The 57,671-nt window shown below is 59.9% G+C and carries 46 protein-coding genes and 1 tRNA gene (1 of these 47 running past the window's edge); 26 read left to right on the top strand and 21 right to left on the bottom strand.

The annotated features are described in order from the left end of the window. Nucleotides 1-138: 138 nt before the first annotated feature. Both MWR57_RS13770 and MWR57_RS13765 read right to left on the bottom strand, forming a co-directional pair. Entirely contained in the window at nucleotides 139-741 is a 603-nt protein-coding gene (locus MWR57_RS13770; RefSeq protein ID WP_423125400.1) for a CAP domain-containing protein, read from the bottom strand. Nucleotides 742-948: 207 nt separating this feature from the next. Beyond that, nucleotides 949-2,331 (bottom strand): MFS transporter, encoded by a 1,383-nt coding sequence (locus MWR57_RS13765; protein WP_423125399.1) that lies wholly within the window; start codon nucleotides 2,329-2,331, stop codon nucleotides 949-951. Between the two features lie 444 nt (nucleotides 2,332-2,775). Between MWR57_RS13765 and hisD the strand changes: the two genes are divergently transcribed. The 5 genes from hisD to aat all read left to right on the top strand — a co-directional run bounded on the left by hisD (nucleotide 2,776) and on the right by aat (nucleotide 7,465). Then, on the top strand, nucleotides 2,776-4,086 hold the full coding sequence (gene hisD / locus MWR57_RS13760; RefSeq protein WP_423125398.1) for a histidinol dehydrogenase: 1,311 nt from the start codon (nucleotides 2,776-2,778) through the stop codon (nucleotides 4,084-4,086). A gap of 154 nt (nucleotides 4,087-4,240) precedes the next feature. Then, nucleotides 4,241-4,612: a response regulator gene (locus MWR57_RS13755; protein ID WP_423125397.1), complete on the top strand. Its 372-nt coding sequence runs from the start codon at nucleotides 4,241-4,243 to the stop codon at nucleotides 4,610-4,612. Nucleotides 4,613-4,618: 6 nt separating this feature from the next. After that, nucleotides 4,619-6,058, top strand: coding sequence for an HD-GYP domain-containing protein (locus tag MWR57_RS13750; protein WP_423125396.1), 1,440 nt, complete (start codon nucleotides 4,619-4,621; stop codon nucleotides 6,056-6,058). Between the two features lie 32 nt (nucleotides 6,059-6,090). Next, a complete protein-coding gene (gene can / locus MWR57_RS13745) occupies nucleotides 6,091-6,720 on the top strand; it encodes a carbonate dehydratase (protein ID WP_423125395.1) in 630 nt (209 codons plus the stop codon). A 61-nt stretch (nucleotides 6,721-6,781) separates the two neighbouring features. Then, a complete protein-coding gene (gene aat, locus MWR57_RS13740; protein ID WP_423125394.1) occupies nucleotides 6,782-7,465 on the top strand; it encodes a leucyl/phenylalanyl-tRNA--protein transferase in 684 nt (227 codons plus the stop codon). A gap of 92 nt (nucleotides 7,466-7,557) precedes the next feature. On the opposite strand, the gene MWR57_RS13735 is transcribed toward aat, so the two are convergent. From MWR57_RS13735 to MWR57_RS13690, 10 genes are all read right to left on the bottom strand, one after another. Then, entirely contained in the window at nucleotides 7,558-8,424 is an 867-nt protein-coding gene (locus MWR57_RS13735; protein ID WP_423125393.1) for a glutamate--tRNA ligase family protein, read from the bottom strand. A 165-nt stretch (nucleotides 8,425-8,589) separates the two neighbouring features. Then, a complete protein-coding gene (locus tag MWR57_RS13730) occupies nucleotides 8,590-9,408 on the bottom strand; it encodes a DUF3786 domain-containing protein (RefSeq protein WP_423125392.1) in 819 nt (272 codons plus the stop codon). Between the two features lie 72 nt (nucleotides 9,409-9,480). Continuing rightward, nucleotides 9,481-10,533 carry an FAD:protein FMN transferase gene (locus MWR57_RS13725; RefSeq protein ID WP_423125391.1) on the bottom strand — a complete coding sequence of 351 codons (1,053 nt, stop codon included), beginning with the start codon at nucleotides 10,531-10,533 and terminating at the stop codon, nucleotides 9,481-9,483. Nucleotides 10,534-10,553: 20 nt separating this feature from the next. Next, on the bottom strand, nucleotides 10,554-11,426 hold the full coding sequence (gene rnfB / locus MWR57_RS13720; RefSeq protein ID WP_423125390.1) for an RnfABCDGE type electron transport complex subunit B: 873 nt from the start codon (nucleotides 11,424-11,426) through the stop codon (nucleotides 10,554-10,556). A 247-nt stretch (nucleotides 11,427-11,673) separates the two neighbouring features. Beyond that, entirely contained in the window at nucleotides 11,674-12,606 is a 933-nt protein-coding gene (locus MWR57_RS13715) for an electron transport complex protein RnfA (protein WP_423125389.1), read from the bottom strand. Between the two features lie 19 nt (nucleotides 12,607-12,625). Beyond that, the gene (gene rsxE, locus MWR57_RS13710) at nucleotides 12,626-13,240 is read right to left on the bottom strand and encodes an electron transport complex subunit RsxE (protein WP_423125388.1); all 615 of its coding nucleotides are present in this window, start codon (nucleotides 13,238-13,240) and stop codon (nucleotides 12,626-12,628) included. Between the two features lie 12 nt (nucleotides 13,241-13,252). Next, nucleotides 13,253-14,149 (bottom strand): FMN-binding protein, encoded by an 897-nt coding sequence (locus MWR57_RS13705; protein WP_423125387.1) that lies wholly within the window; start codon nucleotides 14,147-14,149, stop codon nucleotides 13,253-13,255. Further along, a complete protein-coding gene (locus MWR57_RS13700) occupies nucleotides 14,146-15,153 on the bottom strand; it encodes an RnfABCDGE type electron transport complex subunit D (RefSeq protein WP_423125386.1) in 1,008 nt (335 codons plus the stop codon). The genes MWR57_RS13705 and MWR57_RS13700 overlap by 4 nt, the downstream gene beginning before the upstream one ends. Nucleotides 15,154-15,232: 79 nt before the next feature. After that, entirely contained in the window at nucleotides 15,233-16,552 is a 1,320-nt protein-coding gene (gene rsxC, locus MWR57_RS13695) for an electron transport complex subunit RsxC (protein ID WP_423125385.1), read from the bottom strand. Nucleotides 16,553-16,863: 311 nt separating this feature from the next. Continuing rightward, complete coding sequence (locus MWR57_RS13690) at nucleotides 16,864-18,429, bottom strand: FMN-binding glutamate synthase family protein (RefSeq protein ID WP_423125384.1); 1,566 nt, start codon at nucleotides 18,427-18,429, stop codon at nucleotides 16,864-16,866. 503 nt (nucleotides 18,430-18,932) lie between these two features. Between MWR57_RS13690 and MWR57_RS13685 the strand changes: the two genes are divergently transcribed. The 4 genes from MWR57_RS13685 (at nucleotide 18,933) to MWR57_RS13670 (ending at nucleotide 25,225) form a co-directional block, all read left to right on the top strand. Then, entirely contained in the window at nucleotides 18,933-19,943 is a 1,011-nt protein-coding gene (locus MWR57_RS13685; RefSeq protein WP_423125383.1) for a DUF128 domain-containing protein, read from the top strand. Nucleotides 19,944-20,134: 191 nt separating this feature from the next. After that, entirely contained in the window at nucleotides 20,135-21,277 is a 1,143-nt protein-coding gene (locus MWR57_RS13680; protein ID WP_423125382.1) for a class II glutamine amidotransferase domain-containing protein, read from the top strand. Beyond that, nucleotides 21,235-22,875 carry a glutamate synthase-related protein gene (locus MWR57_RS13675; protein WP_423125381.1) on the top strand — a complete coding sequence of 547 codons (1,641 nt, stop codon included), beginning with the start codon at nucleotides 21,235-21,237 and terminating at the stop codon, nucleotides 22,873-22,875. Before MWR57_RS13680 ends, MWR57_RS13675 begins: the two co-directional genes overlap by 43 nt. Nucleotides 22,876-22,888: 13 nt before the next feature. Further along, nucleotides 22,889-25,225: an FAD-dependent oxidoreductase gene (locus MWR57_RS13670; RefSeq protein WP_423125380.1), complete on the top strand. Its 2,337-nt coding sequence runs from the start codon at nucleotides 22,889-22,891 to the stop codon at nucleotides 25,223-25,225. Between the two features lie 267 nt (nucleotides 25,226-25,492). Here MWR57_RS13670 and MWR57_RS13665 read toward each other — a convergent pair whose 3' ends face one another. Further along, complete coding sequence (locus tag MWR57_RS13665; protein ID WP_423125379.1) at nucleotides 25,493-25,669, bottom strand: hypothetical protein; 177 nt, start codon at nucleotides 25,667-25,669, stop codon at nucleotides 25,493-25,495. A 398-nt stretch (nucleotides 25,670-26,067) separates the two neighbouring features. On the opposite strand from MWR57_RS13665, the gene MWR57_RS13660 reads away from it, so the two are divergent. Further along, the gene (locus MWR57_RS13660) at nucleotides 26,068-27,393 is read left to right on the top strand and encodes an ammonium transporter (protein WP_423125378.1); all 1,326 of its coding nucleotides are present in this window, start codon (nucleotides 26,068-26,070) and stop codon (nucleotides 27,391-27,393) included. A gap of 621 nt (nucleotides 27,394-28,014) precedes the next feature. Next, nucleotides 28,015-30,465 (top strand): beta-galactosidase, encoded by a 2,451-nt coding sequence (locus tag MWR57_RS13655; protein ID WP_423125377.1) that lies wholly within the window; start codon nucleotides 28,015-28,017, stop codon nucleotides 30,463-30,465. Nucleotides 30,466-30,653: 188 nt separating this feature from the next. Here MWR57_RS13655 and nspC read toward each other — a convergent pair whose 3' ends face one another. Genes nspC through MWR57_RS13640 form a run of 3 tightly spaced genes read right to left on the bottom strand, consistent with a single transcriptional unit; the run spans nucleotide 30,654 to nucleotide 33,527 of the window. Continuing rightward, nucleotides 30,654-31,814: a carboxynorspermidine decarboxylase gene (nspC, locus tag MWR57_RS13650; protein WP_423125376.1), complete on the bottom strand. Its 1,161-nt coding sequence runs from the start codon at nucleotides 31,812-31,814 to the stop codon at nucleotides 30,654-30,656. Between the two features lie 15 nt (nucleotides 31,815-31,829). After that, nucleotides 31,830-32,330 carry a WbuC family cupin fold metalloprotein gene (locus MWR57_RS13645; protein WP_423125375.1) on the bottom strand — a complete coding sequence of 167 codons (501 nt, stop codon included), beginning with the start codon at nucleotides 32,328-32,330 and terminating at the stop codon, nucleotides 31,830-31,832. Between the two features lie 6 nt (nucleotides 32,331-32,336). Then, a complete protein-coding gene (locus MWR57_RS13640; RefSeq protein WP_423125374.1) occupies nucleotides 32,337-33,527 on the bottom strand; it encodes a saccharopine dehydrogenase family protein in 1,191 nt (396 codons plus the stop codon). 422 nt (nucleotides 33,528-33,949) lie between these two features. Between MWR57_RS13640 and MWR57_RS13635 the strand changes: the two genes are divergently transcribed. From MWR57_RS13635 to MWR57_RS13620, 4 genes are all read left to right on the top strand, one after another. After that, a tRNA-Lys gene (locus MWR57_RS13635) sits at nucleotides 33,950-34,025 on the top strand. Nucleotides 34,026-34,266: 241 nt separating this feature from the next. Continuing rightward, nucleotides 34,267-35,835 carry an ATP-dependent RNA helicase RhlB gene (gene rhlB, locus MWR57_RS13630; RefSeq protein ID WP_423125373.1) on the top strand — a complete coding sequence of 523 codons (1,569 nt, stop codon included), beginning with the start codon at nucleotides 34,267-34,269 and terminating at the stop codon, nucleotides 35,833-35,835. 1 nt (nucleotide 35,836) lies between these two features. Next, nucleotides 35,837-37,738, top strand: a complete 1,902-nt coding sequence (locus MWR57_RS13625) for an ATP-binding cassette domain-containing protein (RefSeq protein ID WP_423125372.1) — start codon at nucleotides 35,837-35,839, stop codon at nucleotides 37,736-37,738. Between the two features lie 18 nt (nucleotides 37,739-37,756). Next, nucleotides 37,757-38,230 (top strand): dihydrofolate reductase, encoded by a 474-nt coding sequence (locus MWR57_RS13620; RefSeq protein ID WP_423125371.1) that lies wholly within the window; start codon nucleotides 37,757-37,759, stop codon nucleotides 38,228-38,230. A gap of 98 nt (nucleotides 38,231-38,328) precedes the next feature. Here MWR57_RS13620 and ettA read toward each other — a convergent pair whose 3' ends face one another. The 5 genes from ettA to MWR57_RS13595 form a co-directional block, all read right to left on the bottom strand. After that, nucleotides 38,329-40,014, bottom strand: a complete 1,686-nt coding sequence (gene ettA / locus MWR57_RS13615; protein WP_423125370.1) for an energy-dependent translational throttle protein EttA — start codon at nucleotides 40,012-40,014, stop codon at nucleotides 38,329-38,331. A 342-nt stretch (nucleotides 40,015-40,356) separates the two neighbouring features. Continuing rightward, nucleotides 40,357-42,384, bottom strand: a complete 2,028-nt coding sequence (locus MWR57_RS13610) for a response regulator (RefSeq protein ID WP_423125369.1) — start codon at nucleotides 42,382-42,384, stop codon at nucleotides 40,357-40,359. 3 nt (nucleotides 42,385-42,387) lie between these two features. Continuing rightward, nucleotides 42,388-42,822, bottom strand: coding sequence for a response regulator (locus MWR57_RS13605; RefSeq protein ID WP_423125368.1), 435 nt, complete (start codon nucleotides 42,820-42,822; stop codon nucleotides 42,388-42,390). Nucleotides 42,823-42,846: 24 nt separating this feature from the next. After that, nucleotides 42,847-44,394: a sensor histidine kinase gene (locus MWR57_RS13600; RefSeq protein WP_423125367.1), complete on the bottom strand. Its 1,548-nt coding sequence runs from the start codon at nucleotides 44,392-44,394 to the stop codon at nucleotides 42,847-42,849. 100 nt (nucleotides 44,395-44,494) lie between these two features. Further along, nucleotides 44,495-45,709: a GGDEF domain-containing protein gene (locus tag MWR57_RS13595; RefSeq protein ID WP_423125366.1), complete on the bottom strand. Its 1,215-nt coding sequence runs from the start codon at nucleotides 45,707-45,709 to the stop codon at nucleotides 44,495-44,497. Between the two features lie 292 nt (nucleotides 45,710-46,001). Between MWR57_RS13595 and MWR57_RS13590 the strand changes: the two genes are divergently transcribed. The 11 genes from MWR57_RS13590 to MWR57_RS13540 form a co-directional block, all read left to right on the top strand. After that, nucleotides 46,002-46,919 carry a nitroreductase family protein gene (locus MWR57_RS13590; protein ID WP_423125365.1) on the top strand — a complete coding sequence of 306 codons (918 nt, stop codon included), beginning with the start codon at nucleotides 46,002-46,004 and terminating at the stop codon, nucleotides 46,917-46,919. A gap of 17 nt (nucleotides 46,920-46,936) precedes the next feature. Next, nucleotides 46,937-47,116, top strand: a complete 180-nt coding sequence (locus tag MWR57_RS13585) for a SlyX family protein (protein WP_423125364.1) — start codon at nucleotides 46,937-46,939, stop codon at nucleotides 47,114-47,116. Then, a complete protein-coding gene (locus tag MWR57_RS13580) occupies nucleotides 47,113-48,459 on the top strand; it encodes a DEAD/DEAH box helicase (protein ID WP_423125363.1) in 1,347 nt (448 codons plus the stop codon). Before MWR57_RS13585 ends, MWR57_RS13580 begins: the two co-directional genes overlap by 4 nt. Nucleotides 48,460-48,582: 123 nt before the next feature. After that, nucleotides 48,583-50,106 carry an alginate export family protein gene (locus MWR57_RS13575; protein WP_423125362.1) on the top strand — a complete coding sequence of 508 codons (1,524 nt, stop codon included), beginning with the start codon at nucleotides 48,583-48,585 and terminating at the stop codon, nucleotides 50,104-50,106. Nucleotides 50,107-50,324: 218 nt separating this feature from the next. Next, nucleotides 50,325-52,142: an indolepyruvate ferredoxin oxidoreductase subunit alpha gene (gene iorA, locus MWR57_RS13570; protein ID WP_423125361.1), complete on the top strand. Its 1,818-nt coding sequence runs from the start codon at nucleotides 50,325-50,327 to the stop codon at nucleotides 52,140-52,142. Continuing rightward, complete coding sequence (locus tag MWR57_RS13565) at nucleotides 52,142-52,726, top strand: indolepyruvate oxidoreductase subunit beta (protein ID WP_423125360.1); 585 nt, start codon at nucleotides 52,142-52,144, stop codon at nucleotides 52,724-52,726. The genes iorA and MWR57_RS13565 overlap by 1 nt, the downstream gene beginning before the upstream one ends. Before the next feature lie 107 nt (nucleotides 52,727-52,833). Then, on the top strand, nucleotides 52,834-54,135 hold the full coding sequence (locus MWR57_RS13560; RefSeq protein WP_423125359.1) for a phenylacetate--CoA ligase family protein: 1,302 nt from the start codon (nucleotides 52,834-52,836) through the stop codon (nucleotides 54,133-54,135). Nucleotides 54,136-54,149: 14 nt separating this feature from the next. Next, nucleotides 54,150-54,581 carry an ACT domain-containing protein gene (locus MWR57_RS13555; protein ID WP_423125358.1) on the top strand — a complete coding sequence of 144 codons (432 nt, stop codon included), beginning with the start codon at nucleotides 54,150-54,152 and terminating at the stop codon, nucleotides 54,579-54,581. A gap of 64 nt (nucleotides 54,582-54,645) precedes the next feature. Continuing rightward, complete coding sequence (locus MWR57_RS13550; protein ID WP_423125357.1) at nucleotides 54,646-55,791, top strand: ABC transporter substrate-binding protein; 1,146 nt, start codon at nucleotides 54,646-54,648, stop codon at nucleotides 55,789-55,791. 107 nt (nucleotides 55,792-55,898) lie between these two features. Beyond that, on the top strand, nucleotides 55,899-56,789 hold the full coding sequence (locus tag MWR57_RS13545; protein WP_423125356.1) for a branched-chain amino acid ABC transporter permease: 891 nt from the start codon (nucleotides 55,899-55,901) through the stop codon (nucleotides 56,787-56,789). A 2-nt stretch (nucleotides 56,790-56,791) separates the two neighbouring features. After that, nucleotides 56,792-57,671: the 5' portion of a branched-chain amino acid ABC transporter permease gene (locus MWR57_RS13540; protein WP_423125355.1), read on the top strand. Its footprint extends 176 nt past the window's final position; the window shows 880 of its 1,056 coding nt (coding positions 1-880); its start codon is at nucleotides 56,792-56,794; its stop codon lies beyond the right edge, outside the window.

The raw sequence follows: 57,671 nt of genomic DNA, 5'->3' as shown, positions 1-57,671 counted from the left end.
TTTCGTCGGGCATCCATCCCTCTGGATTCCCGCCTTCGCGGGAATGACGGCTTAGATATTTAACCACCGAAGCAATAGCATGAATGTCCCAACTTTTTTCCGCCTCTTTTCCCTTCGCTCACCAGCCGCGGCACGCACTCAACAAAAATTCTGGGTGATCAGCACCTTGCCGTCCTTCCTGATGGCGACGCCTATCCCCTCCCGCCGGTAGTGACGGGTCAGGATATTCTGCCGGTGGCTGGAGCTCGTCATCCATTGCCTGACTACGGCGGCGGCAAACTGCTCCTCCGCCTCCCCGGAGGTCATTGCCTGCCCCTTTCGATGCACGATGGCGCTGGAGAGATGATTATAGGCAATGTTTTCTCCTCCCAGATTGGTCCTAATGCCAAAGAAGAAACCCGTTCTGACGGCGCACTTGAATCCGGCCCGCCGGTAACGCTGGACGAAATTGCGGCCTTCCGGATCGATGTGGGAGAAAAAGTTCCGCGTCGCCATATCCTGGCTGTAATCGCGGGCGATCCGTTGCAGGGGTTGGCTCCATGCCAGAGTCGGCAGCCCTGCATTCTTTCGCTCCTGGTTGATCAGGTCATGGATTCTCATTTCCAGCCTGGCAACATCGATGGCGGGTTGTCCAGCGGAGCGCGATTCATTACGGGTCGCCGCGCTCGCGACTGGTCCGGCCAGCCAGCAAAAGCTGACCAGCACAAGAAGCATGGGGATACGGATTGTTTTTTTTCGCATGGCGGCCTGGGGGGTGCTGTTTTCTAAAACGGGATTACAACGTCTATCTATATTTTAACAGTAGCAAAAACGTTCCTCTTGGGCGAGTTGCGTTACACTTTTTCTTCACAAGGCCAGGTGAAGCCGTGTTCCGGGTCAATCGCCGTGAGCAGCCGCGTCGTGCCCTTTAAACCGGGGAGACTGGGGGCGTGTTTGGCCTCTCTCGATTCACCGACCATCCCCGCCTGTTTCCCCTCCCTTCTTTTCCCCAAACCCCAAGGTAATCCAAAAAACCCTGGCCAGAGAACGCAAGGGCTGGCTCGGCTGGATCAGATGCCGCAGCTCGTGCAGGGGCGGCTTGCCTTCTTCCGTCGACAGTCCGAACATGAAACCGGCAGCGGCCAAACCGATACAGCCGGCGATGAGAAAACAGAGGCGGAAGCCTGCCATCCCCCAATAATCAATGAGCAGCCCGGCCAAGATCGGTGGCAACCCGTTGGCGGTGGAGACCCCGAGGATCCAGAGACTGGTATAGGCCACCCTCCCCTCGTCGCGCACCCGGCGGAGCATGCCGCTGGCGCTGACCATGGTAAAGGCGGCATTGAAGATCGTGGTGAAAACGATGACCGGTACTGCCAGCAGCCCAGTTATCCGGCCACCCGGCAGCAGCCCCCACCAGCAAAAAGCCAGCAGCGCATGCGCACCCAGGAGCTGAATCATGGCCGGCACGCTGCCGAAACGGTCGGCGGCCCTGCCCCAGAAACGGACGGTACAGGCCACCCCGATCCCGCCTGCGGCAAAGAGCAGCATGATCTTGGTCTCGGAATAGAAGAGCATGTCGCGCAGATACATCACCGAAGCGGCATTGAGCCACATGACCGAACCGGTGCCAAGCATGGCGAGGACGAAAAAGCGGCGGTACTCTTGATCCGCCAGCGCCTGTCGCAAGGAGGGGCTCCGGCCGGAGAGTCTGAAATCCGTTACTGCGACACGCTCGCCGCCCGGGATCTTTCCGATAAGCTGCACGCTCCAAAAGCCTGCGCCGATGCCCGCCGCAGACAGGAGAAAAAAGCGGCTCAACCCCTGTCCCAATCCGAGGATCAGGGCCATGGCCAGGGCCAGGGCGATGATGATCAACTGGCTCATGGCGGCTTCGATGGAGAGGTAAGAACCGAGGAGCGGCCGGGGGACGATCTCGTGCAGCCACGGGTACCAGGCGCCCACGCCCACGGCCCGGATGAGGGAAAAAGCCAGAGTGGCGAAGAGCAGTACCTGCCAGCCTCCTGCCTCGCCCCAGCGGCTTATTGCCCAGGGGATAAAAAAAACCGACAGGGCCAGGACATTTCTGGCAAGCCAGGTCCACAGCAGCAGCCTTCGGGGGCCAAGCCACTCCACCAAAGGCACGGTGAACACCACCAGCAGCATGGAAATGGGGAGAAAGGAAAGCAGCAGCCCCACCCAGGCCGGGGGCATATTGAGGGCCCGGGCAAAGAGGACCATGGCCGGCCCGGCGATGCATTGCCAGGAAAAGACATTGACCGCCGTGAAGATCAGAAAAAGACGGGGCGGGCGGGGAAGCTCCCGCACCGCCGTAAGATATGCGCCAAACATGGATATGTCCTGTCAGTCGGTCATTCCCGCCGCATCGCACGAGGCGGCTTGGCTTCTTATAAAAGCGTTATTGTGCTTCGACAGGCTCAGCACGAGCGGAACAATCAATGATTTCAAGAAAAACACCGTTCGCCCTGAGCCTGTCGAAGGGCTATTAGCCCTTTGAGGAAAAAGCCTGCAAAGGCCCACATCTTCCAGCTTATCCGTTCCCCTGCCTCTTGGCAATGCCAAGCACGGCCGCGCAATCTTGGCTCCTTGTGCGAAGAGGACTTTTCTTCCCCTGTAATCGCTGGTATAGAGAGAATAGTATCCATGTGATGCCGTTCGGTCTGAGCTTGTCGAAGGGCTCATCGCGAACGGTATAATACTCTGACGGATTAACAAACCACGACGGACTGGCGCGAACCGCAATCTCCGCCTGCCGCTCAACAATAGAGGCAAACCATGATCATCACCCCCGTTTCCACCACCTCTGCCAAGGGCAAAGAGATCCTGGCCGGATTGCGCGACCGGTTCCAACTGGCCGACCCTGCCTGCCAACAGACCGTGACCGGAATCATCGCCGACATCCGCCAGCGCGGCGACGAGGCGCTGATCGAATACATCCGCAAGTTTGACGCGCCCGAGATGAGCGTCAAACACCTCCGGGTCAGCGAGGAAGAACTGCACGAGGCCATGGCCTCGGTGGATGAGGACTTCCTGGACACCCTGGAGCTTGCCATCGAGCGCATCTATACCTTTCACGAGCGGGAGAGGGAACAATCCTGGATGGTGACCCGGGAAGACGGCGCCATCACCGGCCGGCTCGTGCATCCGGTGGACTCAGCCGGGCTCTATGTACCGGGCGGTCAGGGCGGCAAAACCCCCCTGGTCTCCTCGGTGCTGATGAACGGCATCCCCGCGGCCATCGCCGGGGTGGAACGGCGGGTGATGATGACCCCGCCCGATGCAAACGGCACGATCAACCCGGCCCTGCTGGTGGCGGCCCAGGAGATCGGGATCACCGAGATCTACAAGGCGGGCAGCGCCTGGGCCATCGCAGCCCTGGCCTACGGCACCAAGACCATAGCCCCGGTGGACGTGATCGTCGGCCCGGGCAACCAGTATGTGACCGAGGCCAAGCGCCAGGTTGCAGGGAGGGTGCGCATCGACATGATCGCCGGGCCCAGCGAGGTACTGATCATTGCCGACGAAACCGGGGTGTCCTCCTACATCGCCGCCGACATGCTGGCCCAGGCGGAACACGACCCGCAGGCCCAAGCCATGTGCATCACCACCAGCGAGGAGCTGGCCGGACAGATCGTGGTGGAGCTCAAAAAACAACTGGCCAAGCTCTCCCGCTCCGAGATCGCCCGAAAATCCCTGAGCGAACGGGGGGTGATTTTGCTGGCCAAGGATCTGGAGGAAGCGATCCTGCTGGCCAACCAGATTGCCGCCGAGCATCTGGAGCTGATGGTGAGCGAGCCCTTTCTCTGGCTGACCCGTGTCCGCCATGCCGGGGCGATCTTTCTCGGCCGTCACACCCCGGAATCCGCCGGAGATTATCTGGCCGGCCCCAACCATGTGCTGCCGACCATGGGCACGGCCCGCTTCTCCTCGGCGTTGGGCGTGGAAACCTTCATCAAAAAATCCAGCCTGATCGCCTATTCCGAAGAAGCCCTCCAGGCGGACAGCGGCCATATCCAACTGCTCGCCAAACTGGAAGGCCTCACCGCCCACGCCAATTCCGTGGCCATTCGGACCGGAAAAAAATAGGCCGGCGTCCTCACAACAGCCTGAACTTCCCCGCCCAGCGCGGGCCAGACAGGGGCGGCCCATATTTTTTTTGCCTTCCCTCCGGGTTTAGGAGTATAGTACGCGCATTGTCCACCGGGGCCACATCCCCCTTACACGTTGCGAGTTATGCTTCATGTTTAAAACCATCCTCATAGTCGATGATTCCGCCATGATCCGGCGCATCGTCAGCCAGCTTGTCCAGCAACTGGGACACCGCTCCATCACCGCGGAAAACGGCCTCCTGGGTTACGAGCTGGCCGTCGAAGTCCAGCCGGACATGATTATCATGGACATCGAAATGCCGGTCATGGGTGGCTTTGAGGCAACTTGGCAGATCAAGGCGGACAAGCGCACCACCCATATCCCCGTGGCCTTCTTCACCGCTCTGGGGAGCGAAGAAAGTATTGAGCAGGCCAAGGAGGCAGGCGGCATCGGCTTTTTAAACAAGCCGATCTGCCGGGAAGAACTTTCCCAGGCCATCCGCGACATCCTCGGAACGAACTGACCTGCCATGGCCTCTATTCGGGACTATCTGTTCGACACCGCTTTTCTGGACCAATCAATCGACTATCTCGCCGAAGCGCACAACCTTGCCGTCACCGTGGTCGACAGCGAGGGGATGGCCGTGGCAAGCCGGCAACCCGAGGGGCACGACACCCCGGCCAGCCGCGCCTACCCCTTCCGCTTTCCCTCCAACATCGGCGGGATTGTCTGCGCCGCGCCAGACCCGGCTCGTCTTGACCAGGCCGAACCGCACATCCTCTATTGCCTTGCGGCCCTGAACAGCCAGCTCCTCCGGGAAACCGAGCTCCAGGAAACCACCGAGGAGATGCTGCAACTCGCCAGCCAGATGAACTTCCTGGTCAAGGTTGCCAAGAAGATCATCGGCATCGACGACCTGAAAAAATGCTACCAGATCATCCTGGAGGAAATCGCCACGGCAACCAAGGCGGACCAGGGATTTATCCAGACCAAGGGGAGGTGGGGAGAGGAAATCCGCGTCACCCACCGGATGACGGAAGAGGAAGTGGCCGCAAACCGGCAGAGCGCCAACCTGCAGCGCTCGGCCTCCGGCTCCACCATCATCTGCACCCGCGAGGACGGCGCCTCGCTGCTCTACTCGCCGATCAAGGAAAAAAAAGGGTTAAGCGGCCAGATGCTCTTTATCCGCACCGGCGACCACCGGGCTTTTTCCGCTTCCGAAAAACAGTTGGTCGGCATCATCGAAAACATCATCTCGCCTACCTTTGAAACCCTGCGCCTGTACGACAGCCTCCAGGATCTCTACCTGAACACGGTCAAGGCCCTGGCCGCGGCCATCGATGCCAAGGACGAGTATACCCACGGCCATTCCTTCCGGGTGGCCAAGTACGCCCTGGCCATCGGCGGGGAACTCGGCATCGACAGCCAGCAGCTCAACGACCTGGAAATCGCCGGGTACATGCATGATCTGGGCAAGATCGGCATCTCGGAACTTATCTTGAGCAAACCCGGCAAGCTCACCAGCGAAGAGTACTGCCTGATCCAGAAGCACCCGGTCTTCACCGACAAAATCCTCCAACCCATCAAGCTGCCAGCCCATATCCTCGATGGCGCGACCCAGCACCACGAACGCATGGACGGTACCGGCTACCCCCTCGGCCTGGCAGGCGCCGACATCTCCCTGTTCGGCCGGATCATCGCGGTGGCGGATGTCTTCGACGCCCTGACCTCCAAACGCCCCTACCGGGACGCCCTGCCCGTCGAAGAGGCCCTCCGGACGCTGTGCGAGGGAATCGACACGCTGTTTGACCGCGAGATGATCCTCGCCTTCATCTCGGCCCTGCGTTCGGATCGAAGCAAGGAGGTGCTGGGCGCGATCAACATCGTCCTCAGGCACGACGATCTCCAGAACTTAAACCAGTTTCTCATCGAGTTGACCGCCTTCGCCATGAACGCCAATCGAAACTGATCACCTCCACTGACCGCACCTCAAGGAAATCCATGCAGGTTTTGAAGCATCTTTTCGATAACAACAAGAGCTGGGCAGCCGCCATCAAAAAGGCTGACCCGGATTTTTTCAGCAAACTCTCAAGCCAGCAACGGCCCGAGTACCTCTGGATCGGCTGCGCCGACAGCCGGGTGCCTGCCAACGAAATCGTCAACATGCTGCCGGGCGAGATCTTCGTGCACCGCAACATCGCCAACGTGGTGGTCCACACCGACCTCAACTGCCTCTCGGTGATCCAGTACGCGGTGGATGTGCTCAAGGTCAAGCACATCATCGTCTGCGGCCACTACGATTGCGGCGGCATCACCGCCGCCCTGGAAAACAGCGAGCACGGCCTCATCGACAACTGGCTGAGACACATCAAGGACGTGTACCGGTTTCACCAGAAAGAAATCGATGCCCAGCCCAGCGAAAAGGAAAAGCTCGACCTGCTCTGCGAATTGAACGTGGTTGAACAGGTGGCCAACGTCTGCCATACGACCATGGTGCAGAACGCCTGGAAGTCCGGGCAGGAGCTGGCGGTGCACGGCTGGATCTACCGGGTGAGCGACGGCATCCTTCGGGATCTCAATGTTTGCACCACCGGCATCCACGAGATCCCCCGCATCCAGCGGATCGCCTGAACATGCCTGCCGAGGGCCCCTCCCTCTTGGCCTTTTTCCTTATCCATCCGCAGCCAATCCCATGCCTGTCTTCCAACTGAGCGACAGCCTGCTTTTTCCGCCTCCGGCCCTGGCCGAGGAAGACGGCCTGCTGGCGGTGGGCGGCGACCTTTCCGTGGCGCGGTTGCTGCTGGCCTACCGGCAGGGCATCTTCCCCTGGTACTCCCCCGGCGAACCGATCCTTTGGTGGTCGCCCAATCCGCGCCTGGTCCTGTTTCCCGAAGAATTTCATCTGTCCAAACGGCTGGGACGCACCATCCGGCAGCAGGTGTTTCGCCTCACCTTTGACACGGATTTTTCCGGGGTTATTCACCAGTGCGCCCATCTCCGGCTTGAAGAGGGAGAGGGAACCTGGCTCAGTGCGGAGATGATCGAGGCGTATCAGAATTTGCATGCCCTGGGTCATGCCCATTCGGTGGAATGCTGGCAGGGGGGAAAACTGGTCGGCGGGTTGTACGGCGTTTCCTTGGGCGCGGCCTTTTTCGGGGAATCCATGTTCAGCCTGGTGCGCGACAGCTCCAAGGTAGCCTTGGCCGGACTGGTTGAGCGGCTGAAGGGTTGGAAATTCGAGCTGATCGATTGCCAGGTCGGCACCGGGCATCTGCAGAGGCTGGGAGCCAGGGAGATTCCCGGGGAGGAGTTTTCCAGTCGGCTGGCCCGGGCAGTGGCCAAGCCGAGTCGGCTGGGCCCATGGAGTACTCTCTGAAAAAGATGGGGAGAATCTTAGCGTAGTTTCCTTTTTCTTCTTTTGCGTGCCCAAAAGAAGAAAGAGAGCCCTGGCCTACCGGATGAATCCAATCAAGAAATTTCCCTAAACCTGAGAAGCAAATCCTCAAGGGTAACGATCCCATCCGGCTCAATCCCCACCTGCCGTGCCACCTCCTGATACACTGGAACCGGGGAAAGCTTTTTCTCCCGCAGGGCTGCCAGGGACAAAGCGTTGTCCGACTTGGAGAGCTTCCTGCCGTCTTCACCCAGCACCAGGGGATGATGGAGAAAGGTTGTTTCCGCGAAAAAATTATTCCCATGCAACCCGGCAAGAAAAAGCTGGGCCGCAGTGGAAGGCAATAAGTCCTGGCCGCGGACAATGAGATTGATCCGGTCATCCAGATCATCGACCAGGCTGACCAATTGGTAAGCAGGCAGGTCCTCTTTCCGCCAGAGAACAAAATCCCCCATCGTGTTGCAGAGCGCGACCTCCTGCCCTTCCACCCGAAACACGCTCCCCTCCGGCACCCGCACCCGTTGCGCCTCCCCTGCCGTAAACGCTCCGGCGCGGTCCCGGCAGAAACCAGGATACACCCCATCCGGCGCGAGTTGCCTGATCGTGCTGCGCGAGCAGTTGCAGGGATAGAGATGCCCCAACCGCCCCAGCTCGGCCAGAAAGCTCCGATACCGCTCCTGCCTAAGCTGCTGGGAAAACCGGGAGCGAAAGTCGTCCGGGCCCGTCGGCCCCTCATCCCAGGTGATTTTGAGCCAATCGAGCTGACGGAAGATATCCTCAAGATATTCCGGCTTGGCGCGAAGGCAATCGGCATCATCGATGCGCAAGCGTAGCGTTCCGCCTGCCTTGCGCACCATCAGCCAGGTGAGAATAAAATTTACCGCGTTGCCAAGATGGAGCAGGCCGCTGGGGGTCGGTGCAATGCGGGAACGGATCGTCATGTTCATTCTCCGGACCGAAAGAGGAGCTAAAACGAACTGATTACTGCCCCCCCCCGTAAACGGCCATCGGGTGGTGCAGATGCGCGGAAGAGGTCTGCGAAGTGTGCTATCGCACACGAGCAGGCCGATGACAAAGCAGATGCGGTGCCCGAGATGGCCGTTTACTCAGAAAAGCTTGCCGTCCCGGCTGTGCCTTAGAATAAGCTGGCGAAACATCTCGATGATGCCCCGGGCAAGCAGATTGATGGATTGGGCGTTGATGTTCTCCGCGGCCGAGCGGTCGAGCAGAATGTTCAATTTCGAGGCAAACCCCTCTTCCGGCTCCCAGTAATTAATCAGGAAAGGCACCTTGGGCAGAGGCAGGATTTGGAGCGAATGGTCCGCGCCGCCAGACAGGACAACAGGCTGTGCTCCGAACAGATGGAACATTTCAAAAATCAGGGAGCAATGGGCATCGGCCAAATGGCGCAGAGGCTCTTCGCAGCGGTGGCTGAAATACTGGCTCCATTCGGCCGCCCCGGGCAAGGTGGCGTAGGGAACCCACTCGCCCTGCGGCTCTGTGCCCTTGCAGAGGATCACATAGTAGAGCAGAGGCACATAGATCCAGTGGTTGAGATGGCAGTCGGAGATCATCTCCCCGGAAGGGGTGATGCAAAAATCCTTGCCCAGGCAGTTGATGGCCAGATTGCCCTCCACCAGCCGCGCCCCGAGCCGTGGCGCCAAAGAAGAAAAATCAAGAAGAGCCACCTGCCGCCGCAGCTCCTGGATGGCCTGCTGGTGGTCATCTTCCAGGGAGCGGCGCCGGACGATCCTCTGGCCCAACTGGGTGACGACCGCCGGGTCCAGATACGGACACGCAGCCAATTGCTTTTGCCCTTGGAGCACCGAGGCGGCAAAGGCCATACATGAAGGAACCCCGCACTGGCCGCAGTTTGACTTGGCCAGGGCCGCATAGATCTCCAGGGGATTTTTCAGTTCGGACATGGTTCACATTCTCCCATAAAAAAAGAGGCCCGCAGGCCTCTTTTTTCACCTGCACTCTGTCGCCTCAACCAATCAGACGAGCGTGTTCCAGCCTGCGGATTTTTTAAAACTCCCATCCTGAGCCACAACAAAACATGCGCATCCCGGCTGGCTGTCGGCGAAACGAATGCCTTCCGCCGGCGGCATGACCATGATCCCGGTGGCCAGTCCATCGGCGTCCATGACCGAATGCGCCTTGACCGTGACACTGGTTGCCAGCCTGGGGGAACGACCGGTCTGGGGGGTGACGATGTGGTGGAACATCTTCTCGCGGTCGTAAAACACCTCGTAGCTGCCGGAGGTGGAGATGGCGCCGGTGGTCATGGTCAGCACCTCGGGATAGGCTTTCTGCTTGGCCGGATCCTGAATGGCCACGGTCCAGGGCTTGCCCTTGGCCGCGGTGCCGCTGGTGCGGATGTCGCCGCTGCAATTGATGAGATGGTTGTTGATCCCCTTTGCCGCAAGCAGCGCGGAAGCACGGTCCACAATATAGCCGGGGGCGATGCCGTCCAGGGTGAGGCCCATGCCCTGCCGCGCAAAGGAGATATCGCCGGCAGAAAAGCGGATCTGCTCGGAACCCACCCGGGGGAGAAGCGCGCTGATCTCAGTTTCGGAGGGAGTCGCACCGGCGGCAAAACGATCCTTAAAGAGATCAACCAGGGGCTTGACCGTGATGTCAAAGGCGCCGCCGGTCTGCTTGTTAAGATAGAGGGAACGGGCCACCACCTCAAGCACCTCGGACGGCGCCTTGCGCAGGACGCCGGTGCTGTTGAGCTGGGAAACCGGAGTGGTGGAGTCGTGGCGGCTCAAGAGCTTGCCCAACCTGTCGATCTCCTCCCAGGCGAGGCCGATCACGTTTTCCGCCTCATCCTTGGAGGTGTGGATGGCGGTGATGGACAAAAAAGAGCCCATGACCAGCCGGGTCGAGGAAACCTTGTATTCCTTGGGGCCAAAAAGAACCGCCTCCGCCTGGGGCGTGGGTAGCAGGGCCGCGGAAGCCGCGCCAAGGCCGAGCAGGCCGGAAAGCTTTAAAAAGGTTCTTCTCTGCGGATTGCACGGATGCGGCATGATTGACTTTGTCTTCATCGTTTTCCTCGTTCCTCTATCTAGGATGCCATCTTCAGGCCGTCGGCCTGGCGGGCAATGGCTACTCTTCCTTCGTATTTCCGCATGATATTGCGGGGGCATTTTTCCACACAGATCTCCTGGCACTCCGGGCCATAGGCAATGCACTTCGGATGGTCGATCGTGATCAGGCCGTCCGTGTAGGCAATGGCCTCGGCCGGGCATTTCTTCACGCACATCTGGCAGGAGATACAGCCCACCTCGCAGACCTTGCGGACATTCTTGCCAAGGTCCTTGGTGGAGCACGGCACATGCACCCTGGCCTTGAGGCTCATCAACTCGATGACTTTTTTGGGGCAGGCCCGGACGCAGGTGCCGCAGGCCACGCACTTGTCGGGGTTGACCACCGGAAAGCCGTCCACCATGGCAATGGCGTCAAAGGGGCAGCTCTCGGCACATTCCCCCAGCCCGATGCAGGAATAGTTGCAGGATGACGGCCCGCCGAAGCCGAGATTGGCCGCGGTGCAGGAGGCAAAGCCGATGTACTCGTGCTTGTGGCTGACCCTGCCTTCCTTGCGGGAGCAGCGGACCAGGGCGATCATATCCTCCACCGCGGTCATCTTCTTGCCGGTGAGCTGGGCCACCCGTTCGGCCACCTTTTCCTTGCCGGGAAAGCAGAGGTTGGGCGGCACCTCGGGGTTGGTGACCACCGCAATGGCGTAGCCCTCGCAACCGGGATAGCCGCAGCCGCCGCACTGGGCGCCAGCCAAGGACTCCAAGACCTCTTCGATCAGGGGGTTGGCCTCAACGGCGAATTTATGCGCCGCCAGGGCAAGACCGATGCCGAAGAAGAGACCGATGCAGCCCAAAAGAGCGATGCCGCCCAGGGCGAGTTTGACTAATGCTGGATCCATTACCACACCTATCCCACGTAAACCGCAGAAAATTATTTCTAAATCATCACGCCGTTACAATAGAGTCTCTTGCAAAACTCTTCCAAATTGACTCCCCCTCCCTCGACGGGAGGGGGTCGGGGGGTGGGTGAAGTTGCACCCTGCCGGGGTCATAGCTATTTCCCCCTCTCCCCAGCCCTCCCCCGCCAGGGGGGAGGGAACTCTTGAGGCCTTTTGCAAAAGCCTCTGTAAAACCGAGGTGCGGCCACTAAAAAAGAGTGAGCCCGGAGAATCCCAGAAACGCCAAGGCAAACTGTCCGGCAACGATAAAGGCGATGGGTACGCCCTTGAAGGTCGGCGGAATATTGGCCAGCTCCATCCTCTCCCGCACCGAACTCATCAGATACAGGGCGAGCAGGAAACCGCCGCCTGCCCCCAGGGCAAGCATGAAGGACTCAAAAAAATTGTATTCGTTGTCAGCCAAAATCAGCGGCACCGCGATGATCACGCAGTTGGCGATGACCAGCACCAGATACACGCCAAAGGCGTTGAACAGAGCGGGGTTCACCTTGCGCAGCACCGTGTCCACCGCCTGTACCGTAAGGGAAACCAGGCCGATGAAGATCACGATCTGCAAAAAGTTCAGGTCATAGGGCTTGAGGATAAACTGGTAGAAAAACCAGCTCATGATGGCGCTGACCACCATGACCAGGGTGAAGGTGAGCCCCATGCCCTTGGCCGTATCCTTGCGCTTGGAGGTGCCGAAAAAGACGCAGAGGCCGAGATACTTGGTAAAGACGAAGTTGTTGATCAACAGGGCGCTGATGAGGATGGAGAGCAGATAGCCCAGATAGGGCTTCATCACCGTAAAGGTCGCCGCAACCCCGCTTTCGGCAACCCGGCTGACGGTGACCACATGGGGCAACCGGGAATTGAGCGGCTCCGCAAAGGTCAGGGTGGCGGTTTTCTGATCATCGGCCAGAACCACGCTTTCCAGCGCAAGCTTGATGTCCGGATCCTGCTCCTCGTAAACCCGATAGTTTGCCGGATCCTCAACCACGGCGCGGTCCACTGGTCCGGCAAAGGTGACGACGATCTCGTTTGGCGCCTTACCGAAGGACTTCCCGGCAATCAGCTCCTGCGCCTGCGCCAGAACCGGCAAGCCAAGGAGCAGAACAAGGGAAAGCAGTATTCTTCTCATACCATGCATATTCATAAACTCAGGCCCGTTTTGCTCGCTTGTAGACGATCTCGACATAGTTGAAAAAGGCCATCATCAGGCCAACGCAGAAAAACCCGGCAAAAGGCAGCACGAAGAAGAGCAAGGGCTTAAAGCCCAGCACATCGTAGCCAAGGACGGTGCCCAGGCCCAGCAGCTCGCGAACAAAACCCAGGGCCATCATGCCGAACATGAAGCCGAGCCCCATGCCGATGCCGTCCCAGAACGAGGCATTGACGCTCTCCTTGCAGGCGAACATCTCCAAGCGCATGGTGATGATGGCAAAGGCGACGATGAGCTTGACAAAAATGCCCATCCTGGCGTAGGCCTCGGGCAGATAGGCGGCCAGGACCATGTCGATCACCGTTACCCAGGTGGCGATGGTCAGGGTGTAGGTTGGGATCCGGATCCGAGGATGGATGACATTCTTGAACAGGGAAATGGTGCAGCTTGAAAAGACCTGGACAAAGAGGACGGCGATCCCCAGCATGAAGCCGTTCATCACCGTGGTGCTGATTCCCACCGCCGGACACATGGAAAGCACCAGCCGGAAGATGGGGTTCTCGTTCAGGATCCCGTTGACCACCAGTTGCAGGTTTGTTTTGTCAGTCGCCACTGTCACATTCTCCTAAAAAGGCGTCGCGATATGCTGTTCAGCCAAAACCCGATCCAGGATCGCCAAGCGGTAGGCGAACTTCTTCACCATCGCCTTGACCCCGTTGGTCACCGCGCTGCTTGAAATGGTGGCGCCGGTGAGGGCGTAGATATCGTCATCCTGGTACTGTTCCTGGATGCGGGCCACCTCTTCCGCGCCGAGACCGGACTTGCCTGCCTCCAGCGCCTTGAGGTATTCCTCGGGCAGGGGCGTTTTCTTGACTTCCAGCTTCTTCACCGTTTCAAGGGGCTTGCCCTTGAACTGGTTCTTGAAATATTCCTGGTCTATCTCCGCGCCCAAGCCAGGATCTTCTTCATGCTCCATGATCTCCAGACCGCGGATGGTGAAATCCTGGTCCAGGGCCAGCATGGCCCCGATGAAGGTCTTGAAGCCGGGAAACCTGCCGGGCAGGAGATAGGCCATGCGCTTGCCGTTGTCGGTGACCACGATGGTCTGGTCTGCGTAACGGAGCAGTTTATCCGCGCCGATGGCCGCGCCAACCGCCTGGGTGCGCTCACCCTCCTCGGTTGCCTTTTCCGCGACAAGCGCCACGGGGGTCTGGGCCACAAAGGTGCCCGCCAGATCGATGGTCACAAAGGAAAATGTTCCATCTTGCAGGGGAAGGAGATAGCCCATGGTCAGCTCCTCGCCTTCGCCGACGAGGTAGCGGTACATCTCATGCATGGCCACGCTGTCCGGGGCCGGTTTTTTTTCAGAATATCCCAGCAGGCTGAGCATGACCTTCTGCTCGTTGACATGGATATTGTGCTTCTTCGCCTTGTTGGTGGCGATGAAGGCTGCGCCCATGACCAAGCCGGCCAGCAGGCAGGCCACGGTCAACCGGAAGATGATGGTGAGAATATCCTTCATTTGCCACCTCCCTGGAGAGGCGCAAAGCGCTTGGGCTTAAAGAATCCGTCCAGCACCGGGCTCACCGGGTTCATGAGCAGGATGGCGTAGCAAATCCCCTCGGGATAGCCGCCCTTGAGACGGATCAGCACGGTAAGCGCCCCGATGCCGACGCCGAAGATGAGCTGGGAGGTCTTGTTGGTCGGGCTGGTCACATAATCGGTGGCCATGAAAAAGGCGCCCAGCAAGGCGCCGCCGGAAAGCACGGCCAGCAGGGGATCACCGGAGAACAGAACCTCCCCGCCGAAGCACCAGGAGAGCAGAGCGATGGTGGCCAGCATGGAAACCGGAATATGCCAGGTGATATAGCCGCGATAGAGCAGATAGAGCCCGCCCAGAACAATGAGTAACCCGGAGGTTTCGCCGATGGAGCCGGGCCGCCAGCCGAGGAAAAAATTGGTGTAGAGATTGGCTGCGGCGCCGAACTGTTCGGTAAAGGCGCCGAGCCCCTGGGTCTTGAGCACGGCCAGCGGGGTGGCGGTGGCCACGGCGTCGATGGAAGTGCCCAGATAGGAAAAGATCGCCATATCGGAAAGCGGCGGCAGCCAGGCCGAGGTCATGGCCACCGGGAAGGTGGCGAGAAGAAAGGCCCGGGCCAGCAGGGCCGGGTTGAAGATGTTGTAACCGATTCCGCCCAGCAGATGCTTGCCGATGGCGATAGCCATGACCGCGCCCAGGATGGGCAGCAGCGGCGATACCCCAGGGGGAATGACAAAGGCGATGAGCATACCGGTGATCACCGCGCTGCCGTCGGAAATGGTGATTTTACGACCCATGGCCTTCTGGGTTGCGGCCTCGACGGCCACGCAGCTCGCCACGCTGACCGCGGTGATGAGCAGGGTCTGGATGCCGAAGATGAATACGGAAAGAACCAGGGGCGGCACCAGGCAGGCCACCACGGTCCACATGATTTTCTCAACCGACTCGCCGCTCTTCACATGGGGGGAAATGGAAACCTTCCACAACCCTTGCGAGGCAACGGGGGACTGGTTTTCTGAAGCGTGCTCGTTAATGGCCGTTCTCCTTGGATTACATTCTAAAAAATCAACGTTTGGCCTTCATCTTGGCCAGCCGGACAAACTGGACCAAGGGGCGTTTCGCCGGGCAGACATAGGCGCAGCAGCCGCACTCGAAGCATTCGAACACCCCGAACTGCCCGGTATCCTGCGGCCGGCCCGCCTCCACATAGAGGCCGACCTCCTTGGGCTCTAACCCCATGGGGCAAGCCTCCAGGCACCAGCCGCAGCGGATGCACTGAGAGTGGGGGGTGGTGTCGATCTCGTCCTCGGCGAGAAACAGCACCGAAGAGGTGGTCTTGGTCACCGGGATATCCAGGGAGGACACGGCAAAGCCCATCATCGGCCCGCCCATGACGATCTTGGCAAGCTCCGGCGTTACCCCGCCCAGGTACTCGACAATGTCGCTGACCCTGGTTCCCACCTTGACCAGCAGGTTGGCGGGCCGCTTGATCCCCTTGCCGGATATGGTCATCACCTTCTCGTACAGGGGCTTGGACAGCACCACTGCATCATATATAGCCCTGGCGGTGCTCACATTATGGACCACCACGCCCACTGCCGAAGGCAGGGCGAAGCCGGGCACCTTGCGCCCGGTGATGGCCTGGATGAGCTGTTTTTCCGAGCCCTGCGGGTACTTGACCTGCAAGGGCTGGACAACAACAGTGTGTTCCGGGGTGGAACCGGCTGCTGCCGCCTCGGTCATGGTCTTGATGGCGTCGGGCTTGTTGTTCTCGATGCCGATGAAACACTTGGTGATGCCGAGGATCTTGAGGATCACCACGGCGCCCTCGACAATCTCCTGGGCGCGTTCCAACATCTGGCGATGGTCCGCGGTGATGTACGGCTCGCATTCGGCGCCGTTTAAAATCAGGGTATCCACCGGATTGTCCGGCGGAGGGGAGAGCTTGACATGGGAGGGAAAGCCCGCGCCGCCGATACCGATGATCCCGGCGCCGTGCACCTTGGCCAGCAATTCTTCCTTGGCGAGCTTTTGCCAGTCGCAGCGGGAATACTGCACCGGCGCTGCTTCTTTATTGGTCTGGATGGTGATGGAAGGTGCGCTGACCCGCATGGGGTGGCCGGACATGCCGAAACTCTTGATGGTGCCGGCAACCGGGGCATGAAGGGGAACCCCGAGCCCTTTGGTCACCTCGCCGATGACCTGGCCTTCCTGCACTGCATCCTTGGGGGCCACCGTGGGAGTACAGGGTGCGCCGATATGCTGGCCAAGAATAATCTCAAGCTCGTCGGGCGTGGCCATCACCTCGATGGCGAGGTTCTCGGTCAGGCCCTTTGATGCAGGCGGATGCACACCACCTTTGGGGAATGTCAGTAGAGAGGTCATGCCACCTTCCCTAAAAATTGAGAAAGAAAAATTGTTGGGAGGACGAAGCTCCACGGGAGATCTGAACCAAAACAGTACCCGTTTTTTTTTGCTACTCGCTATCAATCTGAGGAGTTTCTCCTTAATGCAGAATTGTTCTTCATGTCAAGTCAAAATAAAAAAGCACCACTCTGCTCGCCTGCACAGAGTGGTGCTGAACCATAAAAAAACAACTTTTAATGCCGTCCGGACCAGTACAAAAAACTACAGATGAACAGGTATCATGATCCTGGGCACGATGCGTTACGCCCCGTTGATGGGCTTAACCGAATTTATCCCAATATCCGATCCACCTCTTCCCGGTCAGAATCCATAACATAGGGAATGCCGGAAACATCCGCAGCGTCCCGAGTCAGGGCCACCAAGTCGTTGCGCTCGATGTACTTGAGCGCGAACTTCCGGGAACCAGCCATGAACTGCTGCAAGCCCTGCTTCATCCTATCAATGTAAGAGTACATGCCAATGGCGCCGGCAGGCAACTTGTCGAAATCCTTGCCATACTTCTCCCGCAGGTCCGCAGCAACGGCAAAGAGCTTCAGATAGCCATCGGTAACGTTTTCTTCCTCGGTTTCCATCTTTTCCCGCATAAGCCGGCCATGGGTCTTTCCGACCATGGCTGCGGTGAGCATGGCCCGCCCGAGACAGACAGCCTTCACATACGGTGCGCCCAAGGCCAGAGCCTTATGGACATGGTCTTCCAAAGAGAGGCCGCCGGCAATGGCGATGGGGGGGATATAGGCACCCCGGGCAGCCAGACGCTCACACATCTGGTGAGCCAGACACTCCAATTGCACGGTGGGAATACCCCACTCGTTCATCATCCGCCAGGGACTCATCCCGGTGCCGCCGCCGGCGCCGTCGATGGTGAGCAGGTCGATTTTGGCATCGGAGGCGTATTTAATGGCCCGGGCCAGGTCAGCAGGACGATAGGCACCAGTTTTCAGTGTCACGTATTTGGCTCCCACGGAACGGAGTTGCGTGACCGAAGCGTGGAAGGACTCCTCCGTGACCATACCCAGACGGGAATGACGCTCGAACTCGGTGATGGCGCCGGCATTGAACGCCCTTACCACCGCCGGATTGGTGGGATCTGGCAGAACGATATAGCCGCGCTCCTTGAGCTGCAGGGCCCGTTCAATGGAATGCAGCTTGACCTCGCCGCCGATGTCCTTGGCGCCCTGGCCCCATTTCAACTCAAAAATCTCAATGCCCAGCTTCTCAATGACATACTCCGGCACCCCCAGCTTGGTATCTTCCACGTTGGCTTGGATGATGATGCCGCCGGTGCCGTCGTACCATTGTTTAAACGCGGCAATCCGGCGCTCCATCTCCGGAGACCTGATTATGCGACCCTTGGAAAATTCCGCCTGGGGGTCCATGCCGCAGATATTTTCCCCGGCCACGACAATGACGCCGGAGATGGCGGCGCCCACGGCGATCTCATCCCAATTGACCCGGGCTATCTCCGTGGAGCCCACGGCGCCGGTGAATACCGGGAATTTCAATGTAATGCTGCCATCGGCGCCCAGCTTGGTGGTGGTGTCCACGGCGGGAAAGGTGGCAAAGTCCGGGTCGGCAGCCACGCCCACCGCGCCGACCGCAGTGCCCTGGATATTGAAGTGGGAAAAATCAACAGGGTAATCTTTCTCCGATCCCGAGGTTGTTTTACCGAAAGGCGCGGGATAGAGCATCTCCCGTCCCTTGATGGCTGATTTACCGATCTCGCAAGGACCCCGGCAGCCGTCAAGACAGGTCACGCAGATACCGGAACCCGGAGCCGGGTTCACGCGGGTGCTGGTCAGGGTGGCGGGGCTACGGTTTGGCTTGCTGAATGTCATGATCGTTCCTCTTTTCATTATTTTGATAGTGTATTTTTCGGCGACAAGCAGCCGGCAACAATGCCAAACACCATGCAATTCCGATGCTGCCCGCTCCGCTTGTTCGTCTTCCTTGCACCTCGCAACCAACCGATTTCCCCTGGTTACGGACCAGCGCTCATTTCATGCCAACACTGTAGCGCGCAAAAAATACGGCAATGGTTTGCCGATGGTAACACCAGATTTTTTTTTTTCAATATAAATCAACCCATCATTATAAAAGCATAAAACCAACAAAAACCACATCCAGCAAACCAGCAATCCGTGTATTTTTTTGGCAAAATTGCCACACACCCCACATCCAATCCCAAGAGTAAACTCTTGCAAAAAGGCCGCAAAACTTTACTCTCGCCCCAAAACTCCAACGAAAACTCGACCAACAGGCACAAAGCCAAACAACCGATATTCGGCAAAATTGCCGTTTTTTCGTTTGAAAAATAGCAACAAAAGAGGTATTTTCCCGCGTGGCTGAAAAAACAGAAAAAAAAGAATTGGCGATCTTGCGGCTATTGCAAAAGGCGAACGCCCCCCTTGCCAGCTCCCGGCTGACGGAAAATCTCCAGGCCATGGGGCATGAGGTCAGCGAACGGACCGTGCGCCATTATCTTTTGGAGCTGGATCGCCGAGGGTTAACCAGCAATCTGGGCAAAAAAGGGCGGAGCATCACCGTCGCCGGCCAAATGGAGCTGGACAACGCCAGAATTTTTGACAAAGTCGGGTTTCTCACCGCAAAAATCGATCAGTTGACATACCGGATGAGCTTTGACCTGCATCGGCGAAGCGGCACGGTCATCAGCAACATAAGCCTCATCCCCCTGTCGTTGTTGTCCCGGGCGGTGCCGATGGTCTGCAAGGTTTACGCCGCAGGCTATTCCATGGGCTGCATGATGGCCCTGTTCGCCCCGGGCGAACAACTGGGGGATATGATTATCCCGGAGAACATGGCTGGGCTGGGGACAGTCTGCTCGATAACCCTGAACGGAGTGCTCCTGGCCCACGGCATCCCCACCCACGCCAGTTTCGGCGGCCTCCTGGAACTCCGGGACCGCAAGCCCGTGCGCTTTGTGGAAATCATCAAATATGATGGCAGCAGCCTTGTCCCCTTGGAAATTTTCATCCGCAGCGGGATGACCGACTACCTGGGAGCCATTAAAACCGGCGACGGCAGAATCGGGGTGGGATTCAGGGAGATGCCGGCGGACAGCCGCGACGGGGTGCTCTCCCTTATTCAAGAACTGGAAAAAGTCGGGCTGGGGGCGTTTTTGATGGTGGGCTGGCCGGGACAGCCATTGTTGGAAATCCCCGTACTTGAAGGCCAGATTGGGGCTGTGGTCATCGGTGGCCTCAATCCGGTCGCGGTGCTTGAGGAGACCGGCATTCGTATCCAGTCGCAGGCCATGTCCGGCCTGGTGGAATACGAACGCTTATTTCATTATCGGGAATTGGAAGCGCGCGCCCAGGCCTTGACTCGCTAAAAACGACCGGAAAGCGTTCCCATCTCTACCGCTGCGGAATTCACTGTTGTAAGGCAAAAAATCCTGGTAGAATTGCGAACTTTTCTGTATTTAATAACGGCCTAAAATACTTTTACGGGTCGGCCAGAGAAATAACACAAAGACCGTCACGGGACGGTTATGAAAACAACTCTCTCCAAAAAGGACAACACATGTGTCGGTTAGCCATGAAAACCGCAAGCAAGCCTTTCTCCCCCTTTTCGGTGCTGGAAGCCATGGAGGCCATGCAGGAAGGGTATGACGGCAGCGGCCTCGGCTTGCTCTTGCGGGGGCTTGAATTTGCGGAATACAAATACAATGCCAAAGATCCAATCCTTTCCGGGATCGCCCACTCCGAGGCCGCCCTTGCCAGGCTGAACAAAATCATGATCGAAGCGGGCTTCGAGTTGAAGTACGATCACGAATTTGACGTGAAACGGCAGATGATCGAGGCCAAGGACCGCTTTAAGTACATCCTTCGCGTCTACAAACAATCGGCGACCTGGGCCAGCCTCTCCGCTGAAGAAGTGGAAAACCGGCTGATGCTAACCCGTCTTGCCCTGCGCAAGGACGGCGAGGCCCACGGCCAGGATCTCACCGTCTTCTCTCTCTGGCCCGATGTAGCCATGATCAAGGAAGTGGGCTGGCCGCTCGGGGTTGGCCAAGCGCTGGGTCTGGACTCCGGCCGGATCACCAGCCGGATCTGCATGGCCCAGGGCCGCCAGAACACCAACTACGGCATCAACCTCTATGCCTGCCATCCCTTCTTCATCCAGGGCGTGGCCACCATGACCAACGGCGAGAACACCGCCTTTATCCCCATCAAGGATTGGCTCTCCGGCCGCGGGTTTCCAGGCTACATCGGCTACCAGTCCGATTCCGAGGTGTTCGCCCACATCCTCCACTATGTGACCAAGCAGCTCAAGCTGCCTCTGGAAACCTACAAGCATGTGATCACCCCGCTCAAGAACGAAGAGCTGGCCGCTCACCCCCAGGGCGATTTTCTCCGCGGGTTGCGCGATGCCTGCCGGAGGCTTATCATCGACGGCCCCAACGCGGTGATCGGCACCCTGCCCGACGAAACCTCCATGCTGGTCATGGACGCCAAGAAGATGCGCCCCGCCACCGTGGGCGGCAAACCCGGCGAGTGGGCCATTGCCTCCGAGATGTGCGGCGTTGACGCCATGATCCCCGACCGGGATCGCTCCAAGGATTTTCAGCCCATGCGGGAACACACCGTTATTATTCCTCCAGACAGACAGGAGTTGCAGATATGGTCTCAGTTCGATCACTTGCCAATACACCAAGCAGCCTGACCCCCAACGATCTGCCTTGGATCATCGAGCACCGCGAAGACCGCTGCACCCTGTGCGGCAAATGCGCCGCGGTATGTCCGGTAAACACCCTGAAGCTGGCCTACATGCGCAAGCGCATGCCCCATCTGGTGCTTGCCGCCACGGAACGGGGCAGCTCGTACAAAACCTTTGTCGGCATCCGCCAGTCCACCGAGGTGAGCAAGCGCTGCATCGGCTGCGGCTCCTGCGCCATGGTCTGCCCCAACGAGGCCATCCATCCGGTGCAAAACGGTGAGCGCGACCGCTTTCGTTTCGTCAACAGCCAACAGGGCGAACCGGCCAAACGCGGCGGCCGCCGCAACGTGCCGGGCGCGAGCCTGCTTGACCGCATCATCTTCGACCGGATCTCCATGCTCACCGATCCGGCGCTTGATGCAGGCCGCCACGAATTCTCCTGCAACACCCTGCTCGGCCGGGTGCTGCCCCCGGAGGAATATGTCCGCCGCAAGCTGGCCGGTGAATGGATTCCGCCGGTGCGGGAGATCTTCCCCTTTGTCATCGGCTCCATGTCCTTTGGCGCGCTCTCGCCCAATATGTGGCTGGGGTTGCTGCAAGGCGTGGCCTACTGCAACGAGGTCCTGGGCATCCCCGTGGTCATGGCCACCGGCGAGGGCGGCTGCCCGCCCTGGGTTCTGCGCAGCCCGTTTCTCAAATACATCATCCTCCAGATCGCGTCCGGCTATTTCGGCTGGGACGAGATCATCCGGGCCATCCCCGAGATGCAGTGCGATCCGGCGGCCATCGAGATCAAGTACGGCCAGGGCGCCAAGCCCGGCGACGGCGGCCTCTTGATGTGGTTCAAGGTATCGAAGCTCATCGCCCGTCTGCGCGGCGTGCCCGAGGGCGTGGATCTGCCTTCTCCCCCCGTGCACCAGACCCTTTACTCCATCGAAGAGTCGGTGATGAAGATGATCCAGACCATGTCCATGGCCTGGAACTTCCGGGTGCCGGTCTATCCGAAAATCTCCGGCTCCACCTCGGCCAAATCGGTACTGAACAATCTGGTGCGCAACCCCTATGCCGGGGCGCTGATGATCGACGGCATCGACGGCGGCACGGGTGCTGCCTACAACATCAGCATGGACGCCACCGGCCATCCCATTGCCGCCAATGTCCGCGAGTGTTACCTCGACCTCTGCGCCCAGGGCAAGCAGAACGAAATTCCCATCTTCGCCGCGGGCGGGGTGGGCAAGAACGGCAACGTCACCCAGAACGGCATGGCCCTGATCATGCTGGGCGCAAGCGGCGTCCACATGGGCAAGTTCATCATGCAATCGGCGGCAGGGTGTCTCGGCACCGAATCGAACCGTTGCAACGTCTGCAACATCGGCCTGTGCCCCAAGGGCATCACCAGCCAGAATCCCAAGCTCTACCGCCGTCTCGACCCGGATCAGGTCGCCCAGCGCGTGGTGGAGACCTTCATGTCCATCCGCACCGAGGTCAAGAAGGTCATGGCGCCCCTGGGCCGCTCCCAGAGCCTGCCCATCGGCATGTCCGACGCCCTGGGCATCGATGACAAGGATGTGGCCGAACGTTTAAATATCAGATACGTCTGTTAAGAAGGAGCACGCTGTGAGTAAAGCAATTGTCGTAAAAGGGCTTGATGCCAATGGCCAGCGGATCAGCTCCAAGAATTTCGAAGAGCTGGTTCAGAAGGCCTTTGCCAAATCCACCCGGTTGAAGCTGGAAACCTACGGCCAGCACAACGTGGGCGGCCGTTTGAAAAACGGTGGCAAGAAGGTGGAGATCGAAGTCAGCGGCCCCTGCGGCCAGCGGTTGGGCTGCATGGGCATGCCCGGCACCACCATCGTCTGCGACGGGCCTGCCTCCGATGACGTGGGCTATCTCAATATCGGCGCCGAGATCACCGTCAAGGGCGACGCCACCAACGGAGTCTGCAACGCCATGGCCGAAGGCAAGGTCTACGTGGGCGGCTCCATCGGGGCGCGCGGCCTGACCATGACCAAATGGAACCCCGAACATCAGCGCCCGGAGCTCTGGGTGCTGGGCTCGGTGGGCGACACCTTTGCCGAATTCAACTGCGGCGGCATCGGGGTCATCTGCGGCATCGAACCCAAGAATCCTAAAAACGTCCTGGGCTACCGCCCCTGCGTCGGCATGGTCGGCGGCTGGATCTACTACCGGGGAAAAAACGACGGCTCCTATGACAAAAAGAGCGTCATGGCCGTGCTGCCCAACAACGAGCAGTGGGCTTGGCTCATGGAGCGGATGCCCGCTTATCTCAAAAAAATCGGCCGCACCCGGCTACTGAAGAAGCTCTCCGTCCGCAAGGAATGGATGATGCTGATCTCCATCCCGCCCCAGGACCGGGCCCTGATGTTCTCAGGCCCCATGCCCATGGCCGAGTTCAAGCAAAAGATCTGGAACCCGGGCTTTGGCGGCGGCGACCCCATCCGCGATCTGGCCCCTGGGCTGGACCGCTCCCCCATCGGCATGATCGAGACCGGGGATCTCAGGCGGCGGCAGCCCTTCTGGGCCAACCGCGACAAGGCCGCGCCCTGTGCCTATTACTGCCCGGTGCACATCCCCACCATCGACCGGTTGCGGCTGATCCGCGAAGGCAAGGGGGAGGCGGCCTACAAGATGCTGCTCGACTACACCCCGCTGCCAGCCTCGGTTTGCGGCTATGTCTGCCCGAACCTCTGCATGCAGAACTGTTCCCGGCAACTGGTGGACGAGAAGATCGACGTGCAGATGTTGGGCCGTGCGGCCCGCGACGCCAAGCCGCCCAAATTTGCCAAGCCGATGGGCAAGAAAGTCGCCATCATCGGCGGCGGCCCGGCCGGGATGAACGCGGCCTGGCAGTTGGCCAAGGCAGGGGTCGAGGCGCATATCTTCGAACGCGATCAGCAACTCGGCGGCAAGCTGGGCCAGGTCATTCCCTGGGAGCGGTTGCCCAAGGCGATCTGGGACGCGGAAATTGCACGTTTCCTTTCCATGCCCAATATCAAGGCCAATTTCGGCGTGGCCATGACCAAGGAGAAATTCGCGGAGCTGAAGAAAAAATACGACCACGTCATTGTGGCCGTGGGCACCCATCAGCCGCGCACCATCCCCTTCCCCGGCCATGAGCGGGTTATTCCGGCCCTGGACTTCCTGAAAAACGCGAAAAGCGCCAAGCCGATGAAGGTCGGCAAGCAGGTAGTGATCATCGGTGCAGGCAACGTGGGCTGCGATGTGGCTTGCGAAGCGTACCGGTTGGGAGCCAAGGAGGTCACTCTGGTGGATATCCAGAAGCCCCTGGCCTTCGGCAAGGAAAAGGCGGCGGCCGAGGCGCTGGGCGCCACCTTTAAATGGCCGGTGCAGACCAAGGAGGTCACCTCTGAGGGGCTCATTGACGCGGCAGGCCAGCTCATCCCGGCCCAGACCGTGATCATCTCCATCGGCGATGTCCCGGCCCTGAAGTTTCTGCCCGACACCGTCGAGGTCATCACCGTGGGCGGTGCGGGCTGGATCAAGTGCAACGCCGCGGGCCTTACCAGCGATCCGAAGATCTCGGCTGTCGGCGATGTGGAGCGGCCCGGCTTGGCCACCAACGCCCTGGGCGCGGGCAAGAAAACCGCGGAAGCCATCCTGGCCGGGTTCAAGGGCGAGGAGTGGAAGGATTTCGGCCAGCAGCTCATCCCCCACGCCAGCCTGACCGCGGCCCATTACAACCCGGAGCCGTGCCCCGGTTCCTCCGAGGCGGCGGAGGCGGAACGCTGCATGAGCTGCGGCACCTGCCGCGACTGCCACCTCTGCGAAACCATCTGCCCCACCCAGGCCATTTCCAGGGAAAAGCTGGAGGGCAAAGACTACCGCTATGTCTCGGACCCGGACAAGTGCATCGCCTGCGGCTTCTGCAGCGACACCTGTCCCTGCGGCATTTGGGTGATGCGGCCCTTCTGAGCCTTTTTTATCCTGATCCCCCTTAGCTCCCCAAAAACTGGGGGCAGCCTTTCCCGGCTGCCCCCAGTTTTTTTCTCCGATGGGCGACAATCCCGGCGATCAGCTCTCTCTCGGGCACAGCTTCGACCGAGGTTCTTTGCAGTTTCCCCCGCCTCATGCCGCGCATAACAACTCCCGGTAGCGGCTTTGCACAAAAAAAAAGAGGAGCGGCCCTCGCCGTCCCTCTTTTTTTCAACATCCCCATGAGAAAAGCCTTACCGGTCTGCCCTAGCCCTCTTCGTACACCTCGGTGACGGTCATTTTTTCGCTGACCCGGGCGTTTTTTCGATGAAATTCAACCATGGCCATGGCCACGTTCCGCGCATTGACGGTTGTTTTTTCGATTGCGGCAGTCCGCCAGAGTTCTGCTCCCCCGACCTTGAATTTTACCACAAACTTGCGCATCCCCCTCTCTCCTTTTGCCTGAAAAATCACGGGCCGTTCCCCCAGAACTCCCCCCCCAGGTTGATACAACCAACCTTAAACCAACCTTATTCAAGGGTATCGCATTATTTGCCCATCCAGGTCAATACCTAAAAAATACGAGTTCCTGCCTCACTGCTTCCTGCGAACTCCCCCTCCCTCTTCCCGCCGGATTCTCCACAAAAAACCGATACAAATATGTGCAAAACAAACATGTATTTTACATATTTGTGCCACAGAACAACCGGGCAACGCACGCCAATCCTGCGAAAAAATGCGCATATTCCATGAGAAAACAGACAGCGCATCGGTGGCACGATTATCGCAAACCGTTTCGTGGGTTATCACACCACATCAACCCGAAACACCAAGGAGGCACCATGCGCCATCGTTTTTTCGCCCGACTCTGCACCACCATTGGCCTTGGGCTCCTCCCCAGCCTTGCCCTGGCCGGGGACAGCCAAAACATCGACAGCGGCACCACAGCCTGGATGCTGATCTCCACGGGGTTGGTCCTTCTGATGATTCCCGGCCTGGCCATGTTTTACGGCGGCCTGGTCCGCACCAAGAATGTCCTGGGCACCATGATGCACAGCTTTGTTTCCATGGCGGTGATCGGCGTGCTCTGGGTGGTCTGCGGCTACAGCCTTACCTTCGGCAAGGGGATCCTCGGCGGGGTCATCGGCTGGAACCCGGATTACTTTCTACTCCAGGGCATCGACGAGGCCATCACCAACGGCGTGCCCGAATATGTCCTCGCCATGTTCCAGGGCAAATTCGCCATCATCACCCCGGCCCTGATCAGCGGCGCCATTGCCGAACGGGTTTATTTCCGGGGTTACATCCTCTTCATCGTTCTCTGGTTTTTGTTCGTCTACAGCCCTCTGTGCCACTGGATATGGGCCCCGGACGGCTGGCTGTTCAACGCCGGTGCCAACGGGGTTATCGACCTGGCTGGCGGCCTGGTGATCCACGTTTCCGCCGGAGTCAGCGCCCTGGTGGCCGCCCTGTTCCTCGGCCCGCGGCTGGGGTACCCGAAAACCGCCATGCACCCGAACAATCTGGTCATGACCATGATGGGCGCCGGGCTTCTCTGGGTCGGCTGGTACGGCTTCAATGCCGGCTCCACTGTGCAGAGCGGCCTGGAAACAGCCAGGGCGCTTACGATGACCCAGATCTCGGCGGCGAGCGGGGCGTTGACCTGGCTGATCGTCGAGGCCATCGCCTTTAAAAAGGCCACCTCCCTGGGCTTTGTTTCCGGCATTCTGGCCGGCCTGGTGGTGATCACCCCGGCCGCCGGCGTGGTCCAGCCCCTGGGCGCCCTCACCCTGGGCGCCGCCTCGTCGCTGCTCTGCTACTTCGCCCTGCTCATGAAGATCCGGCTCGGCTACGACGACTCCCTGGACTGCTTCGGCATCCACGGGGTGGGCAGCGGCCTGGGTGTGCTCCTGCTCTCTTTTTTCATCCGCGACTCCTGGATGGTTAAGGCCTCCGCTGCAGCCGGACGGGCCTGGACCGCCTTCGACCAGTTGCAGGTGCAACTTCTCGGCATGGGAGTGACTATTGCCCTGGCCGCTTCCGCCACTCTTCTGATCTGTGTGGTGGTGGAAAAAACCGTGGGCTTCAGGATCGACCAGCAGGGTGAGTTCGACGGCTTGGACAAATCCCTCCATGGCGAATCCGGTTACGGGATGGCTGATCGCTGAGTAGCACCTTTCACCTTATAATGTAAAAAAGGCCGGACGCCCCACAGGGGTTCCGGCCTTTTTTTATGGGATTCATTTTGAAATTCCTGGAAATATGGAGATAACCTTTCTGTTGTGCTCTCTTTCTTCTTTTGCGTGCCCAAAAGAAGAAACAAGAAAAAGGCACCCCGCCAGTCCTGGCCCTGCGGGCTTCCCTTGCTTCTCGACGAGGGCGGGACGCTAAAAAACTCGGGCTTCGCCCTCAAACAGTTTTAGCGTCTTTTCCGCCCCCGTCTGCGAGGCGCGGCAGGACAAATGGGGAGAAAGATTCCCATTGGCACGCAGCCGAGCACCGGAAAAGCTGCCGAAAAGGGAGGTTGCACTGTTTGAGCGCAGCGAGTTTGCAACATCCCGGCAGCTTTGAGGAGCGCAGGGCATCCCGCCAACGGCGGGACAAGTGACACGGGGGCCCTTTCTTTGGTTCGTTTCTTTGGGCAAGCAAAGAAATGAACAAACTAATCTCATACCGCAGACCCCATAATTCCTGAACAAACCTTTTTACCCAGGACAATCCCAGCCCGCTGATGATACAATGCCCCAACATCAATACACATCCATCTCTATCCAGGGGGCATCTTCTCCATGCTGTCAACACAGAAACCTTCTTCCCGTGAATCAAAAAGTCGCACCCACTTTTTCTCCTTAACCATCCCCCTACTCCTCCTCACCCTCTGCCTGCCGCCAACCACAGCCACCGCCGGATTAACCATCCGCCAAGGCTATTTCTGGGACACAGACCGCCAGGAGACCTTTATCCCCCACGGCTTCGCCTATCAGGTCTGGAACCCGCCGGTTTTCGCCACCCAGACCCTGGCCGAGTTGGACTACGACCTGGAAGCCATGCAACAGGCCCATGCCAACTCCCTGCGGGTGGAACTGGTTTGGGAAAGCGTGGAACCGCGGGAAGGGGGCTATCGCTGGGACCAGGCCGACCATCTGGTCAAAAAGGCCGAACAGCTCGGACTCAAACTCTTCATCCTCATCGGTTATCAATACCCGCCCTCCTGGTTCGTTGCCAATTACCCCCAGGCCATGGCCCGCACAATAAACGGCCCCAGCCCCCTGCTGAATTACAGCCATCCCCAGGCCAAGGAAGCCTTTGCCCGCTTCATCGCTGCGGTCTGCGAACGCTACAAGGCAAGCCCGGCCATCGGCGGCTGGATCCTCGGCAACGAATTCGCCTTCTACGATCTCTGGGAGAATGCCGCAGTCAAGAGCCAGGTCGGCTACGATGAGCAGACCAGTCTCCCAGCCTACCGTGCTTTCCTGGCCCAAACCTACGGGGGGGACATCGAGAGGCTCAACAATGCCTGGGGCACCACCTTCCGCGATTTTGCCGAGGTTCCCATGGCCCGTGCCTACCCGGAGGACCGGGGTGATCATCAGGCCATCCGCAGCTCCGGCTACCATGACCTCATTCAGTGGCGCAAACACACCATCGCTGATTTTGTCGCCGCCGGCGCCAAGGCGGCGAAAGCCGCCGCGCCCGAGCAACTGATCTCCTATTCCATGGTGGCCGGCATCTTCAACGGCTTGGACCCCAATTACACCGCCGAGGATCCGCAAACCATCAGCGAACGCTGCCGGGCTGCGGGCGCGCCCCTGGACTTCATCTCCCTCAACCTTTACGCCTGGGCCTTGGCAGGCCATGAGCTTCGCTCCCTGGAGTTCGGCATCGCCAAGTTCCGCGATCTCCTGGACATTCCGGTGCTGATCACGGAAACCGGCCACAGCTCCACGGAAACCCTGTTCCCCGGCGCGGCAGCCCGTCAGACCGAGGCCATTGTCAGCTCCACCTGGGAAGCCATGCTCTCCGGGGCCATGGGCGTGCATCTTTTCCACTGGAGCGACCGTAACAACTTTCTTGCCACGCCGTACCCACGGGAGGCGGGTTTCGGGGTGGTGGATCAGGAACGACGGCCCAAGCCCAAGGTGTACGAGGCAGTGCGCACCATGTTCCAGCAGATGGAGGCGCTGCCGTTGTCGCGGTTCCTTGCCGGGTCGCAACCCCTGGAGCCGGATATCCTCGTCTACTGGCCGCATGACATCGACCTGGGCTGGAACCGGACCAACGAGGAAACCGCCTCCCTCTGGGGCGGACTCCGCCGGTTGGGGTTTCGGCCAAAACTCATCAACCACCCCCTTGTCGATCTGGACACAACACAATCGAAGGCCAAAAGCCTGCTTTTGCCGAGAAACTTCCAGATGCAACCGGACGATCTTCCCGCCCTCGCCAAATTGCTCGACCATGGCATGCATATCCATGCAAACCTCGACCTCCCAGGCCAGTTCGACGCGAATCACCGGCACAACCCCGGCTGGGGTGCAGCCATGGCCAAGGTCTTCGGGGTGGACGTAAGCCAGGCCAGGCCCGCCTGGGACAGCGGCATACGGCCGGGTCCGGACTGGAGTTCCGGCTACGCCCCCCTGCTCCTCAATCCAGCGCCGGACGGTATCCTCGCCCAGACCCAGCCCAAGACAGTCCGGACCTGGAAATACTGGCACGGGGTGCGCCCGGCCTCGGGAGGCACTGCCCAGGTGTGGAGCGAAACCGAATCTTCCCTTCGCTTGAGCGCTGCCCTGGTCACCAAGGAACATCCCCTGGCGCGCACCGCGCTCAACACCTTTGGGCTGGGCGACTTCATTGCCCCATCCTTCCTGATGAATAGCCCGGGCGGCGCACCCACCTTTGCCTGGGATACCAGAACCACCTGGCTTACCGCGATCTACAAAAATTTCTTCGGAATGCAGCCCCGGATTGAACTGACGGGCCCTGGAGCCACATATGTCCTCGCCGACCTGCGCCGGACCACAAACGGCTGGCTTTTGGGGCTGATGAATGAGCACACGGAACCGGCCCTGGTCAGTGTACAGGCAGACTGGTTGCTTTCCAGCGGGGTGGCGGTGGAGGATTTGCTTGCCGGCGGCTGGGCTGGGCAGGGATTGAACCGGCTGATTTTGGCAGGGGACGGCTACCGGCTGTTCCATATTACCCCGGCTTCTCAGAGCCGGGAAGAAGAACAGCCGCAGTAGGAGAAAAAAAATGAACTAGTACCTTGTAACTCTTACTATTTCAGAAAAACTCCCCTCCCCTTGCGGGAGGGGTTGGGGGTGGGGGTAGCTACAACCTGCCGGGATAATGGCAACTTCCCCCTCTCCCTAACCCTCCCCCGCAAGGGGGGAGGGAATTAATTTGATGTCGATTCAAAAGTTACAAGGCACTAGGAAAGCCGGGACCGATAATCCTCATAGCCAAATGTTCGCACCACATCGCTCTCGCCGGTGCGCGAGTCGCAGACCACGATGCTGGGCAGCCGCACCCCGTTGAAGGTGGTGGTCTTGACCATGGTGTAATGAGCCATGTCGCCGAACACCAGCCGCTGGCCAATGGCAAGGGGCTTAGGAAAGGAATAGTCGCCGATCACGTCTCCGGCCAGGCAGGAAAGCCCGCCCAAGCGGTAGGTGTGGGCAAACTCGCCGGGCTCGCCCGCGCCAAAAAGCACGGGCCGGTAGGGCATCTCCAGAACATCGGGCATGTGGGCCGTGGCCGAGGTGTCGAGGATGGCCGTGTGCATCTCGTTTTCCACGATATCCAGCACCCGGGTCACCAGCACTCCGATGTTGAGGCCGATGGCCTCGCCCGGCTCCAGATAAACCTGCACCCCGTATTTCTCCTGAATCCGGCTGATGGTGGCGCATAAGCGGTCGAGATCGTACCCCTCCCGGGTGATGTGGTGGCCACCGCCGAAATTGACCCATTGCATCCTGCCAAGAAACTCGCCGAATTTCTCCGCAAAGGCCGCAACCGTATGTTCCAACGCATCGGCACCCTGCTCACACAGGGCATGAAAATGCAGCCCCTCGATACCCTCCAGCAGCTCGGGCCGAAACTTCTCGCGCACCACGCCGAGGCGCGAGAAGCGGCCGCAGGGGTTGTAGAGGTCCACATCCACTTCGGAGTACTGCGGGTTGACCCGGATGCCGCAGGAAATCTTCTTGCCTGCCCCAGCCACCCGGTCTTTAAAATGTTGCCATTGACGAAAGGAATTGAAAACCAGATGATCGGCGCAACCGAGAATTTCAGCGAACTCCTCATCGCCGTAGGCCGGGGCATAGACATGCACCTCCTTGCCGAACTCCTCACGGGCCAAACGCGCTTCGGAAAGCGAACTGGCCGAAGCGCCGTGCAGCACCTCGCGGATCTGGCCAAAGAGGCTGAACATGGCAAAGCCCTTGAGGGCCAGGAGGATCCGGCAGCCAGTGCGCTGCTGCACCTGGTCGAGGATGGCCAGGTTGCGGGCCAGACTGGCCCGGTCGCAGACGTAGCTGGGGGTGGGCACTTGGCTCAGGTCACAGTCGATATTGATTACCTTGTGGCTCATTGTTCTCTTCCGGAATTATAGCGTAACCGCCCTGCCGATGGGCAGAGCATGCAGGGCCGCCTCAAATTCGGCTGCGGCCGCCTCGCCCTCCGCCGGAGCCCAGGGGGCGAAATCCTCCTCGGGCAGCACCGCATACGGACCGGGCTTGACCTCCACCAGCAGGGTGCCCACCTCTTCGATGATCAGGGTGTGCCAGACCCCGGCCGGGATCTCCACCCCATAACGCGAGCCGTTTGCCCCGATCGCGACCTTTTCCGTCAACACCCCCGCATCGTCAAAGAGCAGCACCGAACCGCTCCCGGCCAGACAGAGAAAAAGTTCCCACTTCGGAGATTTTCGATGGCGATGGGGCCGGATATAGGTCCCGGGCTCCATATCCACCACCAGCCGCTGCACCGGATCATCCGGGCTCGCATGCAGACAATGGTGCACCCTCCGCCTGGGGATCTTTTGGGCCTCCGCCCGCATCCCCGCATACAGGGAGGTGTCGATGCTCTTTAGCAAGGATTCCCGCACGGCAGCCTAGGCCAGCACCTTTTCCACCCACGGCAACCCGTGGATATTGAGCTTCTCCATGAAGGGATCGGGGTCCAGCTCCTCCATGTTGAAGACCCCTGCGCCCCGCCATTTGCCGGTGAGCATCATCATCGCCCCGATCATGGCCGGCACCCCGGTGGTGTAGGAGATGGCCTGGGAGCCCACCTCGCGGTAGCACTCCTCATGGTCGCAAACATTATAGATGAACATCTTCTTGGGCTTGCCATCCTTGAGCCCCTCCACCTCGCAGCCGATGCAGGTTTTCCCCTTGGTCCGCGGCCCCAGGGAGGCGGGGTCGGGCAGCAGCGCCTTTAAAAACTGCAGGGGGATGATCTCGCGCCCCTCGAACATGACCGGCTCGATCCCGGTCATGCCCACGTTCTGCAGCACCTCAAGATGCTTGAGATAGTTGTCGGAAAAGGTCATCCAGAACCGAATGCGCTTGAGCCCCTTGATATTCTTGGCCAGGGATTCCAGCTCCTCGTGGTACATGAGATAGGCGTTCTTGGGGCCGAGCACCGGAAAATCGTAGCTCTGCTTGATGGAAAGCGGCGCGGTCTCGACCCAGGTGCCGTTCTCCCAGTACTTGCCCTTGGCCGTGACCTCGCGGATATTGATCTCGGGGTTGAAGTTGGTGGCAAAGGGGTGGCCGTGGTCCCCGGCATTGGCGTCGAGGATGTCCACATAGTGGATTTCGTCGAAATGGTGCTTGGCCGCGTGGGCGCAATAGACATTGGTGACCCCGGGATCAAAGCCGCTGCCCAGCAGGGCCATAAGACCCTTTTCCTTGAAGCGGGACTGGTAGTCCCACTGCCATTTGTAGCAAAATTTCGCCTCGTCCGGCGGCTCGTAGTTGGCGGTATCCAGGTAATCGACCCCGGTTTCCAGGCAGGCATCCATGATGTGCAGATCCTGGTAGGGCAGGGCCAGATTGAGCACCAGCTTGGGCTGCACCCTTTTGATCAGGGCCACGGTCTCGGCAACATTGTCGGCATCGACCCGGGCGATCTCGATATCGCGTCCGGTCCGCTCCTTGACGGATTTTTGGATATTTTCGCAGCGGGAAAGGGTCCGGCTGGCAAGGCAGATCTCCGAAAAAACCTCCGGCACCTGCGCGCACTTATGAACCACCACACTGCCGACCCCGCCGGCCCCGATTATCAACACCTTGCTCATGAACGTTCTCCTTTCCTTGTAACTGTTCAGCAGCGCCTCATCTGCTTTGTCATCGACCTGCTCATGTGCAATAGCACACTTCGCAGGCCTCTTTCGCGCATCTGGGGCACTGCTGAGCAGTTACGTTCCGTGGTTTTTTCGCTTTCCGGCTCCGAGCGGGATAGTTCCCCTTTGCTCTGCCATGCTTCCGGCCCACGCCGGAAAAAACCAAATCTAGCCGGGTCACTATACCTGAACCCCTTCGCTTTTGCACCTACCGGACCGGATGAGCACCAAAAAAATAGCTCTGCCGCGATTACAACGGCGGCAGCACACCGCTTTGATTTGTGCGACGGACTTGTGACCTTTTTTCATTTTTGCGCATGCATCCTGGTTGACAAGGCAAAACGGAAGGTGTATATCTTGCCACGACATAAAGAGAAGGGCCGTTAGCTCAACTGGTAGAGCAACTGACTCTTAATCAGTAGGTTTGGGGTTCGAGCCCCCGACGGCCCACCATCTTTTCTCATGAAACCCACGGCGAACCACTTAACCAGCGTGTTCGCCCGCCTCGCCTTTTTTTTCCCATGACCGTTTATCCTGCCCTTGCCCGAAAAAGCTTCTTAAGCGGCCTGGCCAGGTATATTTTTTCGATGGTTCTTCCGCGGAAAACCTTTTGCATTCTCCCAACACATGCCATGGTTCCCGACCAACCATCCGTAAACCCGTCATAATTTGCCATCTCCACTGAGAGGATATTTTGGTAAGAAAAATCATCAATCGCTTCCGTGACAAACTGAAAAAAATCATCACCGGCCGGGCGAAATCCAGCGATCTCGCAGCCCAGCAGGCTCATCCCCATGCCCCCTCCGAAGAGACGCAACGGGGTTCCCGGCGGCGGGGCAAAAAAAAGGAACCTAAGGCCCCCCTCATCCCGGAAAATCTCCGGGCCCAGGCAGCGCTTCCCGAGACCGACCCAACCCCGCCCTGGGACGCCTCGCAGTTTCTGGTCCCCAAGGTCGAGGGCAAAATGCGCTTCCACGACCTTGACCTGCCCAGCGAGATCATGCATGCCATCTCCGACCTCGGTTTCGCCTATTGCACCCCCATCCAGGCCCAAACTCTGCCCCACACCCTGACCGGCAAGGATGCCAGCGGCAAGGCCCAGACCGGCACCGGCAAGACCGCGGCCTTTCTGACCACCATCTTCACCCGGTTGCTGCGCACTACCCCCCCGGGCAAGCGGCGGCACGGCTCGCCCCGCGCCCTGATCCTGGCGCCGACCCGCGAGCTGGTTCTCCAGATTGTCGCGGACGCCCGCGAGCTTACCCAGTACTGCAATGTTGTCACGGTGGCGATTTTAGGCGGCATGGACTACCAGAAGCAGCAGCGCCAGATCACCGAACAGCAGGTTGACATCATCGTGGCCACGCCGGGCCGGCTGCTGGATTTCAAGCGTCAACAATACGTTCACCTCGATCAGGTGGAGATTCTGGTCATCGACGAGGCGGACCGCATGCTGGACATGGGCTTTATTCCCGATGTCCGCCAGATCGTCCACGCCACCCCCAACAAGGACAAACGCCAGACCCTGCTCTTTTCCGCCACCCTGACCCCGCAGGTCATCAGCCTCGCTTCGCAATGGACCACGAATCCGGTAACCGTGGAGATCGAGCCGGAGCAGGTGGTGACGGACACCGTGGAACAGTTGGTCTATCTGGTCAGCAGCCGGGAAAAATTCCCCCTGCTCTACAACATCATCATCCGCCAGAACCTGGAACGGGTGATGATCTTCTGCAACCGCAAAGACGAAACACGCCACCTTGCCGAAAAGCTGGCGCGTTACGATATCCAGTGCGCCATCCTCTCCGGCGACATCCCCCAGCACACCCGCACCAAGACCCTGGAAAACTTCCGGGCCGGCAAGATCCGGGTGCTGGTGGCCACCGATGTGGCCGGCCGAGGCATCCACGTGGACGGGGTGAGCCATGTCATCAACTACACCCTGCCCCACGATCCCGAGGATTATGTGCACCGCATCGGCAGGACCGGCCGGGCAGGAGCCCTGGGTACCTCGGTGAGCTTTGCCGACGAATCCGACTCCTTCCAATTGCCTGATATCGAGGAGTTCATCGGGGCCAAGCTGCCCTGCATCCAACCCGATCCGGAGTGGCTGTCAACCCCGCCCCCTTCCAAGCCCGCGCCCAAAAGGGAATCATCCTCCGCGCCCCGCAGCCGGCCGGGCGGCAGTGGCCCCGGCAGCAGCAGGCCCAGACCCGGCGGAAGACGACCGCCTTCGCGTCCGCAGAGATCCAGAACCTCCTCCTGATATGGCCACGATTACCCTGAAGGACATCGCCTTGAGCTTTGGCGGCCTGCCGCTGCTCAACGGCATCGATTTGCAGATTGAGCCCGGCGAACGGGTCTGCCTGGTGGGCCGCAACGGCGAAGGCAAATCCTCGCTCATGAAGATCCTGTCCGGAGAAATCGAACCGGACCGGGGCGAAATCACCCGACAAAAGGGGCTGCGCGTAGCCCGGCTCACCCAGGAAGTGCCGGTCGGCACGACCGGGACGGTCTACGAGGTGGTGGCCGCTGGCTTAGGCGAGATGTTCGGACTGCTGGCCCGCTACCACGCGGTGAGCCACCTGCTCCAAACCGATCACTCCGAAACGGTTCTGGCCGAACTGGAAGAGGCCCAGCATGCCCTGGATGCGGCCAACGGCTGGCAGGCTCAGCAACGGGTAGAAACCGTTCTTTCCCGCTTGCAACTCCCTGCGGACCAGGAATTCACCTCCCTTTCCGGCGGCCTCAAACGCCGCGTCCTGCTGGCCCGCTCCCTGGTCAGCGAACCGGACCTGCTGCTGCTGGACGAGCCCACCAACCATCTGGACATTGAGGCCATCAACTGGCTGGAGGAGTTTCTTTTAAGCTTTTCCTCCACCCTGCTCTTTGTTACCCATGACCGCATGCTGTTGCAAAAGATCGCCACCCGGATCGTGGAGCTGGACCGCGGCAGGCTGACGAGCTGGCCCGGCAACTTCGCCACCTATCTCCAGCGCAAGCAGGACGCCCTGGATGCCGAAGCGAGCCAGAGCCACAAGTTCGACAAAAAACTGGCCCAGGAAGAGGCCTGGATCCGGCAGGGGATCAAGGCCCGCCGCACCCGCAACGAAGGCAGGGTGCGGGCGCTGCTCGACCTACGCAAGGAACGCTCCGAACGCAGGAATCAGGCGGGCAAGGCCCGCATTCAGATGCAGGACGCCGAACGCTCCGGCAAGCTGGTGGCCTCGCTCAAGGATGTTTCTTTTTTTTACGACGGCGCGCCCATCATCAAAAATCTCTCCGCCACCATCATGCGCGGGGACAAGGTGGGGATCATCGGCCCCAACGGGGCGGGCAAATCCACCCTGCTCAAGCTCATCCTCGGTCAGCTCGAACCCACGCAAGGGTCGATCAGCCTGGGCACCCGCATCGAATCGTGCTATTTCGACCAGAACCGGGAACAGCTCGATCCGGAAAAAACCGTGGCCGACAACGTGACCGACGGCGGAGACACCGTAATGGTGGGCGGGCAACCGCGCCACATCATCAGCTATCTCCAGGATTTTCTCTTTGCCCCGGACCGGACCCGTTCGCCGGTGCGCGTGCTCTCCGGCGGGGAAAAAAACCGCCTTCTGCTGGCCAAGCTGTTCACCCAGCCCTTCAACGTGCTGGTCATGGACGAGCCCACCAACGACCTTGACGTGGAAACCCTGGAGCTACTGGAAGAACTGCTGCTGGACTACCAGGGAACCCTGCTCCTGGTCAGCCATGACCGGGCTTTTTTGAACAACGTGGTCACCTCCACCCTGGTTTTCGAGGGCGAGGGGAGAGTGGAGGAATACGCAGGCGGCTACGACGACTGGCTTGTGCAGCGGGGCCAGACTCCGGCCCCGGCCGCCAAGCCGGAAAAAAGCGAAAAAAAAGAAACGGTCCCGCCTAAAAAAGCCGCGGCCAAAAAGCTCTCCTACAAGGAAGAGCGGGAGCTGGAGGCGCTGCCCTCACGGCTTGAGGAGATGGAAGCGAAGCTGGAAGAGCTGCACCAACAGCTCGGCGATCCAGCCCTGTACCAGAAGGACCCCTCCGCCATCCCCCAAATACAGAAACAACTGGAAGCGCTTGAGCAGGAGTTGAAAAAGGCCTACGGCCGCTGGGAAGCGCTTGAGGCTGTCAAGGCAGGCGAGGCGTAAATTCGTGAGCGCGGCACGATGAAGATCATCCTCATCGCCGCCATGGCCAAGAACCGGGTGATCGGCCGGGGCAACGGTATCCCCTGGCATATCCCGAGCGAACTGCAACGCTTCAAATCCCTCACCATGAGCCACACCCTGATCATGGGGCGCAAGACCTTCGAGTCCATCGGCCGCCCCCTGCCCGGCCGGAAAACCATAATCGTCACCCGCAACCCGGAATATCGCGCCGCAGGCTGCGCGGTGGCCCAAAGCCTGACCGCCGCCCTCGCCCTCTGCCCGGAAACGGAAACAATCTTCATTGCCGGAGGCGGCGAGATCTACCGCGAGGCCCTGCCCCTGGCCGATGCCATCTATCTTACCGTGCTCGACCGGGAGGTGGAGGGCGACACCCTCTTTCCCGAGTTCGCCCCCAACCAGTTCAGCGCAACCTCGACAGAACGGGTGGAAGGACCGGACCCATATACCTTGACGATTTTTTCCCGCTGCTGATCCGTTCTCCAGCCCTGCAACCCCCTCAAAAAACACAAAAACCCCTGGCCGCCCAAACACAGGCAACCAGGGGTTTTTTATTTTCAACCATGCCGAAATCAGGCGCGGGTCAAATGGCGGTACTTGATCCGGTGCGGCTGGTCGGCTGCGTCGCCCAAGCGGGCCTTGCGGTCGGCCTCGTACTCGGAGTAGTTGCCGTCGAACCAGACCACCTGGGAATCCCCTTCAAAGGCCAGCATGTGCGTGGCAATGCGGTCCAGAAACCAGCGGTCATGGCTGATGACCACGGCGCAACCGCCGAAGTTCTCCAGTGCCTCTTCCAGGGCGCGCAGGGCGCTGACATCCAGATCGTTGGTGGGCTCGTCCAGCAGGAGGACGTTGGCCCCTTCCTTGAGCATCCTGGCCAGGTGGACCCGATTGCGCTGGCCGCCGGAGAGCAGCCCCACCTTTTTCTGCTGGTCGGTGCCGGAAAAGTTGAACCTGCCCACATAGGCGCGGGAGTTCACCTCGCGGTCGCCCATGGCAATGGTTTCCTGGCCCTCGGAGATGGCCTGCCAGATCGTCTGTTCCGGGTCCAGCACGTCGCGGGACTGGTCCACATAGGCAAGCTTTACGGCATCGCCCAAGCGGATGGTGCCGGAATCGGGCTGCTCCTTACCGGTGATCAGCCGAAACAAGGTGGTCTTGCCCGCGCCGTTGGGGCCGATCACCCCGACGATGCCGCCAGGGGGCAGGGAAAAGGTCAGGTTCTCGAAAAGCAGCCGGTCGCCGAAGGACTTGGTTATCCCCTCGGCCTCAATGACTATCTTGCCGAGCCGTGGGCCGGGCGGGATGTATATCTCCAGATCCTTGGTGCGCTTTTCCGCCTCTTTGCCCAGCAGCTCTTCATAGGCTTGGATTCTGGCCTTGGACTTGGCATGCCTGCCCTTGGGACTCATGCGTATCCACTCCAGCTCGTGCTGCAGGGTCTTGCGGCGCTTGGACTCTTCCTTTTCCTCCTGGGCCAGCCGCTTTTCCTTCTGCTCAAGCCAGGATGAATAGTTGCCCTTCCAGGGGATGCCCTGGCCCCGGTCCAGCTCCAGAATCCAGCCCGCCACGTTGTCGAGGAAGTAGCGGTCATGGGTCACGGCGATGACCGTGCCTTCGTAGCGCTGGAGATGCTGTTCCAGCCAGGAAACGGTCTCGGCGTCCAGATGGTTGGTGGGCTCGTCCAGCAGCAGGATGTCCGGTTTTTTCAAGAGCAGACGACACAGGGCCACCCGCCGCTTCTCGCCGCCGGAAAGGACATTCACCGGAGTCTCCCCGGGCGGGCAGCGCAGGGCGTCCATGGCCATGTCCAGCCGGGCGTCGAGATCCCAGGCATCCAGGGTGTCGAGCTTCTCCTGCACCACCCCCTGCCGGGCGATGAGCTTGTCCATGGCCTCGTCATCCATGGGCTCAGCGAACTTGTTGTTGATCTCCTCGAACTCGGCCAGGAGATCCACCGCCTCCTGCGCCCCTTCGCGCACGATCTCGATCACGGTTCTCCCCTCGTCCAGCAGCGGCTCCTGCTCCAGGTAGCCCACGGTCAAGCCGGGGGAGATATGGGTCTCGCCGTTGAATTCCTTGTCCACCCCGGCCAAAATCCGCAACAGCGACGATTTGCCCGAGCCGTTCATGCCCAGGACGCCGATCTTGGCCCCATAAAAATAGGACAGGCTGATGTCTTTTAAGATCGGCTTTTTGTCGTAAAACTTGGCGACCCGAACCATGGAATAGATGATTTTATTGGGCTCAACACTCATTGGGGCAGCTCCTTATGATGGGCAAGAGATTTTCAAGGTCAAACGCGCCTCTTGCAAAAATCAAAAAAGTCCCCTCCCCCCTGGCGGGGGAGGGTTAGGGTGAGGGGGAAGTTGGCAGATACCGTGCAGGTTGCAGCTTCACCCACCCCCCTGCCCCCTCCCGTCAAGGGAGGGGATGTAACTTCGAGGAGTTTTGCAAGAGCCTTACAATTTCAGGCGCAAGGATAGCATAGAGCGGGAAAATCTTCACTTTGAAAAAAAGCGCTTATCCGTGGAGTACAGGGAGGGGAATGGGGGGGGGAAGAATTCCCATTAACACGCCGCCGAGCACCGGGAAAATTCCTAGCACTGATCCAGAAGCTCCCGAATGGTGGCGGCAAGGTGGGAGATATCCACCGGCTTCATGATGAAACGGCGAATCCCGATTCGGACGGCTTCCTCTTCCGAGGCCTGGGAACTGAAGCCCGAGGAGAGAATGATGGGCAGATTCGGCCGGATCGCCAAAAATGCCTTGGCCAGTTCCAGGCCGGAAAGATGGGGCATGCTCTGATCGGTCACCACCAGATCACACCCCTGGGGATCATTCCGGAAGGCGGCCAACGCCTCCTCGCTGTCGGCAAAGAGCCGCACCTGATAGCCGAGACGTTCGAGGGCGAGTTTTTCCATGGCCACGATGGCCTGTTCATCGTCTATGACAAAAATACGCTCGCTGCCTTTTTCCGATGGGGCGCAGATTTTTCCGGGCGCCTCCTCCCCTGCTTTTTCGGCAACCTGCGGGAAGAGAATCCTGAAGGTCGTGCCCTGGCCGGGGGTGCTCGCCACGGAAATCTTGCCGCCGATCGCCGTTACCAGGCCATGCACGATGGCAAGCCCCATGCCCACACCCTTGCCTTGCTCCTTGGTGGTAAAATAGGGTTCAAAGATATGATCCAGCACCTCTTTTTCCATGCCATACCCGGTATCGCTCACCACCAGCAGCACATAATTCCCCGGCGCCAGTTCATGGGGCTGCGCCTCTTCTTCCGTCAAGGCCGTATTTTCCAGGAGCACGCTCAGGGTGCCGCCTTTTGCTTCCATGGCATGGGAGGCGTTGGTACAAAGGTTCAGGACAATCTGGTGTATCCGGGTTGGATCGGCGAGGATGGCCTGGCAATCCGGGGCTATCCGCTGCTGAATCTCGATGGCCGCGGGGATGGAGGCCCTTAGCAGCTTGAGCGCCTCCTTGACCACGCACTGGATGCGCATGGGCTTCATTTCCTGCTCGCCCTTGCGGCTAAAAGCGAGGATCTGCTGCACCAACCCCTTTGCCCGGTAGGTCGCCTTGAGCACCTCGGCAAGACAGAGGTCCGGCTCGCTTTGAGAAATCATTTTCTGCTTGGCCAGTTCGGTATAGCCCAGAATCGCGGCTAGGATATTGTTGAAATCGTGGGCAATGCCGCCGGCCAGGGTGCCGATGGCTTCCATTTTCTGAGCCTGCCGCAACTGCGCCTCAAGCGCGTTTCTTTCTTCCTCCTCCCGGAGACGCTCCAGTTCGGCGGAGGCCTTGACCGCGACAATCTCCATGATCTCGGGAAGCCTTGCCGCGGGCAGCATCTCTCGGGTTGAAAAAATATTGAGCACCCCCAACACCTTCTGTCGCGTATCCCGCAAGGAAATACCCACGCAGCTTTCCGCCCCCAGCTTGGCAAGTTCCTTGTCCTCGGGGAAAAGACGGCGGAGGTCCCGGGCATAGCTTATGTAGGTATCCTGCACCACCCCTTCGCAGGGCGTTCCGGCCAGGGGATAACTGAGGTTCTCCTGCTTCTCGCGGTGCCGGAAGAGCGAAAGGGTCCGCACCTGTCCATCGGTCAGCAGACCAACGAGGCCATGCTCCGCCCCGAGCCAATCGCAGAGGCCATCGATGATCCGATCAAAGCACTCCGTGCCCGTGGCGCCCACCATCCCCCGCACCAAGGCATCGATGGCCCTGTCCGCCTCCCGTGCCGCCTTGCGGTTTTCCGCCTCCCGCAATCCCCGGATAACGGCGGGAGCCAACCCGGTCAGCTTGTCCTTCATCACATAGTCGCAGGCCCCGGCCCGCATCATCTCCACGGCGGTTTCTTCGCCCACCGCCCCGGAAACCAGGATAAACGGCAGATCAACCCCCTTTTCCTGCATGAGCTTGAGCGCAGCCATGCCGTTGAACCGCGGCATGGAATAATCGGAAAGAATCAGGTCCCACTCCTGCCCGGCAAGGCACGCCGCCATGGCATCGGCGGTATCCACCCGCTCGTGGCTCGTCGTAAACCCTCCCTGGGCGAGCGCCCGCACCACAAGGATCGCATCATCCTCGGAATCCTCCACCAGCAACACGCGCAGCTTTTCGGCCATGGCTTACACCTTCACCAGGGGAGGCGATTGATTCAGCACCAGCCAATACAAGCCCAGTTGCCGGATGGCCTCGCTGAACTGCAGAAAATCCACGGGCTTCCGGATGAAACTGTTGGCCCCCAAAGTATAACTTTTAAGTTTGTCCCGCTCCTCGTTGGAGGTGGTGAGGATGACCACGGGCAACAACTTGGTCCGCTCGTTTGCCCTGATCTTTTCCAGCACTTCCAAGCCGTTTATCCTTGGCAGGTTGATGTCAAGCAGGATAACCTCGGGCATGAGGGCCAGATCACGCCCCGCATGCGCACCCGTGCCAAAGAGAAAATCAAGGGCTTCCACGCCGTCTCTGGCCACAACCACCTCATTGAGGATGTTGTTCTTCTTCAGGGCGCGGAGGGTCAGGGCCTCGTCATCCGGGTTGTCCTCTACCAATAGAATCATATTCGTCCTCATGCGCGTACCGCCTTACACGGAAAAATAAAAAGTCGCCCCTTGCCCCACCTCGCCCTCGGCCCGGATAGTACCGCCATGCCGGTGGATGATCCTTTGCACCGTGGCCAAGCCGATGCCGGTGCCTGCAAACTCCTGGAGAGAGTGCAAGCGCTGGAAGGCGCCGAACAACTTGCCGGCATAGGCCATATCAAACCCTGCCCCGTTATCCCTTACAAAGAGGAGAGCCTTGCCGTCTTCCTCCTTCCGGCCAAAGGTAATCCGCGCCTTTTCGGTTTTGGCGGTGAATTTCCAGGCATTGCCGAGCAGATTATCCAGCACCGCCCGCAGCAAAATAGCGTCCCCAAAAACCCGTATGCCGGGGGTGATCTCAAAGGCAACCCGACGTTCCGGCGCCCCGCGCCGGAGCTCTTCGGCGATCTCCCCGGCCATGCCGCTGAGATCGACCTCCTGCCGGCGGATCTCCCCCCTGGATAGGCGGGAAAGCTGCAACATATCGTCGATTAGCTCGCCCATCCGCAGGCAGCCTGCCCGCACCCGGCCGAGGTAGCCCTTTGCCGTCTCATCAAGCTGTTCGCCATAATCCTCCAGCAGAGCCAGACTGAAGCCGTCGATGCCGCGCAGGGGGGCGCGCAGATCGTGGGAAACCGAGTAGGCGAAGGCATCAAGCTCTTTGTTGGCCGCGGCGATCTGGGCAGTGCGTTCCTCCACCCGGTTTTCGAGTTCTTCATTGACCTGGCGCACCTCTTCCTCGGCCCGGCGGCGCTCAACCACCTCCTGCTCAAGCTCATGGGTCCGCGTCCGCACCATCCCTCTGAGACGACCGTTGAAAAACAGCAATCCGGCGAGCACCAGCAACCCGGCAAAGGAAGAGCCGAAAACAATGTAGAGGAGGAAATACTGCTGTTCCAAGGGCGCCCGGATCGATTCAATGGCCCGGATTTCACCGGCCTTCTCGTTAAACCCGCCCAACCCGGGATAGAGCGCCTGGAGACCGAGGGGCGCATCCTCCCGGTTGCCATGGCATTTCATGCATCGCTGCTGGTTCACCAGAAAGGGCAGGGCGACAAAAAGATAATCCTTATCGCCGATCCGGACTATCTCCCGGTAATCTTTTATCTCCTTGTTTTCATTGAACATCCGGATGAGTTTTTCTTCCAGCGCGTCCGCCTTGTTCACCGGATTGCGCGGGTTGCGAGCAGCCATCTTGTAGTAAATCTCTTCAAGGCCCGCAGCCTTGCGCTCCTCGTTATATGCCTTGTGCTGGTTCCTGACGATGAAGGTCGAAGAAAAGATTTCCGGGGCGTAGAACGTGTCGGCGACCAAACCTTCCGCTCTCAGCTTGTAGAAAACCGGATGCATGACTTCCTGAATATACCGGTGCAGGCCTTTATGGGTGAGGAGTACGGCCTGGATGTTTCTTTCCGCCTCGTTGAGCACATAGAGCCGGGCAAGATGGTACAACCCCGTGGCGGCAACAATAGTGACCCCCAGCACCACCACGGCTATCTTCCAATATTGACGGCCTGGCGGCGAAACACTGCTCCGAGACTCGGCTCCCATGGCTTTCTCCCTGAAAAGGTGATTCCATTATAGGGGTGGGTTCCCGGTGAAGTCAAACAAAGAAACCGCGCAAAAGAAAAGGGTTAGGACAAGAACTCCCTCAACTGGACACCCGGTTGCGCCCACCTTCCTTGGCCCGGTACAGCGCCTGATCCGCCGCCTTGATCACACCCTGGGGGGTTTTCCTGGTTGTGTCGGGCTGGGCCATGCCGATGCTGATGGTGAGCGAAACTTTTTTCCCGGAGCCTCCCCCTTTTTGCCTATTATTCTGGGTCTTGCCGGCCCGTCCCTCGCTTCGAACCGTAAACCCGGCCTCGGCCACGTTCCGGCGCAATGCTTCCAGATGGGGCTGGGCCTCTTTCAGGGTTTTACCCGGAAAGAGGACGGTGAATTCCTCCCCGCCATAGCGGAAGGGACGACCTCCGCCGCCGACCCTGGCGAGCAATCCAGCCACCATGGCCAGCACCTGATCGCCCACGTCATGGCCATACCGGTCGTTGAATTTTTTGAAAAAATCGATATCCACCATGGCCACGGTATAAGTGTTGCCCAGCTTGAGCAACGCCTCGTTCAAGGCTCTCCGCCCGGGCAAAGCGGTCAGCTCATCCCTGAAAGCCATGCGGTGGGCCGCCTCAATGGCGGCAACAATGAGGATCAGTGCGGCCACGCTGAAAAGAAAGGCCTGTTGCGCGGAATTCCCGGCCAACAGGGCAGAGAGCGAACAGAGCATGGCCCAGAGGAAGCCATGATCCAGCACATCGCGGTGGCGATACAAACGAAACAGCAGGACCAGGGCAACAAGAACCCAGAGAACTAGGGTTGGGGAGGGCAATCCACCGGCCAGGGGCAGGACAATGGCCATACCCTCCAGTTGCCGCACGATCAAGGGGCCGCGCACCCCATAGAGCCCGAGCAGCAGGAGGGGCTGCAACAAAATAAAACCGAAACGGCGCAACCCCTGGCCGGTGACAAGGCCCCGTTCCCGCCAGAAGGAAAAAAGAAGCAGATTGAGGGGCAACGCCAGCAGGACCATATGGAACACATACCTGGCCAGAAGCTGGTCGATCTGACCGGCCCCGCCGTAACGGCGAAGGAGCAGATCGGCCAGGAGCACCACCAGCACCGCAAAAAGCAACCGGCTGCGGTTGAAGCGCCAACCGAAAAAAACAGCGATCAGCCCCAGGGCGGGGGGAAAAAGCCAGGTGATCCCGAACAACCATCGGGCCAAGCCGCCGTGCTGCAAGGCGGCCAGCGCCGCGGCCAGCATAAGGCCGCCCGGCGCCAGGTACAGGAAAAACCCTTGCCAGAAATGCATGTTTCCTCCGGGGGGTGTTGCTCGTCAAAACACAAAAGTCCCCTCCCACCTCGGGGGGAGGGCTAGGGAGAGGGGGAATAGCTGTCACCTCAAATGTTGCATTTTCCCTCTCCCCCGACCCCTCTCCCGCAGGTAAGCGTAGACTCCGAGCGGGCGAGGGGAGTAATTTGGGCAGCCTTGTGCGATTTCGCAAGAAAATCGACGTGTCCTGAAACTATGCGTCCCCGAACTTTTCGTCAACTACAATGCGAACCCTTCCATTTTTTTGCAAAGCAGGGCATGATGGACAATCATGACAGACCACCACCCCAGGCCGCAAGGCCCAAACATCGACCAGGAAAAATGCACCGGCTGCGGTCTCTGCCTTGCGGTCTGCCCGGACCGGACCCTGTCGCTGTTGGGGGGCAAAGCCGTGGTCAGCGGGGAGCGCTGCCTGGCCTGCGGTCATTGCCGCGCCGTCTGCCCGACTCAGGCCATCACCGTGCCGGGCCTGGAACCAGAGCCTGTGTTCCAGACCTTTACCGCCGACAATCGCTACCTGGCTCCCGGCCAGGGAGACCCCGCCCAATTGGTCCGGATCATGCTTTCCCGCCGCTCCTGCCGCAACTACTTAACTCGCGCCCTGGACCCGCAACTGCTGGAAGACCTGGTCCGCATCGGCACCACCGCTCCCTCCGGCACCAACAGCCAGGCCTGGACTTTCACCATCCTGCCGAATCGACCGGCGGTGGAAAGGCTGGGCTCCCTGGTGGCCGCCTACTTTGCCAAACTCAACCGGTTGGCGGCAAATCCCGTGCTGCGCACCCTTCTCCGCCTGATGGGCAAACCGGCCCTGGCCAATTACCATCGCCGCTACCATGCGACCATCGCCCAGGGGCTGCGGGAATGGGAGGAGCAGGGTCGCGACCGCCTCTTCCACGGAGCGCCAGCCGCCATCATCGTCGGTTCGCACCCCGGGGCGAGCTGTCCTGCGGAAGACGCCCTGTTGGCCACGCAGAATATCCTGTTGGCCGCCCACACCATGGGGCTTGGTTCCTGCCTGATCGGCTTTGCCGTGGCGGCCATGGCCAAAAATCCCACAATACAGCGGACCCTGGGCATCCCCGATGACGAGGCTATCCATGCCGTCATCGCCCTGGGCTATCCGGCCGAGCCGTACCAGCGGCTCACCGGCAGAAAACCGCTGACCCCACGATATTTCACCGGATAAATCTGTAAGGACACCCCATGGAACACCGGATCATCGAACTGGAAACCCGGCTGGCCTTCCAGGAAATCGCCCTGGAAGAGCTGAACAGCGCCCTCATCAGTCAGCAGGCCCAGCTTGACGCGGTGGAAAAGGAATGCAGCCGCCTGGCCAATCTGCTGGCCGAAACCCTTGCCCCCCGTGACACGGACCACCCATGACCGAGTTCACCCTCACCGTCGGGGCGCAAGCCTGTCTGCGCGGCGCCTCGCCCACCCTGGCCGAGGCGCTCAAGCAGCAATTGACCATCGACAACCCCGAATATCTTGAGGCCAAGAAATACAGCCGCTGGATGGGCAAGAAGCTCAAGCCCCATTTGTATTTCTATACCGAGCGCCACGACACCCTCACCTTTCCGCGCGGCTACGCCAACCACGCCATCCTCCTGGCCCGGAAATTCATGCGCCAGGACCCCAAGATCATCGACCAGCGGCAGAGCTGCGCCCCGGTGGACTTCACATTCCTCGGGGAGCTGCGGTCCTACCAGGAGGAGGCCATCAACGCCATAACCCGCCACGACTTCGGGGTGCTGGAGGCGGGCACCGGCTCGGGCAAGACGATAATCGCCCTGGCGGTGATCGCCAAACGGCGCCAGCCCACCCTGGTGCTGGTCCACACCAAGGAACTGCTCTACCAGTGGGTGGAACGGGCCAGAACCTTCCTGGGCGTGGAAGCGGGGATGATCGGCGACGGAAATTTCTCCCTGGCCCCCATCACCATTGCCATTGTCAATTCGGCCCGCAACCGGCTGGCCGAATTGCCCGCCCATTTCGGCCAGCTCTGCGTGGACGAATGCCACCGGGTTCCGGCCTCGCTCTTCACCGAGGTGGTCTCCGCTTTCGACTGCCGCTACCTGCTGGGCCTTTCCGCCACCGCCTTCCGTCGGGACGGCCTAACCAAGCTGATCTATATGTCCTTGGGCGACCGGGCCTTCAAGGTGGAGAGCCACGACCTGCACGAAAGCGGCGCCATCCTCAAGCCGGAATACATCCAGCGGGCCACGGAGTTTCGCTATGTCTACCGGGGCAACTACCAGGCCCTGATGAAATCGCTCACCACCAACGCCGCGAGAAACCAGCTCATTGTCGAGGACATCCTCAAGGAACGCGGGGCCTCGCCGGGCACCATCCTGGTGGTCAGCGACCGGGTCAAGCATTGCGAGGAGCTGGCCGCGCTCCTGAAAAAACACGACTGCCCCAGCGCGGTGCTCACCGGCAAGCTCCCGGCGGAACAGCGCACCGGTCTGGTGGAATCCATCCGCCAGGGCGAGGTCAAGGTGCTGATCTCCACGGTGCAGCTCATCGGCGAAGGCTTTGACTGCCCGGACCTTGCCACCCTGTTTCTCACCACCCCCATAAAATTCACCGGCCGCCTCCTCCAGGTGGTGGGGAGGGTGCTGCGCCCGGCCCACGACAAGCAGGCACGGGTCTACGATTATGTGGATCCGGTGGGCGTGCTTTCCTCCTCGGCCCAGAGCCGCTGGCTCACCTTCCAAAAAGACTGACCTCTCTTTTTTTACCCTTTGCAAATTCTTTTTTCCCATGTTAGAAAACCATTTTTTTCGGGGATGAATACCCATTCAGTTTCTTGTCAACTGTTCAATTTTCTGGAAGAAATGAAGGAGAAAATGATCAAGAAGATTTCAACCGTGGCCCTGGCAACCCTGATCTGCCTGCCCACCCTGGCCTCTGCCGGAGCAGGCAGCAGCACCGACCGGGTAGCTGACCTGGAAAAGCAGATGGCGGACATGAACAAGGCGTTCAACGCCCAGATGCAGGCGATGAAGGATGAGATCGCCGCGCTCAAGACCAAGAACGCCGAGATGGGCAAGGAAGTTGCCTCCACCAGCGACGCGGTGAAAAAGAGCTTTGACTCCGCCGAGTGGACCAAAAAGGTCACGGTGGGCGGCCAGTTGACCTTCCGCGGCTATGACATCCAGAACGTCTGGGATTTCAACGACAACGCCGACGGCGACAACCGTAGCCTCTTCCGCACCAAAGGCAGCCTCTGGGCCGACTTCAAGCCCACGGACGATGTCACCGCCCGCATCCAGCTCACCAACCAGAGCTGGGGTGAGGGAGTGACGTATACCGCCAGCAACCCCACCAACGATACGGCTCTGGACAACAACAGCAACAAGGCCTTCCTGGACAACGCCTACGTCAACGTGAAGAACATTTTGGGCCTCCCGGTGGAAGGCACCTTCGGCCGCCAGAACCTGATCTACGGTTCTGGCTTCGTGGTCCTGGACGGTCAATCCCAGTTTGCCTCCACCTCCATCTATTTTGACGGCGTCAAACTCCGCTGGCACATCACCGACCAGCTTATGCTGGACGGTCTCTACATGAAGGACCAGGAAAACAACGTGGCCAACAGCGTGAACGGCAACGCAGGCGACGATCAGACCCTGTCCGGCTTCTACCTGACCAACAAGAAATGCGCCATCACCGGCATGCAGCAAGAGATCTACGCCCTGAACCGGCATGATGAAGCAATCAAGAAGGATATCTGGATGTATGGCCTCCGTCTTTCCGACAAGCTGGCCAACGGCATCGACTACTCCCTGGAAGCTGCCCTGCAGACCGGGGATGCCAACGCCACCCAGGATCAGGACGCTTGGGGCACCAAGCTTGAGGCCGGATACACCTTCAAGGATCTTGGCTGGAAGCCCCGCTTCTACGCCCAGTATGCCTTCATGAGCGGCGACGACTCCAGTTCCGCCGGAGACAACGAACAGTGGGATGTCTACTACGGCGGCTGGCCGCAGTGGGGCGACCTTTTGGCTTGGAAGTATCTCAATATCGGCGGGGGCAACTCCCTGAACAATGTCTATGGCAGCTATGATGCGCAAAGCAACGTGGTCGGCGAGGCGGTCTACTCCAATCTCCAGATTGCCGGACTCGGCGCCAGCGTCAAGCCCATCGATGCAGTAACCCTCGGCATTTCCTACTCCAAGCTCACCTTTGACGAAACCGCTGCCGGGATTGACGATGATTTCGGCGATTACTACCAGGCCTCGGCCAAGTACCAGTACAACAAGTACCTGAGCTTCTCCCTCTACGGCGCTCTGCTCGCGCCTGGTGACGCGTTCAACAACACCCCGAAAGACGACGCCACCGAAGCCTACTGGGAGGCTGAATTCAAGTTCTAGCCGCGAGGCTGGACAGGTCACACCGGGGGCAGCGCTTTTTTGCTGCCCCTTTTTTTTTCAGTCAAACAGCCGCCAAGCCCTTGTCCCGGCACACTTTTTCAACATCGTTGAAGGATGAGGAAATCCGTGGTAAAAAGCCCCTGTTGTTCCCCGGACGCTACTATCTGACAACCGACAGTTTCTCTTTGAACCGCTTTGTAAGGATTGAGGAATACCCTGTGACCCAAAAAGACCCTGCTGCAGAAAAACTCTGGTTTTCCGGCAACGAGGCCTTGGCCCTCGGAGCCTTTGAGGCCTCGGTGAAGGTGGCCTCCGGCTACCCCGGCACCCCGTCCACCGAGATCCTGGAAAATCTCGCCAACTACAAATCCGTCTACAGCGAGTGGGCGCCCAACGAGAAGGTGGCCCTTGAGGTCGCCATCGGCGCTTCCTTTGCCGGGGTGCGGGCTCTCTCCACCATGAAGCATGTAGGCCTCAACGTGGCAGCGGACCCGCTCTTCACCGCCTCCTACACCGGGGTGCGCGGCGGCCTGGTAATCGTGGTGGCGGACGATCCTTCCATGTACAGCTCCCAAAACGAGCAGGACAGCCGCAATTACGCCTACGCGGCCAAACTGCCCATGCTGGAGCCGGCCGATCCCTCCGAGGCCAAGGATTTTTTGAAGCTCGCCTACCGGATCAGCGAACAGTTCGACACCCCGGTCCTGCTGCGTAGCTGCACCAGGGTTGCCCACGTCAAGGGCGTGGTCACCAGGGGCGCAATCGAAAAGCCGACCCTTACCCCCGGCCTGGAAAAGAACCCGGCCAAGCTGGTTATGCTGCCGGCCCATGCCAGGGGCCGCCGAATCGCCATCGGCGAAAGGCAGCAGAAACTGGCCGAATTCGGCGAGACCCTGGCGGAAAACCGCCTGGAACTGGGCGATACGAAAAAAGGCTTCATCGCTGCGGGCACCAGTTATCTCTATGCCAAGGAGGCCTTTCCCGAGGCCTCTTTCCTGAAAATCGCCATGGTCAATCCGCTGCCGGAAAAGATGATCCGCGACTTCGCCTCCCAGGTGGAGACCCTCTACATCATCGAAGACCTCGACCCCTTCATCGAGATGCGGGTCAAGGCCATGGGCATCGCCTGCCACGGCAAAGACCTGGTCCCGGCCATCGGCGAGCTCTCCCCCTCGGTGGTCAAAAAGGCGATCACCGGCGAGGCCGGAGCTGCCACCTTTGCCCCGGCGGAGCTGCCGCCCAGGCCGCCCAACATGTGCGCCGGCTGCCCGCACCGGGGACTGTTTTACAATCTGAACCGGCTCAAGGTCTTTGTTTCCGGCGATATCGGCTGCTACACCCTGGGCGCCCTGCCGCCGCTTTCGGCCATGGACACCTGTGTCTGCATGGGCGCCAGCATCGGCATTGCCCACGGCATGGCCAAGGCGCTGGGCGAGGAGGGGTTGGGCAAGGCAGTGGCCGTAATCGGCGACTCCACCTTCATCCACTCCGGAATCAACAGCCTGATCAACACCGTCTACAACAAGAGCTATTCCACGGTGATCATCCTGGACAACCGGATCACCGGCATGACCGGCCAGCAGCCCAACCCGGCCTCCGGCTCCACCATCATGGGCGAACCGGCCAATGCCATCGATTTTCCGGAGCTGTGCCGGGCCATCGGGGTCAAGCATGTGCGCACGGTCAACCCCCACGACATCGAGGCCACCTTTGCGGTGCTCAAGGAAGAGATCGAGCGGGACGAGCCCTCGGTGGTGATCACCCGCTTCCCCTGCGTGCTGACCCCGGCGGAAAAGAAACGGCCCAAGACCTCCTTTACCAGCAAGATCGAAAACTGCACCGGCTGCACCATGTGCCTGCGGTTGGGCTGCCCGGCCATCAACTGGGTCCCGCTCTCGCCGGAAGAGGCCAAGGGTATGGGCAAGAAGGAAAAACAAAAAGGCTATGCCCTGATCAACGAGACCACCTGCATCGGCTGCGGCCAGTGCCTTTCCCTCTGCAAATTCGAAGCGATCGGCACCGGGGAGGGCAAATAATGAAAGAGCACGGAAACATCCATTTTTGCGGGGTTGGCGGCCAGGGCATTTTGCTGGCCAGCGAGCTCACCGCCCATGCCCTGCTGGCTGGGGGCTTCGACGTCAAAAAAAGCGAGGTGCACGGCATGGCCCAGCGCGGCGGCTCGGTGGAGGCGCATCTGCGCTTCGGCACCGACAAGGTCTACTCGCCACTCATCGAGCCGGGCACGGTGGACATCATGCTCGCCTTCGAGATGATGGAGGCGGTACGCTACCTGCCTCTTCTCAACGCCAAGAGCACGGTAATCGTCAACACCCAGAAGATCGCCCCGCCCGCAGTGGCCACCGGCAAGATGACCTACCCGGACCAGTGCCTCGATGAACTGACCAGCCGATCCATCACCGTGGTGCCGGTGGATGCATTCGCCATCGCCCGGAAGGTGGGCAACCTCAAGGCGGTGAACGTGGCCCTGGTGGGGGTGCTCTCCCGCTATCTGCCCATGAACGAAGCAACCTGGGTGGAGGTGATCAAGAAACGGCTACCCCCCAAGATTCTTGACGTCAATCTGCAGGCCTTCCAAGAGGGCCGCAAGGCAGGACAATAAGCAAGGCAAAAGGCACAAGGTTCAAGGTGCAATGGGAAGGACGCGAACATCCTCATCCTTTGGCCTTCAGCCTTTCTCCTTTCACCTTTTTTTCAAGGAAAAACGCAATGATCTGGAACGAGGAATACGAAACCCTGCCGCGCGAGGCCCTGGAAGCCCTGCAACTGAAACGGCTCAAGGCCCAGGTGGCGCGGGTCCACGCCACGGTTGCCTATTACCGTAAAAAGATGGAAGACGCCGGGGTCACCCCGGACGATATCCAAACCCTGGCCGATATCCGCCTGCTGCCCTTCACCACCAAGGAAGACCTGCGCAAGAACTACCCCTTCGGCCTGTTCACCGTGCCCATGGAAAAGGTGGTCCGCATCCACGCCTCCTCGGGCACTACGGGGAAACCCACGGTGGTGGGCTACACCAAGCGCGACATCGAGATGTGGGCCGAGCTGATGACCCGGACCTTGTCCGCCGCCGGGGTGCACAGCGGCGATATCGTGCATAACGCCTACGGCTATGGGTTGTTCACCGGGGGCTTGGGCGCCCACTACGGCGCCGAGAACCTGGGCGCCGCGGTCATCCCCATCTCCGGGGGCAACACCAAGCGCCAGATCCAGATCATGCAGGACTTCGGCTCCACCGTTTTGCTCTCCACCCCCTCCTACGCCCTGAACATCGCCGACGCCATGGCCGACCAGGGCATTGATCCGGCCACCCTCAAGCTGCGGGTGGGGGTCTTCGGGGCCGAGCCCTGGAGCGAGGCGATGCGCGAGGAGATCGAGCAGCGGCTCAAGATCAAGGCCATCGACATCTACGGCCTCTCCGAGGTCATGGGCCCGGGGGTTGCGGCCGAATGCATCGAGGAGCAGAAGGGATTGCACATCATGGAGGATCATTTCCTGCCCGAGATCGTCGATCCGGACACCTTTGCCCCCCTGCCTTTGGGCGAGGCGGGCGAGCTGGTCTTCACCACCCTGACCAAGGAGGCCTTCCCGGTCATCCGCTACCGGACCAAGGACATCTCCCGGCTGATCCCCGATGTCTGCTCCTGCGGTCGCACCTTCTACCGGATACCCAAGATCACCGGGCGCACCGACGACATGCTGATCATCCGGGGGGTCAACGTCTTCCCCTCCCAGATCGAAGAGGTGATCATGGGCGTGGAAGGGGTGGAGCCGCATTACCAGATCGTGGTCGAGCGGGAAGGCTCTCTCGACAAGATCGAGGTTCAGGTGGAGGTGAGCGAGGCGATCTTCTCCGACGAGGTCAAATCCCTGGAAAAACTCAGCAAGAAGCTGCAGACCGAGATCAAGGATCTGCTGGGCATCTCCTGCACCATCAAGCTGGTGGAGCCAAAAACCATCCAACGCAGCGAAGGCAAGGCCAAACGGGTCATCGACAACCGTAAGATCTGAGGGAGGGGTACACCATGAAGGTAAAACAGATTGCGATCTTCCTGGAAAACAAGTCGGGCCGTCTGGCCGACATCAGCCACACTTTGGCGGAAAACGCCATCAACATCCGGGCGCTGTCCCTGGCGGACACCGCTGATTTCGGCATTCTGCGGCTGGTGGTCAACGACACCAACAAGGCTCAGCAGGTTTTGAAGGAAAACGGCTTCACCGTGGGGATCACCGAGGTGCTGGTCGTCGAGGTGCCGGACAAGCCCGGCGCCCTGGACTGCATCCTCCAGGTGGTGCGCAAGGCCGGACTCAACGTGGAATACATGTACGCCTTCACCAAGAAAAGCGGCGAGTCCGGCATGCTCCTGTTCCGCTTCGACGATCAGGACGCGGCGGTGGAGGTCTTCCAGAAGGCGGGCTGCCGGTTATTGAGCGACGACGAGGTCCACGCCCTGTAAGCACACAATCAGGGGCCGAAATGCCTCTTTGGGAAATTCCATCACTTATCATGAGGAGAAAAAGGTGAAACGATCATTTACAGTTGTCATCATGCTCGCGGCCTCGCTGGCCCTGTCGGTTTCCCTGGCTGTAGCCGAAACGATCAAGGTGGGCGCCATTCTGGCGGTAACCGGCCCGGCCTCGTTTTTGGGCGGCCCCGAGGCGCGGACCCTGGAAATGCTGGCCGAGGAGCTCAATGCCAAGGGCGGGATCAACGGCAACAAGATCGAACTGGTGATCAAGGACTCCGGCGGCAACCCGGAAAAAGCCATCTCCTTTGCCAAGCAGCTCATCGAAGAGGAAAAAGTCTTCGCCATCATCGGCCCCTCCACCAGCGGCGAAACCCTCAAGATCAAACAGATCTGCGAAGCCGGGAAAACCATCCTCCTCTCCTGCGCCGCAGCCGAACAGATCGTCGAGCCGGTGGCCAAGTATGTGTTCAAAACCCCCCAGAAAGACAGCCATGTGGTCCATGCGATCTTCGAGAACATGAAGAGCGCCAAGATCAGCAAGGTGGCGGTGCTGGCCAGCAACACCGGCTTCGGCCAGGCAGGCAAGGGCCAGATCGAGAAGCAGGCTCCGGAGTACGGCATCCGGGTTCTGGCCACCGAGGTGTATGACAGCAAAGCCACCGACCTTTCCGCCATTGTGGCCAAACTGGCCGCCAACAAGGAGATTCAGGCAGTGATCAACTGGTCCGTGGAACCGGCCCAGGCCATCGTGCTCAAGAACATCCGTCAGGCCGGCTGGAACGTGCCCATCTACCAGAGCCACGGCTTCGGCAACATCAAATACGTCCAGGCCGCGGGCGCTGCCGCCGAGGGGGTCATCTTTCCGGCCGGCCGCCTGCTCATCGCCGACAAACTGGCGGACAAGCATCCCCAGAAGGCGGTGCTGACCAGCTACACCAAGAACTACGAAGCGAAATTCAAGGAAGAGGTGAGCACCTTCGGCGGCCATGGCTACGATGCCTTCAAGATCCTCTGCCGCGGCATCGAAGTGGCCGGGACCAACCGGGAAAAGGTGCGTGACGCCATTGAAAACCTGAAAGGCTTTGTCGGCACCGCCGGAGTCTTCAACTTTTCCCCCACCGACCACAACGGCCTGGGCACCGATTCGGTGACCATGCTCACCGTCAAGGGCGGCAATTTCGTCGAATACAAGAAATAAATTTAGGATAAAGGACAAAGGTTAAAGGAGAAAGGCTGAAGACAAGGGGGAGGTCGGTATCTTCCTCCTTTCTCCTTTCTCCTTTTTCCTTTCGCCTGTTCTCAAAAATGACCCTCGAACTCTTCAGCCAATATCTGCTGGCCGGCGTCACCTACGGCATCATCTACGCCATCGTGGGCATCGGCTTCAATATCATCTACAACACCACCGGCATCATCAATTTCGCCCAGGGCGAGTTCGTGATGCTGGGCGGGATGACTGCCATCTCCCTCACCCAGTGGCTGCCGCTGCCTCTGGCCATCGGGGCGGCCGTGGTCGTGGTGATGCTCATCGGCGCCCTGGTGGAGATCCTTTTCATCCGCTGGCTGGATCGCCCCTCGGTGCTGCGGATGATCATCATCACCATCGGCATCTCCATCCTGATCCGCGAGGCTGCCCTGCATATCTGGGGGGATGGGGTGCGCTCGCTGCCCTATTTCGCGGGCAACGAGATCACCACCATCCAGGTGCTGGGCGCCCGGGTTTCGCCGCAGGTGCTCTGGGTGATCGGGGTCTGCGCGGTGATGGTCCTTGCCTTGAGCCTGTTTTTCAAATACACCCTCCAAGGCAAGAAGATGCAAGCCTGCGCCGCCAACCGGATGGCCGCGACCCTGTGCGGCATCAGCACCAAAAACATGGTCACCCTCTCCTTCATGCTCTCCGCCGGAATCGGCGCCCTGGCCGGCTGCGTGATGAGCCCCATCACCTACACTCAATACGATATCGGCACGGGTTTGGCGATCAAGGGGTTCACCGTGGCCATCCTCGGTGGGTTGGGCAGCAGCATGGCCGCGGTGACCGCAGGGCTCCTGCTCGGCCTGATCGAAGCCTTCAGCGTCAGCGTGGTGCCGCTGGCCTTTCAGGACGCCATTGCCATCACCCTTCTGCTGGCCATCCTCTTCTTCCGTCCGCATGGCCTGTTCGGCTCCAAGGACGCCGCGGGTCTGAAGGAGTTCTAGCCATGAAACGTCACCTGCCCCTGGCTTTGTTGGTGCTGACGGCGATTGGCGTTCAGCAGCTCACCCACGCCACCGGCACCGCCTTTTACCTGACCCCGCTGACCATGGCCGCCTATTATTCGCTGGTCATCGTCGGCCTCTGCCTGCTCATGGGCTATGCCGGACAGATCTCCCTCGGCCACGCAGGGTTTTTCGCCATCGGTGGCTATCTCTCCGCCATGCTCACCACCCGCGACCTGACCCCCTACCAGGACAATCCCGTCCTCGTGCTGCTGGACAAACTGGGGTGCACGGTCACCGGCCAGGACATGTTCGGCGGTGCCGTGCTCCATGTGCATCCCTGGGCGGCCTTTGCTTGCGCCATCCTGATCACCATTGCCGTGGCATATGGGATCGGCATCCCGGTGCTCAAGCTCAAGGGGCATTACCTGGCCATGGCCACCCTGGGTTTCGGCATCATCGTTTACCGGTTGGTTCTGGCCTCTCCCCTTTTCGGCGAGGCGGACGGCATCTCCGAGGTGCCGGCCTTTCCGCTCTTCCCGGGGCTTGCGGTGAGCGGCGGTTTTGAAAGCAGGGTGAGCAACTACTACCTTGCCTGGGGTATGGTGGCCTGCGCCATGTGGCTGCTCGCCAACCTGATCCACTCCCGGGTGGGCCGGGCGTTGCGCGCCATCCACGGAGCCGAGGACGCCACCAATGCCATGGGAGTAAACACCGCCCGTTACAAGCTCAATACCTTCGTGATCAGCGCGGTGCTCGCCGCCGTGGCCGGGATCTTTCTCACCCATTACAACGGCGGCATCGGTCCCTCCGAGGCGGGGATCATGAAGTCGGTGCGCTATGTGGCCATCGTGGCCATCGGCGGCATGGCCAACCTCTGGG

This window comes from Hydrosulfovibrio ferrireducens, from assembly GCF_046883345.1.
Taxonomy (GTDB): Bacteria; Desulfobacterota; Desulfobulbia; order Desulfobulbales; family Desulfurivibrionaceae; genus Thiovibrio; species Thiovibrio ferrireducens.
The sequence above is the reverse complement of the archived record's forward strand: the minus strand, read 5'-3'. Positions and strand labels throughout refer to the sequence as shown.

What these genes read in the sequence shown, in the direction of transcription:
- ettA (WP_423125370.1), bottom strand. Translation starts at nt 40,014, where the DNA reads ATGAGTGTTGAGCCCAATAAAATCATCTATTCCATGGTTCGGGTCGCC.
- rnfB (WP_423125390.1), bottom strand. Translation starts at nt 11,426, where the DNA reads ATGGATCCAGCATTAGTCAAACTCGCCCTGGGCGGCATCGCTCTTTTG.
- MWR57_RS13660 (WP_423125378.1), top strand. Translation starts at nt 26,068, where the DNA reads ATGCGCCATCGTTTTTTCGCCCGACTCTGCACCACCATTGGCCTTGGG.
- MWR57_RS13545 (WP_423125356.1), top strand. Translation starts at nt 55,899, where the DNA reads ATGACCCTCGAACTCTTCAGCCAATATCTGCTGGCCGGCGTCACCTAC.
- MWR57_RS13575 (WP_423125362.1), top strand. Translation starts at nt 48,583, where the DNA reads ATGATCAAGAAGATTTCAACCGTGGCCCTGGCAACCCTGATCTGCCTG.
- MWR57_RS13735 (WP_423125393.1), bottom strand. Translation starts at nt 8,424, where the DNA reads ATGACGATCCGTTCCCGCATTGCACCGACCCCCAGCGGCCTGCTCCAT.
- MWR57_RS13590 (WP_423125365.1), top strand. Translation starts at nt 46,002, where the DNA reads ATGACAGACCACCACCCCAGGCCGCAAGGCCCAAACATCGACCAGGAA.
- MWR57_RS13620 (WP_423125371.1), top strand. Translation starts at nt 37,757, where the DNA reads ATGAAGATCATCCTCATCGCCGCCATGGCCAAGAACCGGGTGATCGGC.
- MWR57_RS13600 (WP_423125367.1), bottom strand. Translation starts at nt 44,394, where the DNA reads ATGGGAGCCGAGTCTCGGAGCAGTGTTTCGCCGCCAGGCCGTCAATAT.
- MWR57_RS13610 (WP_423125369.1), bottom strand. Translation starts at nt 42,384, where the DNA reads ATGGCCGAAAAGCTGCGCGTGTTGCTGGTGGAGGATTCCGAGGATGAT.
- hisD (WP_423125398.1), top strand. Translation starts at nt 2,776, where the DNA reads ATGATCATCACCCCCGTTTCCACCACCTCTGCCAAGGGCAAAGAGATC.
- MWR57_RS13680 (WP_423125382.1), top strand. Translation starts at nt 20,135, where the DNA reads ATGTGTCGGTTAGCCATGAAAACCGCAAGCAAGCCTTTCTCCCCCTTT.
- can (WP_423125395.1), top strand. Translation starts at nt 6,091, where the DNA reads ATGCAGGTTTTGAAGCATCTTTTCGATAACAACAAGAGCTGGGCAGCC.
- rsxC (WP_423125385.1), bottom strand. Translation starts at nt 16,552, where the DNA reads ATGACCTCTCTACTGACATTCCCCAAAGGTGGTGTGCATCCGCCTGCA.
- MWR57_RS13755 (WP_423125397.1), top strand. Translation starts at nt 4,241, where the DNA reads ATGTTTAAAACCATCCTCATAGTCGATGATTCCGCCATGATCCGGCGC.
- nspC (WP_423125376.1), bottom strand. Translation starts at nt 31,814, where the DNA reads ATGAGCCACAAGGTAATCAATATCGACTGTGACCTGAGCCAAGTGCCC.
- MWR57_RS13665 (WP_423125379.1), bottom strand. Translation starts at nt 25,669, where the DNA reads ATGCGCAAGTTTGTGGTAAAATTCAAGGTCGGGGGAGCAGAACTCTGG.
- MWR57_RS13715 (WP_423125389.1), bottom strand. Translation starts at nt 12,606, where the DNA reads ATGAGAAGAATACTGCTTTCCCTTGTTCTGCTCCTTGGCTTGCCGGTT.
- MWR57_RS13585 (WP_423125364.1), top strand. Translation starts at nt 46,937, where the DNA reads ATGGAACACCGGATCATCGAACTGGAAACCCGGCTGGCCTTCCAGGAA.
- MWR57_RS13605 (WP_423125368.1), bottom strand. Translation starts at nt 42,822, where the DNA reads ATGATTCTATTGGTAGAGGACAACCCGGATGACGAGGCCCTGACCCTC.
- MWR57_RS13770 (WP_423125400.1), bottom strand. Translation starts at nt 741, where the DNA reads ATGCGAAAAAAAACAATCCGTATCCCCATGCTTCTTGTGCTGGTCAGC.
- MWR57_RS13640 (WP_423125374.1), bottom strand. Translation starts at nt 33,527, where the DNA reads ATGAGCAAGGTGTTGATAATCGGGGCCGGCGGGGTCGGCAGTGTGGTG.
- aat (WP_423125394.1), top strand. Translation starts at nt 6,782, where the DNA reads ATGCCTGTCTTCCAACTGAGCGACAGCCTGCTTTTTCCGCCTCCGGCC.
- MWR57_RS13560 (WP_423125359.1), top strand. Translation starts at nt 52,834, where the DNA reads ATGATCTGGAACGAGGAATACGAAACCCTGCCGCGCGAGGCCCTGGAA.
- MWR57_RS13625 (WP_423125372.1), top strand. Translation starts at nt 35,837, where the DNA reads ATGGCCACGATTACCCTGAAGGACATCGCCTTGAGCTTTGGCGGCCTG.
- MWR57_RS13595 (WP_423125366.1), bottom strand. Translation starts at nt 45,709, where the DNA reads ATGCATTTCTGGCAAGGGTTTTTCCTGTACCTGGCGCCGGGCGGCCTT.
- MWR57_RS13580 (WP_423125363.1), top strand. Translation starts at nt 47,113, where the DNA reads ATGACCGAGTTCACCCTCACCGTCGGGGCGCAAGCCTGTCTGCGCGGC.
- MWR57_RS13705 (WP_423125387.1), bottom strand. Translation starts at nt 14,149, where the DNA reads ATGAAGGATATTCTCACCATCATCTTCCGGTTGACCGTGGCCTGCCTG.
- MWR57_RS13675 (WP_423125381.1), top strand. Translation starts at nt 21,235, where the DNA reads ATGGTCTCAGTTCGATCACTTGCCAATACACCAAGCAGCCTGACCCCC.
- MWR57_RS13690 (WP_423125384.1), bottom strand. Translation starts at nt 18,429, where the DNA reads ATGACATTCAGCAAGCCAAACCGTAGCCCCGCCACCCTGACCAGCACC.
- MWR57_RS13565 (WP_423125360.1), top strand. Translation starts at nt 52,142, where the DNA reads ATGAAAGAGCACGGAAACATCCATTTTTGCGGGGTTGGCGGCCAGGGC.
- MWR57_RS13765 (WP_423125399.1), bottom strand. Translation starts at nt 2,331, where the DNA reads ATGTTTGGCGCATATCTTACGGCGGTGCGGGAGCTTCCCCGCCCGCCC.
- MWR57_RS13725 (WP_423125391.1), bottom strand. Translation starts at nt 10,533, where the DNA reads ATGAAGACAAAGTCAATCATGCCGCATCCGTGCAATCCGCAGAGAAGA.
- MWR57_RS13655 (WP_423125377.1), top strand. Translation starts at nt 28,015, where the DNA reads ATGCTGTCAACACAGAAACCTTCTTCCCGTGAATCAAAAAGTCGCACC.
- MWR57_RS13555 (WP_423125358.1), top strand. Translation starts at nt 54,150, where the DNA reads ATGAAGGTAAAACAGATTGCGATCTTCCTGGAAAACAAGTCGGGCCGT.
- MWR57_RS13730 (WP_423125392.1), bottom strand. Translation starts at nt 9,408, where the DNA reads ATGTCCGAACTGAAAAATCCCCTGGAGATCTATGCGGCCCTGGCCAAG.
- MWR57_RS13750 (WP_423125396.1), top strand. Translation starts at nt 4,619, where the DNA reads ATGGCCTCTATTCGGGACTATCTGTTCGACACCGCTTTTCTGGACCAA.